This window comes from Quisquiliibacterium transsilvanicum, assembly GCF_014202215.1.
In the GTDB taxonomy this organism is placed as follows: domain Bacteria; phylum Pseudomonadota; class Gammaproteobacteria; order Burkholderiales; family Burkholderiaceae_E; genus Quisquiliibacterium; species Quisquiliibacterium transsilvanicum.
The window spans coordinates 218,926-275,149 of record NZ_JACHGB010000004.1 but is presented as its reverse complement, the minus strand read 5'-3'; the positions used below and the strand labels follow the sequence as shown (position 1 = coordinate 275,149).

Below are 56,224 nucleotides of genomic sequence, written 5' to 3'. Positions count from 1 at the left end.
CAGCGCAGCTATCCCTACCCGGTGGACAGCTCGATCCGCAGCGAGGTGTTCACGCGGCGCGGCGGCCTGTATTTCGGCATCGCCCACCTGCTCGACTACCCCGCGGACTACGATCGGCCGCTCTACCGCTTCGCGGACTTCAACGCAGGCCGCTGGGCCAGTCGCAACGCGGGCTTCCAGAACGCGGTGAGCATCGCCTCCGGCATCCCGCTCGACCTCGACGGCGACCTGGTCCGGCATGGCTCGGACACCCCGGGCAGCACCGAGCTCGCGGTGCGCGCGCTGCGCGGCCGCCTGAAGGCCAGCGACGCCGAGATCCGCAGCGCGCTGGAGCAGGGCACGCAGGCCGGCTTCGAGCGCAGCAGCCTCTACCGACGGGTGTTCGAGCTTGCCGAGCGCGCCGAGGGCCGCCGGCCGCCTCGTGCCGTGATCCCGCGCATCGTGCTCAAGAGCCCGAAGATCACGCGCAAGCTGACCACCGAATGGTTCGCCACCCGGGTGGACGCGCGCTACGGACGCTGCATGGAGCGTGCCGGCCCGCAATGGCAGTGAGCCGGCCGCCCCTGGATCACTCGAACAGGCTGCGGCGCCCGAAGCGCGGGTCTTCCTCGCCCACCGGCTTGAGGATGCCGCTGGTGCGCAGCACCGGCGCACCGTCCAGGCACATCGTCCCCTGCACGAAGACCAGGCTGCGGGTGGTGCGCAGGATCTGCACTCGGCCCTCCAGCCAGCTCCCCGCCGGCGCCGGCGCGAGGAAGTCGTTGGTCACGCTGACCGTGGTCATGTAGCGCTTGATGTCGCACTTCACGTTGGCGCCGAGCAGCAGCAGCATGTCCGCCAGGGTCATCAGCATGCCGCCATGGCAGGTGCCACCCGGATTGCAGTGCCGGCGCTCGACCTGGAAGCCGAGCACGAAGTCCTCGCCGTCCATCCGGCCGTGCAAGGGGCCGACGAGATCGAGGTAGGGGTTGGACTGGAAGACGACCGGCTTGAAGCCGGCGGGCGGGGCGAGGGTGTCGGCTGTCGATGTCATCGGTAAATGCTCTCGCGCTCGATCGGCGCTGTCCAGCCGGCTGCAGATCGTTTCCAGCGTTTCGCGCAGCAGTGCCTCGCCGCGAGTTCCGGGCGCCAACCGATAGAATCCGGGAATCATGCACATCTGGGTCGACGCCGACGCCTGTCCGGCGGTCATCAAGGAAATCCTGTTCCGCGCGGCGGTGCGCGTGGGCATACCGCTCACCCTGGTGGCCAACCGCTGGCTCGCCACTCCGCCCTCTCCGCTGATCCGCTCGGTGCAGGTGGCCGGAGGCTTCGACGTCGCCGACCGCGAGATCGAGGCCCGTGTCAGCGCAGGAGACCTGGTCGTCACCGCCGACATCCCGCTGGCCGCCGCGGTGGTGGAGGCGGGCGCGCGGGCGCTGAACCCGCGCGGCGAGCTCTACGGGCCTGACAACATCGGCGAGCACCTGGCGCGCCGCAATTTCCTCGAAGAAATGCGCTCGATCGGCGAGATCAGCGGAGGGCCTGCGCCGTTCTCCGCCAGCGACCAGAAGGCCTTCGCCCGGCAGCTCGACCGGATGCTTTCCCGACTGCCGCGCCCGCCGGGCTGACCGCCAGGCTCACCGACACTGGCGCTGCCCGCGCCACCTCAGCCGAAGGGCCGCACCCCGATCCAGGCGCCGTGCAGCCAGAACGCGAACACGCCCCAGGCGAGGGCACCGGCCACCACGGCGACGGCATCGCCGGCCAGCGTTCCCGGCACACGACGGGCGCGCCCGGCACGGTCGCGGCGGCGCGCCGCGCGGTAGTCGAACACCGCCCACAGCAGGAAGGCGCCGAACAGCATCACGTCGGCCAGGCGACCGTTGGACAGCAGGTGCGCCAGCGCCCAGGCCTTCACGCCCAGCACCATCGGATGGCCAAGCGAGGCCTTGATCCGGTTGCGCGGCACGTAGGCCGCAGCCAGCAGCACGAAGGCCGCCAGGTTCAGCAGCGAAGCCAGATGCCGTGTCCAGACCGGCGGGTGCCAGAGATCGACCGGCGCGGCCCGCGAGAGCCCGTAGCCCCAGACGATCAGCACGAAACCGACGATCGACACCACCGAGAACAGGCCCTTCCAGGCTCCCGGACCCATCACGGCGATGCGTCGCGCGCGCCAGTCGTCCGCGAGAATGCGCACCGAATGTGCGCCGAGAAAGACCAGCAGGCCAAGGACCAGTACGGTCATCCAGGCTCCTTTTTTGCAAGTCGCTCACATCCTACGCGACCGCGCGGCTTGAATTCGGCGCTGCTAAGCACTACTATTAGCACTCGCAGGCATTGAGTGCTAGCAACCGCGCCGACACGGCGCTGCGGGCATGCCTGCGCCGGCCGCTTCGGCGGCCCCGATTCTTTCGACAAAACCGTTTGACTTCAAACGCTTAGGAGCAATCTTCATGAAACTTCGTCCCCTGCACGACCGCGTGATCATCAAGCGCCTCGACGTCGAGCGCAAGACCGCGTCGGGCATCGTGATCCCGGAAAACGCCGCCGAAAAGCCCGACCAGGGCGAAGTCCTCGCGGTGGGCAACGGCAAGGTCGGCGACGACGGCAAGGTGCGCCCGCTGGGCGTCAAGGTCGGCGACAAGGTGCTCTTCGGCAAGTACAGCGGCCAGAGCGTCAAGGTCGATGGCGACGAGCTCCTCGTGATGCGCGAGGAAGACATCATGGCGGTCGTCGAGGGCTGAGCCCTTCGCCCTCCCCCGCACCGAACATCCCCGAATACTCAGGAGTCTGAACAATGGCAGCCAAACAAGTTCTGTTCCACGACGACGCCCGCCACAAGATGGTGGCCGGCGTGAACATCCTGGCCGACGCGGTCAAGGTCACGCTTGGCCCGAAGGGCCGCAACGTCGTGCTCGAGCGCAGCTACGGCGCCCCCACCGTCACCAAGGACGGTGTCTCGGTCGCCAAGGAGATCGAGCTCAAGGACAAGTTCCAGAACATGGGCGCCCAGATGGTCAAGGAGGTCGCTTCCAAGACCTCGGACAACGCCGGTGACGGCACCACCACCGCCACCGTGCTGGCCCAGGCGATCGTCCGCGAAGGCATGAAGTACGTCGCCGCCGGCATGAACCCGATGGACCTCAAGCGCGGCATCGACAAGGCCGTCACCGGCCTGATCGAAGAGCTCAAGAAGATCAGCAAGCCCTGCACCACGACCAAGGAAATCGCCCAGGTCGGCTCGATCTCCGCCAACTCGGATGCCGAGATCGGCGAGATCATCGCCTCCGCGATGGAGCAGGTCGGCAAGGAAGGCGTCATCACCGTCGAAGACGGCAAGTCGCTGAACAATGAGCTCGACGTCGTCGAGGGCATGCAGTTCGACCGCGGCTACCTGTCGCCCTACTTCATCAACAACCCGGACAAGCAGATCGCCGTGCTGGAGGACCCGTTCGTCCTGCTGCACGACAAGAAGATCTCCAACATCCGTGACCTGCTGCCGGTGCTCGAGCAGGTTGCCAAGGCCGGCCGTCCGCTGCTGATCGTCGCCGAGGAAGTCGAAGGCGAAGCGCTGGCCACCCTGGTGGTCAACAACATCCGCGGCATCCTGAAGACCGTTGCCGTCAAGGCCCCGGGCTTCGGCGACCGTCGCAAGGCGATGCTCGAGGACATGGCCATCCTGACCGGGGGCACCGTCATCGCCGAAGAAACCGGCATGACGCTCGAGAAGGCCAGCCTGGCCGAGCTGGGCCGCGCCAAGCGCATCGAGATCGGCAAGGAAAACACCACGATCATCGACGGCGCCGGCGAAGCCGCCACCATCGAAGCCCGGGTCAAGGCCATCCGCGCCCAGATCGAGGAAGCCACCAGCGACTACGACCGTGAGAAGCTGCAGGAGCGCGTCGCCAAGCTGGCCGGCGGCGTGGCCGTCATCCGCGTCGGTGCCGCCACCGAAGTCGAGATGAAGGAGAAGAAGGCCCGCGTCGAAGACGCGCTGCACGCCACCCGTGCCGCGGTCGAAGAGGGCATCGTGGCCGGCGGCGGTGTCGCGCTGCTGCGCGCCCGTGCGGCCGTCCAGGTCAAGGGTGACAACCCCGACCAGGAAGCCGGCATCAAGATCGTGCTGCGTGCGATCGAAGAGCCGCTGCGCGCCATCGTCTCCAACGCCGGCGACGAGCCGAGCGTGGTCGTTGCCAAGGTCCTCGAGGGCAAGGGCAACTTCGGCTACAACGCGGCCGACGCCACCTACGGCGACCTGGTCGACATGGGCGTGGTCGATCCCACCAAGGTGACCCGCACCGCGCTGCAGAACGCCTCGTCGGTCGCCGGCCTGATGCTGACCACCGATGCGATGATCGCCGAACTGCCGGAAGACAAGCCGGCGGGTGGTGGCATGCCCGACATGGGCGGCATGGGCGGAATGGGCGGCATGGGGATGTAATTCGCGGCCGCGCTCGGACCGCCGCGAGGCGGTTCGACGCCGGAGCCGCAGCCGCGCAGTCAGCGGCAACGCAGCACAAAAGGGCCCGCGATGCGCGGGCCCTTTTTTCATTCCGCCGCCGCGCCGCATCCCGCGGATGCAGCGGCGGATCCAAACCCGAACATTCGGAACACGCTGGCACGCGATCATCCACCGGGCGACCGCGCGCAGGCGTATAAATCGACTGGTCCACGGCGTAGCCGCCGCGCCGCGCACAGGCTGCCGCCGGGAACACAGAACGATTCCACCGAGGAGACAGAATTGACCAACAGCACCCGCCGCTCGATCGTGCTCGGCCCGCTGGCCGCGGCCGCAGCAAGCGCCCTGCCCCTCACCGCCCGCGCCCAGAAGAAATACGGCCCCGGGGTTACCGACACCGAGATCAAGATCGGCCAGTCGCTGCCCTACAGCGGCCCGGCTTCCGCCTATGGCCAGATCGGCCGCGCCGAAGCCGCCTACTTCAAGTGGCTCAACGAGGAGAAGGGCGGCATCAACGGGCGCAAGATCAACCTGATCAGCCTCGACGATGGCTACAATCCGGCCAAGGTGGTGGAGAACATCCGCCGGCTGGTCGAGCAGGACGAGGTCTCCTTCATCTTCAACGTGCTGGGCACGCCCCTGAACAAGGCGATCCGGCCGTACGTGAACCAGAAGAAGATTCCGCACCTGTTCAACGCCGCCGGCTCCGAGCAGTTCGCCGATCCGAAGAACTTCCCCTGGTCGATGGGCTGGCAGCCGACGCTGAAGTGGGAGGCGAGCACCTACGCCAAGCACCTGCAGGCCAACCACCCGAACGCGAAGATCGCGGTGCTGTTCCAGGACGACGACTTCGGCTAGGAAATGCTCGAAGGTCTCAAGGAGGGCCTGGGCGCCAAGGCGAACACGATCCTGAGCGCGCTCAGCTACCAGCCGACCGACCCGACCGTGGACTCGCAGCTGGTCTCGCTGAAGGCCACCGGCGCCGACACCCTCTTCCTGTTCGCGTACTCCAAGCAGGTGGCGCAGGCGATCCGCAAGGTGGCCGAACTGGGCTGGAAGCCGGACACCTACATCCACCTTGGCTCGGCGCAGATCGGCTCGACGCTGCAGCCCGCGGGCCTGGAGAACTCGGTCGGCGTGAAGACCGGCGGCTTCATCAAGGACCCCACCGATCCGCAATGGAAGGACGACCCCTTCATCAAGGACTGGTTCGCCTGGATGAAGAAGCGCATGCCGGACGCGAACACCGCGGACTCGATGAACATCTCGGGCTACGCCTACGCGCAGACGCTCGAGCATCTGCTCAAGCAGTGCGGTGACGACCTCACGCGCGAGAACATCATGCGCCAGGCCGCCAGCCTGAAGGACTACCGCAACGAAGCCCTGCTGCCGGGCAGCCTGATCAACACCAGCCCGACCGACTATCGGGTGATCGAGTACATCAAGATCCAGCGCTTTACCGGCAAGGCCTGGGAATTCGTCTGACCTCTGGGCAGCGCCGTCCTCAGCGACGGCGCCGATGAACAAGGGCCCGGTCGAACCGGGCCCTTTTTTCGTTCCCTCGACGTCATTCCCTTGGCGGCATCGGGACCAGCACGCCCGTGGAGGTGGCCTGCGCAGCCAGCTGTCCGTCCGGGTTGTACAGGTCGGCCTCCATGAACAGCACGCGCTTGCCGCGCCGGAGCACCCTGCCCTGCACCGTTCCCTCGCCGGGGCCAACGCGCTCGAGGAAGCTCACCTTGATCTCGAGGCTGACCATGTTCTGCTTGTACTCGGTGTCGTGCAGCACCGCATGCGCCATCGCGGCATCGAGCCAGGCGGTGACGAAGCCGCCCTGGGCGATCGTCCCGTTGGTGTGGCAGTACTCGCGGCGCACCGTGAAGCCCGCGTGCAGGGTGCGGCTGGCCGCATCCCATGAGATCACGTGGAAGTTGCCCATCGATTCCTGCAGCGCCTTGCCGGACCGGATCCGGGCCTCTAGATCGTCGTTCATGATTTCCCCGCTTCGTTCCTGGAGCCCGGATTCTCGCCCAGACGCTCACGGCCGCGCGACGGCCCGCAGGAGCCGCGTTCCGGGCTTTGCCCATCGTGCGGGTCGGATATGCGCGGCGTTCGCCGCCGGATGCCCTAAGCTCGCCATGAGCGAACCTGCGCGTCGCGTCGGCGCTCGACCCGCACTGGATAGTCCATGCCTGCGATATTCGATCCCTTCGGTGCGATGGCCACGTTCACCGACTGGTGGCGATGGAGCGCGCGGCTCCAGCAGACCTGGCTGACGTCGTCCCAGAATCCGCATGCGATCGAACGGCTGCAGGCGGTCCGTCTTCGCGCCCTGGTGAGCGGCGCGCGCAGACGATCGCCCTACTACCGCGAACGCCTCGCCGGCCTGGCCGAGGACGAATTCCGCCTCGAACGTTTCCCCGTGCAGGACAAGGCGGGGCTGATGGCGCGCTTCGACGACTGGGTGACCGATCCCGCACTGCGGTTCGAGGACATCCGGCGCTTCGTCGCCGACCCCGGGCGCATCGGTGAGCCCTACCTTGGGCGCTATGCGGTGTGGACCAGTTCGGGCAGCACCGGCACGCCCGGCATCTACGTCCAGGACCCGGACGCGCTGGCGGTCTACGACGCCCTGCTGTCGGCGCGGTTCCCGTCCGCAGCGGGCTCGCCCTCGCCTTTCGCGACCCTGGCCGGCGGTGGCCGCTTCGCGATGCTGGCCGCGCTGGAGGGCCACTTCGCGGGAGTGGTGTCCTGGGAGCGACTGCGCCGCCGCTACCCCTGGATGGCCGCAGCGACGCGATCGTTCTCGGTGCTGTCGCCGCTGCCCGAGCTGGTGTCCGAGCTGCAGTCCTGGCAGCCGACGGTGGTCGCTGCCTACCCGACCACGCTGCTGCTGCTCGCCGAGGAACGACGCGCCGGCCGGCTGGCGCTGGCGCCGCAGGTGCTCTGGAGCGGCGGCGAGACCCTGTCGGACGGGGAGCGGGCCGAGATCTCCGAGGCCTTCGGCTGCCCGGTGATCAACGGCTACGGCGCCTCGGAGTGCATGCAGATCGCCCATGATTGCGGCCACGGCTTCCTCCATCTCAACAGCGACTGGGTGGTGCTCGAGCCGGTCGACGAGCGCGGCCAGGCGGTGCCGCCCGGGATCGCCTCGCAGACCGTGCTGCTGACCAACCTGGCGAACCACGTCCAGCCGCTGATCCGCTACGACCTGGGCGACAGCGTGACCATGCTCGGGCATGCCTGCGCCTGCGGCTCACCGTTTCCGGCGCTGCGCGTGTCCGGCCGGCGCGACGACATCCTGGCGCTCGAGACACAGGACGGCCGCCTGGTCCGGCTGGCGCCGCTGGCGGTGGCCACCGTGATCGAGGAGGGAGGCGGCGTCCGGCGCTTCCAGCTGATCCAGACCGGACCCGCCGCGCTGGCGGTGCGTTTCGAAACGCCCCCGGGCGATGCGCGTCCGGACGCGCTGGGCCGTATCGTGACGGCTCTGCGCGCCTACTTCGCGCGCCAGGGGCTGGACCGGATCGACATATTGGAGGATCCCGCACCGCCGCTGGCCGACCCGGTCAGCGGCAAGCTGCGCGAGGTGCTCGCGATGCGGCCACCGGACCGGCGGAGCGGGACCGACACATGAACCACGGAGCTGACACACGATGATCCACACCCAGGGCCTGCCTGCCGATACTGACGGATATACCGGCGCCACCGACTTCTTCGACATCGAGCACCCGACGGTGCGCAGCTTCGTCGCCGACGCGATCGGCGACGCGACCGACGAGCGGGAACGCGCCGTCCGCCTGTTCCTGGCCGTGCGCGACCGGGTCCGCTACGACCCCTACAACCTCACCTACGAACCCGCCGCCTACAAGGCCAGCAGCGTCATCGCAGCCGGCCGCGGCTGGTGCGTGCCCAAGGCAGGCCTGCTGGCAGCGTGCGCGCGTGCGGTCGGCATCCCGTCGGCGATCGGCCTGGCCGACGTGGCCAACCACCTGAACACCGAGAAGCTGCGCGCGCGCATGGACGGGGTCAACGTGTTCTACGACCACGGCTACGCCGCGCTCTACCTCGGCGGCCGCTGGCTCAAGGCCGTCCCCGCCTTCAACATCGAACTGTGCGAGCGCTTCGGCGTCCGACCCACCGACTTTGACGGTGAGCATGACGCGCTCTACCAGGAATTCGACATCCACGAGCGCCGGCACATGGAATACCTCGCCGACCACGGCTGCTGGTCGGACCTGCCGCTGGAGCAGGTCAAGGCGGACTTCGCGATCCACTACCCAGGCATCGAGCGGCGGATGCGCGACGAGGCCCAAGGCGACGCGGACCGCTTCGAGGATGACGCCCTGCGGGAACGGAGCGCGCCGCAGGCCTGAGCGGCCTGAGCGACGGCGATAGAATCCGCTCCGGATCCGCTCGGGGTCCTGCTTCGGGAGAACAGTTTGTCCTTCGTCTCATCGCTGCACGCCGCCTGGCGGCGCTCCAACTCCCTGCTCTGCGTGGGCCTGGACCCGGATCCGGCGCGCATGCCGGCGCCTCTGAGGGGCCGCGCGGACGCGGCCTTCGACTTCTGCCGCGCCATCGTCGACGCGACTGCCGGCCATGCCTGCGCCTTCAAGCCGCAAATCGCCTACTTCGCATCGCAGCGCGCCGAGGACCAACTCGAGGCGCTGATCGATCACGTGCATCGGCGCCACCCCGGCGTACCCGTCATCCTGGACTCCAAGCGCGGCGACATCGGCTCGACCGCCGAGCACTACGCGCGCGAGGCCTTCGAGCGCTACCGGGCGGATGCGGTGACCCTCAGTCCCTACATGGGCTTCGACTCGATCGAGCCCTACCTTGCCTACCCGGGCCGCGGCGCCATCCTGCTGTGCCGTACCTCGAACCCTGGCGGCAGCGACCTGCAGGCGCTTCAGGTGGCCGCTGACCCCGCGCTCGGCGCGCCCGCCGAGCGCCTCTACGAGCGCGTGGCACGGCTCGCGTCGGGCCCCTGGAACCGTGCGTCCGGCGAACTCGGTCTGGTGGTGGGCGCCACCTTCCCCGACGAACTGCGCCGCGTGCGCGCGCTCGCCGGGACGCTCCCGCTGCTGGTTCCGGGCATCGGCGCCCAGGGCGGCGACATCGACGCCGCCGTCGCCGCGGGAGCGACTCCCGACGGCTTCGGGATGGTGGTGAACTCCTCGCGCGCCATCCTGTACGCGAGCGAAGGCGAGGACTTCGCCGAGGCGGCAGCTGCAGCGGCCCTGGCCACCAGCGACGCCCTTCGCGCGGCCCGCCGGCGCCTCCCGGCCTGAGCCGGGCGCGGGCGGCGCCTCGCGGCACCTCGCGGCACCTCGCGGCACCTCGCGGCACGGAGCACCGCGGGCGTCGCCACGCCGCGCGCTTGCCGCTACACTCTGCTGCACGTCCAGCCGCACGTTCGTGCGGCGCGCAAGTGGAGCGGCATGCGGATACTGATCGCCGAAGACGACCAGGTGCTCGCGGACGGCCTGTGCCGTTCGATGCGCCAGTCGGGCTATGCGATCGACCACGTCGCCAGCGGCAGGGACGCAGATTCCGCGCTGTCGCTGCATGAGTACGACCTGCTGATCCTCGACCTCGGCCTGCCGCATCTTCCCGGCATCGACGTCCTCAAGCGGCTCAGGTCGCGCAACTCCCCGCTCCCGGTGCTGATCCTCACCGCCGCCGACTCCGTGGAGCAGCGCGTGCGCGCACTCGACCTTGGCGCGGACGACTTCATGGCCAAGCCGTTCGCGCTGACCGAGCTCGAGGCTCGGGTGCGCGCGCTGGTGCGCCGGAGCATGGGCGCGACCACTGCCTTCCTGCGCCACGGTCCGCTGAGCTTCGACCAGGTCGGTCGGAGCGCGCGGATCAACGAGCAGCCGCTCGACCTCTCGGCGCGAGAGACCGGACTGCTGGAAATCCTCCTGCAGCGCGCCGGCCGCATGGTCAGCAAGGAGCAGATCGTCAGCCACCTCTGCGAATGGGGCGAGGAGGTCAGCCACAACGCGGTCGAGGTCTACATGCATCGCCTGCGCAGGAAGCTGGAGGGCGGCGGGGTGCGCATCGTCACCGTCCGGGGCCTCGGCTACTGCCTGGAGCGACCCGCCGAGTCCGGCGCGGTGACATGACAGAGCGCAGGCGCCGTCGCAGCTTCGACTTCGCCTACGACCCGCGGGAGCAGCGCTCCCTGTTCGGCGAGATCCTCGACTGGATGCTGGCGCCGCTCCTGCTGCTCTGGCCACTTTCCATCGTTCTAACCTTCGTCGTCGCCCGCTCGCTGGCCGACGCCCCCTTCGATCGCGCGCTGATCGACCACACCGAGGTGATCGCGCAGCAGGTCGACACCTCGGGCGAGCAGGCCGCCACGCCGCCCGGCACGCGGCTGCGCGACCTGCTGCCCGCGGGCTCGGAAGAACACACCTTCTTCCAGGTCCTGTCCGCCGACGGCGAACTGCTGGCGGGGGACGCGAACCTGCCAACGCCCAGCCTCTACGACTTCCCGACTCCGGGCAGAGTCCAGCGGCGCTTCGATCAGCACCGGGGGATCGAGGTCCGCGTGGCCTACACCTACGTCAGCCCGGGCGAGCATCCGATGAGCTCCTCTTATCCGGTGCTGATCCAGGTCGCCGAGACGCTGGATGCGCGCAACGCGCTGGCCAACGAGATCATCAAGGGCGTGATCTTTCCGCAGTTCCTGATCCTGCCGGTCGCCGTCGGCCTGGTGTGGTTCGCGCTCAGCCGCGGACTGGCGCCGCTCGAGCGGATGCAGCGCCGGATCCGGGAGCGCAGCCCCGACGACCTCTCGCCGATCAACCCGCACGACGCCCCCGAGGAACTCGGTCCGCTGATGGCCTCCTTCAACGACCTGCTGCAGCGGCTCGGAACGAACATTGCGGCCCAGAAGCGCTTCATCGCGGATGCGGCACACCAGATGAAGACGCCGCTGGCGGGCCTGCGCACCCAGGCCGAGCTCGCCCTTCGCGAGACCGACCCGCAGGCGTTGCGCCGCAGCCTGGAGCAGGTGGTGGAAAGCTCCGAGCGCGCGGCGCACATGATCAACCAGCTGCTCGCGCTGGCGCGCACCGAGAACCTGCGCAACGCGATCCAGCTCGAGGAGATGGACCTGGCGCCGCTGGCGCACGCAGTGGCGAGCGAGTGGGCCCCCGAGGCCATCCGCCGGGGCATCGACTTCGGCTTCGAGAGCGACGACGCGCCCGCGCCCGCCGCAGCCCACCCGATCCTGCTGCGCGAGCTGCTCAACAACCTCATCGACAATGCCATCGTCTACACGCCGGCCGGCGGCCAGGTCACGGTCCGGCTGGGCCGCGAGGGCCGTGAAACGCTTCTGCAGGTGGAGGACAGCGGCACGGGCATCCCGCCGGAGGAGCGTCTGCTGGTCTTCGAGCGCTTCTATCGCATCCTGGGCACGGAGACGAGCGGCAGCGGCCTCGGGCTGCCCATCGTCGCCGAGATCGCCGACCAGCACGGCGCCAGGGTCTCGATCGCCGATGGCGGGCCTGCAGATGCCCCGCGTGGCACGAAGGTGACGGTTCGCTTCCCGCCGCTTTGACAGCGACCGATGGTTGGCGCTAGTATCTGCCCTCTTTGGCGCATTAGCTCAGTTGGTTAGAGCGACGGAATCATAATCCGCAGGTCCGGGGTTCGAGTCCCTGATGCGCCACCAGTCGCCCGAGGCCCGCCGGACAGCAATTTCCGGCGGGCCTTGTCTTTTCCGGCCTCCACCGCCGGATGCATACTGGTTCTTTGTCCTCTGAGTCGACGAAGATGAAACCTCGATCGAAGAACGGGTACCGTGTCGCGGCCTTGCTGGCATGCGCGGCCGTGTGGCTGCCCGCCTGGGGTCAGCCACGCACCTTCGACGAGGCCACGCGGCTCGGCACGCTCGAGGTGACGGTCTTCCCGCAGGCGCGGCTCGACGGCAAGGAGATTCTCCTGGCGCCCGGCGCGCGCATCCGCAACGAATCGAACCTGCTGGCGGTTCCCTCGACGCTGCGCGGCAATGTGCCGGTGCGCTATCGCACGGACCCCATGGGACAGGTGCTCGACGCCTGGATCCTGACCAGCGAGGAACTTCAGATCGCCAAGGACGAAGCCCGCAGGCGGCCGAGCACCCGATGACCAAGAAGCTCTACATCAAGACCTTCGGCTGCCAGATGAACGAGTACGACTCGGCGAAGATGGCCGACGTCCTCGGGCAGTCCGAAGGGGTCACTCCCACCGACGATCCGGCCGAGGCCGACATCATCCTGTTCAACACCTGCTCGGTTCGCGAGAAGGCGCAGGAGAAGGTGTTCTCGGACCTCGGTCGCATCAGGGCGCTCAAGCGCGAGCGGCCGGACCTGATGGTCGGAGTCGGCGGCTGCGTGGCCAGCCAGGAGGGCGCAGCGATCATCGCCCGCGCGCCCTACGTCGACGTCGTGTTCGGCCCGCAGACCCTGCACCGGCTGCCGGAGCTCCTCGAGCAGCGCCGGCGCACTGGCCGGCCGCAGGTCGACATCTCCTTCCCGGAGATCGAGAAGTTCGATCACTTGCCGCCGGCGCGCGTCGAGGGTGCGAGCGCCTTCGTGTCCATCATGGAAGGCTGCAGCAAGTACTGCAGCTTCTGCGTCGTGCCCTACACACGGGGCGAAGAGGTGTCCCGCCCCTTCGAGGACGTGCTGGTCGAGGTCGCGGGCCTCGCCGAGCAGGGCGTGCGCGAAGTCACCCTGCTCGGGCAGAACGTCAATGCCTACCGGGGCTCGCTGCCGGGCGCCGACGGCGGCCCCGACGACGCGGCCGACTTCGCACTGCTGCTCGAGTACGTGGCGGAGATTCCCGGGATCGAGCGCATCCGCTACACCACGTCGCACCCGAAGGAATTCACGCAGCGGCTCATCGACGCATACGCGCGGGTGCCCAAGCTGGTGAGCCACGTGCACCTGCCGGTGCAGTCCGGCTCGGACCGGGTGCTGGCGGCGATGAAGCGCGGCTACACCGCGCTCGAGTACAAGTCGATCGTGCGCCGGCTGCGCGCCGTGCGGCCGGACATCTGCCTTTCCTCGGACTTCATCATCGGCTTTCCCGGCGAGACGGCCGAGGATTTCGCCAGAACGATGGCCCTGGTCCAGGACGTCGGCTTCGACAGCTCCTTCTCGTTCATCTACAGCCCGCGGCCAGGCACGCCTGCCGCTGACCTCCCCGACGACACGCCCCACGAGACCAAGCTCGATCGGCTGCAGGCGCTGCAGGCGGCAATCGACGCGAACGCGCGCGCCATCTCCGAAGCGATGGTCGGCAGCCGCCAGCAGGTGCTGGTCGAAGGCAATGCGCGCAAGGATGCGAGCGAATGCTCGGGGCGCACCGGCAACAACCGGGTGGTGAACTTCGCCGGCCCGACGGGCCTGGTGGGTCGATTGATCGAGGTCGAGATCACCGGAGCTCTGCCGCATTCTCTGCGCGGTCGAATCGCATCGCGCGGTTGAGCATGAGACTCACCTCTGACACGCCGGCCCATGCGACCCGGCGCAGACGGTACGGGCGCGCGCTGCTGGCCTGCTGCGCCCTCGCTGCGGGGATGGCCGCAGCAGTTCCGCCAGCACATGCCGAGGCCCCCCGGCCCTCGTTGGCCGCACCCACGGCGCTGGGCGAACTGCTGTCCACCGCCCGCAGGCTGATGGCCGGCGGCGAGGCATCCGCCGCATACGCCCTTCTCGAGCCGCAGACCCGCTGGTACGCCGGCTCGCCCGAATTCGACCATCTCCTCGGCACGGCGGCGATGGACGCGGGAAGGCCCGGCCAGGCGGTCCTCGCCTTCGAGCGGGTGCTCGCCGCCGACCCGCGCCACCTGCAGGCGCGCGCAGAACTCGCCCGCGCACTGCTCGCCACCCGCGAGACCGAAGCCGCCCGCCGCGAATTCGAGACGGTGGCCGCGCAGCGCATCCCGCCCGAAGTCAGGACGATCATCGACCGCTACCTCGCAGCGATCGCGGTCGCCGACCAGGCCGGCCGCACCAGCTTCCATGGCCGCGCGGAACTCGGCGCCGGCTGGGACAGCAACGTCACGCTGGGAAGCATCGGCTCGCAGTGGCTGCTCGCCGGCGGCACTGCGGTCGTGCCCGAAGCTTCCAGCCGGCCGCGCAGCACGGCGCTGATCGCCTGGGGAGCCGGCCTGGACTGGCAGGGTCCGATCGGTGGCGGCTGGCAGTGGACGGTCGGGGCACAGGCGATGGGCCGCTCGAACGCGAGCGCGCATACACTGGATCAGACCTACTTCGACCTCTCGGGAGGCCTGCGCTACCGCACCGGTTGCCACGGATTCGACATGCTCGCCCAACTGCAACATCTCCGCGCAGACCGATCCGCGTTCCGCAACGCGGCCGGGGCGATCGCGCAGTGGCGATGCGACCTGGACGCCCGCACGCAGGTCGGCCTGTACCTCCAGCACTTCGAATTCAGCTTCCCCGACCAGCCGGTGCGCGACGCCCGCCGCCAGGTCGTCGGAGCCACCGCAGCGCGGACCTTCGATGGCGACGGCACGCCGCTGCTGGTCGCCAGCATCTACGCCGGCCGCGAGCGCCCGGACGCCGACGTGCCTCAGCTGGAGCACGACATCATCGGTGCGCGTGGCGTCCTCAGCATCGGCGTGTCGCCGAGCGTTCGCGCATGGGCAGCCGTGGCCTGGGAGGCCCGCGACTTCGCCGGCGTCGAGCCCCTGTTCGACGCGGTCCGCGAAGATCGGCAGACCGAGGTGGAGTTCGGCGCCTCCATCCTGGTGAACCGTTCCTGGGTCGTGAAACCCCGCCTGGTCCACACCCGAAACGCCTCCAGCCTGGCGCCCAACGACTTCCGCCGGACCCAGGCGCTGGTGTCGGCGCACTACAGCTTCTGATGCGCATGCCGTCCCCACTTCGAGCCCTGTCTCGCCGGATCTCGGTGACCGCGGCGCTGGTCCTCGGATTCACAGCGCTGCCCGCGCTCGCCGCCGATGCGGTCTTCCTGGTCGTCTCCGGCGAGGTGCGGATCGTGCGCACGGGCGAAACCCCGCAGTCCGCCGCGCGCAGCGGCGATGAGCTCCGCAGCGGGGACCTGATCGTCACCAGCCGCGACGGACGGGCGCAACTTCGCTTCTCGGACGGCGCGATCGTCTCGCTCCAACCTGGAACAGAGTTCCGGATCGACGACTACCGCTTCGACCCGCAGGAGCAGCGTGGCTTCTTCAGCCTTCTGCGCGGCGCGATGCGCACCACCACCGGCGCGATCGGCAAGCGCAACCGCTCCGACTATCGGATGCAGACGCCGACTGCGACGATCGGCATCCGCGGCACCCTCTACCTGGCGGAGGAGACCGTCTGCGACCCGGCCTGCGCGCCGGGGGCTCGGGCGGGTCTCAGGGTGAGCGTCAGCGAAGGCCGGATCGCGGTGCGCACGGCAGCCGGCGAGATCGAGGTTGGCGAAGGCACTGCGGCCGAGGTGTCCTCTCCGGATGCCCTGCCCCGCTTGACTGAATTGCGGCCGCTGCTGACGCCGGCGACCCTCTTCGCGCGTGCGGCCAGCGACCTGGCGAGCAGCGTGCGACGCGGCGCCCCGCCTGCCGGGGCCGAGCAGGCCAGTGAGGCGGGGACGCCGACTGCGAGCGCAGCGGCCCCGAATGCGGCTGGCCCGAATGCGGCTGGCCCGAATGCGGCTGGCCCGAATGCGGCTGCCTCGGGCGCGGCAGCCCAGGGCGCATCGAGGGCAGGCGCGTCGGCATCGACCAAAGGGTCGGCTGGCGCGGACGACAGGATCGCGTTCGAAACGCCCGACGGTTCTGCATCGCCGCTTCAGTCCAGCTCGTCCGCGACCCCCGCAGCAAGCCGCGCAGCTGACGGACGGCTGGATCTCCTGGCTGCCATCGACGCGTCGCCGTCCGTCCCGCCGGACTTCGTCATCGTTGACCCGGTCAACCCGACGCCCCCAAACCCTCCCATCGCAGACGGCTCCGGTGGCGGTTCGTCCGGCGGCGGTTCGTCCGGCGGCGGTTCGTCCGGCGGCGGTTCGACCGGCGGCGGTTCCACGGGTGGCGGTTCCACGGGTGGTGGCTCCACGGGTGGTGGCTCCACGGGTGGCGGTTCCACGGGTGGTGGCTCCACGGGTGGCGGATCGACTGGCGGCGGATCGACTGGCGGCGGATCGACCGGCGGCGGATCGACTGGCGGCGGATCGACCGGCGGGGGTTCGACCGGCGGTGGCTCCACGGGCGGTGGCTCCACGGGCGGCGGTTCGACCGGCGGTGGTTCCACGGGTGGCGGTTCCACGGGTGGTGGCTCCACGGGCGGCGGCTCGACTGGCGGCGGCTCGACTGGCGGCGGCTCGACTGGCGGCGGCTCGACCGGCGGGGGTTCGACCGGCGGTGGCTCCACGGGCGGTGGCTCCACGGGCGGCGACTCCACGGGTGGCGGTTCCACGGGTGGCGGTTCCACGGGTGGCGGTTCCACGGGTGGCGGTTCCACGGGTGGTGGCTCGACTGGTGGTGGCTCCACGGGTGGTGGCTCCACGGGTGGTGGCTCCACGGGTGGTGGCTCCACGGGTGGTGGCTCCACGGGTGGCGGCTCCACGGGTGGTGGCTCCACGGGTGGCGGCTCCACGGGCGGCGGTACGGCCGGCGGCGACTCGACTGGTGGCGGCTCCACGGATGGCGGCTCCACGGGCGGCGGCTCCACGGGCGGCGGTACGGCCGGCGGCGACTCGACTGGTGGCGGTTCCACGGGTGGTGGCTCCACGGGCGGCGGTTCGACCGGCGGCGGCTCCACGGGTGGCGGCTCCACGGGTGGCGGCTCCACGGGCGGCGGTACGGCCGGCGGCGACTCGACGGGTGGCGGTTCCACGGGTGGTGGCTCGACTGGTGGTGGCTCGACTGGTGGTGGTTCCACGGGTGGCGGTTCCACGGGTGGCGGTTCCACGGGTGGTGGTTCCACGGGTGGCGGCTCCACGGGTGGCGGCTCCACGGGTGGCGGCTCCACGGGTGGCGGCTCCACGGGCGGCGGCTCCACGGGCGGCGGTACGGCCGGCGGCGACTCGACTGGTGGCGGTTCCACGGGTGGCGGCTCCACGGGCGGCGGCTCCACGGGCGGCGGCTCCACGGGCGGCGGCTCCACGGGCGGCGGCTCCACGGGCGGTGGCTCCACGGGCGGCGGTTCGACCGGCGGCGGCTCCACGGGTGGCGGTTCGACCGGTGGCAGCTCCCCGCCCGCGGAACTCCCTCTCGCAACTGGCCTGGCCTCAACCGGCAGCCTGCGGCTCGACCTCCGACAGATCCCGATCTTCGGCTCCCTGCAGTTCGCCTCGCCCGACGGACGCGTCGAGCTCGATTCCCAGCTGCGGCTGGAATCCGTCGGTCTGTGTCCGCAGCTCGCCTGTCTCTCGCGCGGCACTGCGGCACACGCCGACAGCGGCAGCGATCCCTATGCGAGCTGGGGCCGCTGGACCAACGGAAGCGCGGATGTGCGGGTGCTGGGAATCGGCGCGCGCATCGCCCTCGGTGCAAACCAGTCGATCCACTACCTGGTCGGCGTGCCCACGGTCACCATGCCCACCAGCGGCAGCTTCCGATACGAACTCCTGGGCGCGACGAGCCCGACTGCGAGCGACGGATCCCTGGCCCCCGGCAGTTTCAAGATGAGCGCGGTAGCGCAGTTCTCTTCGGGCGAGGCCGCACGAATCGGGCTGCAAGGCAGCGTGAAGATGGGCAACGGCCAGTTCAACATCTCCACCAACGGCGGCCTTGGCAACCCGAAATCGTCCGAGCTGACGATGCAGGGCGGCAGCACCTTCTCCGGCAGCCTCGTCACCCAGCCCAACGCGGGCAATGCCGCGTTCGACTGCGGACGGGCCGGTTGCGCGGTGCGGGTCGACGGTGCGTTCTACGGACCCGAGGCCGCCCGCCTGGGCCTCGGCTACGCCATCGTCGATCCTTCGACGCCTGGCCGTACAATCTCGGGCGTTGGAGTCCTCCAGAAACGCTGACCGGTCGCCGCCGGCGAAAGGTGCCGAACGCCCGATGTCCCGTCCCCTCGAATTCACACCCGACCCCGCCGACAACAACCGCCTGGCCAACCTCTGCGGCGCGCTCGACCAGAACCTGCGCCAGCTCGAGGAAGCCTTCGACGTCCAGATCTCCCGGCGGGGCTCGAGCTTCACGGTCGAGGGACCGCCGATCGCGTCGCGCAACGCGGTCGCCGCGCTGAAGCATTTTGCGGGGCTCGCCGTGCACACGCTCTCGCTGGACGAGATCCAGCTCGGGCTGGTCGAGCTCAAGTCCGGCGCGGTGCGCGAGCGGGCAGTCGCAGCCGGCCCCGACGACTCCCCGGTGCTGCACACGCGCCGCACCGATCTCCAGGGCCGCACGCCGAGGCAGCGCGAATACCTGCGCAACATCCTCTCGCACGACGTCACCTTCGGCACCGGCCCGGCGGGCACCGGCAAGACCTACCTGGCGGTCGCATGCGCGGTGGACGCACTGGAACGGGACTCGGTCAAGCGGATCGTGCTGACGCGCCCGGCCGTCGAAGCCGGCGAGCGCCTGGGCTTCCTGCCGGGCGACCTGGCGCAGAAGGTCGATCCCTACCTGCGCCCGCTTTATGACGCGCTCTACGACCTGATGGGCTTCGAGCGCACCGCTCGGATGTTCGAGAAGCAGTCGATCGAGATCGCGCCGCTGGCCTACATGCGCGGACGCACGCTCAACCATTCCTTCATCATCCTCGACGAAGCGCAGAACACCACTCCCGAGCAGATGAAGATGTTCCTCACCCGGATGGGCTTCGGATCGCGCGCGGTGATCACCGGCGACACCACCCAGGTCGACCTGCCGCGCGGCCATCTGTCGGGCCTGAACGAGGCGCGCCGCATCCTGCGCGATGTGCGCGGCATCGCCTTCAGCGAGTTCGACAGCTCCGACGTGGTCCGGCACCCGCTGGTGGCAAGGATCGTGGACGCCTATGAAAGCGACGCCGCCAGGTCCTGAGCCGACGCCACCTGCGCTCGCGCTGTCGGTGCAGACGGGCAGCGGAATCGCTGCGGTTCCGGTCACCCGCCCCCGGCTGCGCCGCTGGGTGCTCGCTGCCTTGCAGGGCGACGCTCGCATCACGCTGCGTTTCGTCGGCACCCGTGAGGGCCGTACGCTGAACCGCGAGCACCGGGGCCGGGACTACGCCACCAACGTGCTGACCTTCGCCTACGATCCCCTGCCGGCGCCGCCGGCAGGGCCCTCGTCGACGCGCAGGCGCACGACCGCGCCGCCCAGCCCGCCAGTGGAGGCAGACATCGTCCTCTGCATGCCGGTGATCCGCGCCGAGGCGCGTGCGCAGGACAAGCCGCTGGACCATCACCTCGCCCACCTGGTGATCCACGGCGTGCTGCACGCGCAGGGCTTCGATCACGAGGACGAGAACGAGGCGCAAGCCATGGAGCGCCTCGAAGCTGCCCTGCTGCGGCGCTTGCGCGTCCCCGATCCCTACGCGGCGGAGCGGGACGGCGCGCACTGAGCCCGTTTGGTCCGGTCGGCGAGTTCGGTTATCCTCGGCCGACCGGAACTCATGCCAGATATCGATGTCCGAGCCTCCTTCGGGCAGCGAGCCAAAGCGCTCCCTGCTCGAACGCCTATCGGCGCTGCTGCTGCGCGCCCCCGAAGACCGGGAACAACTGCTGAGCCTGCTGCGCGCGGCGCACGACCGCGACCTGCTCGACGCCGACGCCCTCTCGATGATCGAGGGCGTGTTCCAGGTGTCCGAACTCGCCGCCCGCGACATCATGGTGCCGCGCGCCCAGATGGACGTCATCGACGTCGTGCAGAGCCCCGCCGAATTCCTGCCGCGCGTGATCGCCACCGCGCATTCCCGTTTCCCTGTGGTCGAGGGAGAACGCGACAACGTGATCGGCATCCTGCACGCGAAGGACCTGCTCAGGATCTTCGCTGACGACCCTCCTGAATTGCGCGACCTGCTGCGACCGGCCGTGTTCATCCCCGAGTCGAAGCGCCTGAACGTGCTGCTGCGCGACTTCCGCGCCAACCACAACCACGTTGCGATCGTCGTCGACGAGTACGGCGGCGTCGCCGGCCTGATCACGATCGAGGACGTCCTCGAGCAGATCGTCGGCGACATCGAGGACGAGTTCGACTTCGACGAGGAGAGCGACCACGTCCTCCCCGTTGAACCCGGAGCCACCGGTCCGCGTTATCGGATTCGCGGCATCGCCGAGATCGAGCAGGTCAACCGGGTGATGGGAAGCCAGCTTCCTGACCAAGACTTCGACACCATCGGCGGGCTGGTCACCGAGCACTTCGGGCGCGTGCCCAGGCGCGGCGACCACGTGGTGCTGGAAGGTTTCCGCTTCGAAGTGCTGCGGGCCGATGCCCGCCAGGTGCTGCTCCTGATGGCGGAGCGCGCGCCAGATTCCGTCCGCCAAGATGACGCGCAGGCGCCTGCGCACTGAACCGCGCGGGCTCCGGACAACGTTCGCGGCGGCCGTCCTGGGCGTCGCGCACGCCGCGGCCTTCTCCCCTCCTCTCGACGCCTGGTGGCTGCAGACCGCGACGCTTGCGATGCTGTTCGCGCTGCTGCGCGTCGCCGACCCGGGCCCTGCGCGCCGCCTGCTGGCGCCGCTCGCCGCCTTTGGCATCGGCTGGTTCGCCAGCGGGGTCGGCTGGCTGCACACCAGCATGCACGTCTACGGCGGCATGCCTTCGCTGCTGGCGGCGGCGGCGGTGCTGCTCTTCTCGCTGTACCTGTCGCTGTTCCCGCTGGCGGCCGTGCTCGCGGCGCGCCGGCTCGCGCGCCCCGCGGCCGGCAGCGACGGGCTGCCGGTGGCGCTCGCCTTCGCTGCCTGCTGGGGCGCATCGGAACTGCTGCGGGGCTGGCTGTTCACCGGCTTTCCCTGGCTGGCGATCGGCTATGCGCACGTCGACGGCCCCCTGTCCGGGTTCGCGCCGCTGGTCGGCGCGCACGGCATCGCCGCCCTCGCGGCGCTGCTGGCGGCGCTGCTTGGGCTGGGGCTGCCTGCGCTGCTGCGCGGCCAGCGCGAGCGCGCACGCCGGCCGCTCGCCCTGGCGGTGCTGCTGCCGGTGGCGGGCGCACTGCTGGGCGCCTGGGAACCCACCGCGCCCAGCGGCGCTCCGGTCAGCGTGCGGCTCGCGCAGGGCAACGTGCCCCAGCAACTGAAGTTCGACCGCCAGCGCGCGCTGGACGCGATGAACGACTACACGGCGATGATCGAGTCCGCCGACGCGCAGCTGGTGGTGCTGCCCGAGACCGCGTGGACGGTCCCCTGGAGCGCGACCCCTCCCGATCTCGCGCAGCGGATCGCGGCGCACGCACAGCGCGCCGGCGCGGCAGTGGCGATCGGGATGCCGCTGCACTCGGCCGTCCCCGGCCAGACCGGGCATTACACCAACAGCGTCGCGCTGCTTCGCGAGGGGGTGCTTGCCCAGCGCTATGACAAGCGCCACCTGGTGCCGTTCGGCGAGTTCATTCCGAGCGGGTTCGCGTGGTTCGTCGAGATGATGCACATCCCGCTCGGCGAGTTCGGGCGCGGCGCGCGCGGGCAGGCGCCGTTCGAGATCGCCGGCCAGCGCTTCGCCTTCAACATCTGCTACGAGGATCTGTTCGGCGAGGAGCTGCTTGGCGCGATCCGCGACGGCGGCGCCAGCGTGCTCGTCAACGTCAGCAACATCGCGTGGTTCGGCCAGTCGCGCGCCCTGCCGCAGCACCTCACGATCGCGCGGATGCGCACGCTCGAGACCGGCCGGCCGATGCTGCGCGCGACCAACACCGGCGTCACCGCCTCGATCGACCATCGGGGACGGGTGCTCGCCGAACTGCCCCACCACCGCCGCGACACGCTCGACGTGAAGGTGCAGGGCACGGCCGGGCTCACTCCCTACGTGCGCGCCGGCAACCTGCTGCCCGCCGGGCTCTTCCTGCTGCTGCTCATCCTGTCACGGCCCGCCGGACGGGCATGGCCTGCCAGGCGATAGAATCCGGGGTTTGCTCCCACCGGCAGGATCGCCCTCCGATGCTCAGCTTTCAGCAAATCATTCTCCGCCTGCAGGACTACTGGGATCGTCAGGGCTGCGCGCTGCTGCAGCCCTACGACATGGAAGTCGGCGCGGGCACCTTCCACACCGCCACCTTCCTGCGCGCCATCGGCCCCGAGCCCTGGCGCGCCGCCTACGTCCAGCCGTCGCGCCGGCCCAAGGACGGCCGCTACGGCGAGAACCCGAACCGCCTGCAGCACTACTACCAGTACCAGGTGGTGCTCAAGCCCTCGCCGCCGGACATCCTCGAGCTGTACCTGGGCTCGCTTAAGGCGATCGGCGTCGACCTGCAGGCCAACGACGTGCGCTTCGTCGAAGACGACTGGGAGTCGCCCACGCTGGGCGCCTGGGGCCTGGGCTGGGAGGTCTGGCTCAACGGCATGGAGGTGACGCAGTTCACCTACTTCCAGGAGGTCGGCTCGCTGAAGTGCCAGCCGATCACCGGCGAGATCACCTACGGCCTCGAACGCCTGGCAATGTACCTGCAGGGCGTCGAGAGCGTCTACGACCTGGTCTGGACCGACGGCGTCACCTATCGCGACGTCTTCCACCAGAACGAGGTGGAGCAATCCACCTACAACTTCGAGCACTCCAACGCCGAAATGCTGTTCCGACACTTCGACGATTACGAGGCCGAGGCCAAACGTCTGATCGGCGCGCAGCTGGCCCTGCCTGCCTACGAGATGGTCATGAAGTGCTCGCACACCTTCAACCTGCTCGACGCGCGCGGCGCCATCTCGGTCACCGAGCGCGCTGCCTACATCGGACGCGTGCGCAACCTCGCACGGCAGGTGGCGCAGGCCTACCATGACGCCCGCGAGCGGCTCGGCTTCCCGATGCTGGCCCGCGCGGGCAACGACGCGAAGGCGGCCTGACCATGAGTGCGAAACCGCTGCTGGTCGAACTGCTGACCGAAGAACTGCCCCCGAAGGCCCTGAAGCGCCTTGGCGAATCCTTTGCCGCAAGCGTGGTCGATGGCTTGCGCACGCGCGGGCTGGCCGCTGCCGACGTCGGCCATCGCACCTTCTGCACGCCGCGCCGGCTCGCGGTGCGCGTCGATGCGGTGCTGTCGCAGGCGCCCGAGCGCAGCGTCGAGCTGAAGGGACCGTCGCTGAAGGTGGGCCTGAACGCCGAGGGCAAGCCCACGCAGGCGCTGCTGAAATGGGCGGAGAAGCAGGGCGCCTCGATCGACCGCCTGACGCAGGCCTCCGACGGCAAGCAGGAGTGCTTCTGGTTCCGCAGCACCCTGCCCGGCGAGAGCCTGGCAGGCGCGATCGACGCGGTGATCGCGCAGGCGATCACCAGGCTGCCGATCCCCAAGGTGATGGAGTACCAGCTGGCCGACGGCCGCACCAGCGTGAGCTTCGTGCGCCCGGCGCACCGCCTGGTGGCCCTGCATGGCGCGGACGTCCTGCCCGCGTCCGCGCTGGGCCTGCAGGCCGGCCGGATCACCGCCGGGCACCGCTTCCAGGGCGCGGCCTCGATCGAGCTTGCCGACGCCCAGGGCTACGTGCATCAGCTGGAGCGCGAGGGCCGGGTGATGCCCGACTTCGACACCCGGCGCGCGCGCATCGAGGCCATGCTGCGCGAGCGCGCCGCGGCGCTCGGCGCCTCGCTGGGCGACGAGGCTTCGGTGGCACCGCTGCTTGACGAGGTCTGCGCGCTGGTCGAATGGCCGGCGGTCTATGCTGGCGAGTTCGAGCGCGAGTTCCTCCAGGTGCCGCAGGAATGCCTGATCCTGACGATGCGCACCAACCAGAAGTACTTCCCGCTGTTCGACGCCAGCGGGCGGCTGCTGCCCAGCTTCCTGATCGTCTCGAACATGGACGTCGAGGACCCGCGCTTCATCGTCGACGGCAACCAGCGGGTGGTGCGCCCTCGCCTGGCCGACGCGCGTTTCTTCTTCGAGCAGGACAAGAAGACTCCGCTGGCGGACCGCGTGCCGCGGCTCGCCGCCGTGGTCTACCACGCCAGACTGGGCACGCAGGCCGAGCGGGTGCAACGCGTGCGCACGATCGCCCGCGCCATCGCGGAATCGCTGGGCGCCAACGACGCCCATGCCGACCGGGCCGCCCTGCTCGCCAAGACCGACCTGCTGACCGGAATGGTCGGCGAGTTCCCGGAGCTGCAGGGCATCATGGGCGCCTACTATGCGCGCCATGATGGCGAGCCCGGGCCGGTCGCCGACGCCATCCTCGAGCACTACCGTCCGCGCTTCGCCGGCGACGATCTTCCCGCCTCTGAGACCGGCACGGTGCTGGCGCTGGCCGACAAGCTCGAGACCCTGGCAGGGCTGTTCGGCATCGGCCAGCAGCCCAGCGGCGACCGCGACCCCTTCGCGCTGCGCCGCCACGCGCTCGGCGTGATCCGCCTGCTGATCGAGAAGCAGCTTGCGCTGTCGCTGCCCTGGCTGGTCGACCGGGCCTTCGAGGCTTTCGGAGATCGCGTCGGCAATGCGCGCGCCGAGCTCGAGACCTTCGTGTTCGAGCGCCTCGCCGGCTACCTGCGCGAACGCGGCTACACCGCCCAGGAGGTGGCGGCGGTGGTGGACCAGCGCCCCGCCGACCTCGCCCAGGTGCCGGCGCGCCTCGAGGCGGTGCGGGCCTTCTCGGCGCTGCCGGAGTCCGCCGCGCTCGCGGCAGCCAACAAGCGGATCGGAAACATCCTGAAGAAGGCCGGCAACGTCGCCGGCGGCGAAATCCAGCCCGCGCTGCTGTCGGAAACCGCCGAGAAGGCGCTGCACGAGGAAGTGGCCGCGATCGCGCCGGACGTGGATGGCCGGATCGCCGCTGGCGACTACACCGGCGCGCTGGCGGCGGTGGCCCGGGCGCGCAGCGCGGTCGACGCCTTCTTCGACGCCGTGATGGTGATGGCCGAGGACCCCGCGGTGCGCGCCAACCGGCTCGCGCTGCTGGCCCGGCTGCACCACATCATGAACCGTGTCGCCGACATCTCGAAGCTCTCGAACGCGTGAAGCTGATCATCCTCGACCGCGACGGGGTCATCAACCACGACAGCGACGCCTACATCAAGTCGCCCGAGGAGTGGCGCCCGCTCGAGGGCAGCCTGGAGGCGATCGCGCGCCTGACCAAGGCCGGCTACCGCGTGGCGGTCGCCACCAACCAGTCGGGGGTGGCGCGGGGCCTGTTCGACCTCGCCACCCTGGCTGCGATCCACGCGAAGATGCACCAGGCGGCCGCGGCCGCCGGCGGACGCATCGAATCGGTGTTCTTCTGTCCGCACGCGGCCGACGACCAGTGCGGTTGCCGCAAGCCGAAGCCGGGAATGCTCGAGGAGATCCTGCGCAGGTACGGCGCCGAGGCGCGCAAGGTGACGATGGTCGGCGACTCGCAGCGCGACCTGGAAGCCGCAGCTGCGGTCGGATGCCGGCCGGTGCTGGTGCTGACCGGCAAGGGCCGGGACACCATGCGCAAGGGCGGCCTGCCCCCCGAAACCCTGGTTCGCGTCGACCTCGCGGCGGTGGCCGCCGAACTCGCGCCGTGAGCCGCTGCAACCGCCGGCGCGGCTGGCGCCAGCCCTGCCGACGTCAATGACCCGCAACACCCCCTCCTCCGCGGTGCTCGCGCTGCGCTCGGTCGCCTTCCTGGTCTTCCAGCTGAGCACCGTGATCCCGGTGGCGATCGGCTGCCTGCTGTGCGCGCCGCTGCCGCTGCATGCCCGCTACCGGTTCACGATTCGCTGGCCGCGCATGGTGATCTGGGGCGCCCGGACGATCCTGGGCATCCGTCACCAGGTGATCGGCGCGGAGAACCTCCCCGACGCCCCCGCCATCGTCCTCTCCAAGCACCAGTCGAGCTGGGAGACGCTGTTCTACCCGACCTACATGCCGCGCGAGCTCTGCTACGTGTTCAAGCGGGAGCTCCTGTTCATTCCGTTCTTCGGCTGGGGAATCTGGCTGCTCGACATGATCCACATCGACCGCAGTCGTGGCATCGACGCCTTCGAGCAGGTGGTCCGCCAGGGCGCGCGCAAGCTCGCCGAGGGCCGCTGGCTGATCATGTTCCCGGAGGGCACCCGCACGCGCGTCGGCGGCCAGGGGCGCTACAAGACCGGCGGGCCCCGGTTCGCCGTCCGCACCGGGGCGCTGGTGATCCCGGTGGCGGTGAATTCCGGCGAGTGCTGGCCACGCAAGGCCTTCCTCAAGCGCCCGGGCCTGATCACCGTCTCGATCGGGCCGCCGATCGCGCCGGAGGGGAGGTCGCCGGAGCAGCTCAACCGCGAGGTCGAGGACTGGATCGAGGCCGAGATGCGCCGCATCAGCCCGCATGCGTATGCGGCCGCACCGGCGCCCGGCGGCCGCGGCCCGGACCGACTCGCATGAAGCGCCTCGGCAAGCTCGCGAACAGGCTCGCGGATGCGGCGCGCCAGCTGTCGCTGCCGCTGGTCGGCGCGCCTCCCGCCGCCCCGATGGTGCAGCGCGCCGGCCACCGCCTGATGCGGCTCGACGGCATCTTCGTCGAATACCAGCTGTGCCGCTCCGATCGCCGCACCATCGGCTTCACCATCGATCGGCGCGGACTCACCGTGACCGCGCCGCGCAACGTACCGGAGGCCCGCATCGACGCGGCACTCGGCGAACGCGCCGATTGGCTCCTGCGCAAGCTCGATGAATGGCGGGAGCGGGCGGCGCACGCCGAGCGCCGGGCAGTCCGCTGGGAGCATGGCGGGTCGCTACCTTACCTGGGTGAAGACCTTCTCATCCGCGTAGACCACGGCCGGCGGGCGCCGCCGCGGCGCGAAGGGCGCGAGCTGCGCATCGCGCTGTCTGCGGAGGCGCCGACCGAGGAGGTCCGCGAGCGCGCGCAGGGCTGGCTGAAATCCGAGGCGCGGACGCTGTTCGCGCTGCGCCTGGCGCACTACGAGGCCGGCTTCGGCATCGCTCCGCGGAGCTGGGCGCTGTCGTCCGCGCGGACCCGCTGGGGCAGTTGCAGCGCCAACGGTTCGATCAGGCTCAACTGGCGGCTGGTGCACTTCCCGCCGCACATCGTCGACTACGTGATCTGCCATGAGCTCGCGCACCTGCGCGAGATGAACCACGGTCCGCGATTCTGGCGCGCCGTCGGGGAACTCTACCCGGACTACGAGCGCGCGAGGCGCTGGCTGCGCAGCCGCGAGGCCAGTTCCACGTAGACCTCCACCGGGACGTCCTCCGCGCGCGCGGTGGGCTCGATCAGCGTCTGCGCGTCCACGCCGCGCGCCGCCAGCCAGGGCAGCAGCGTGCCCCGCAGCATCTTGCGCCGCTTTCCGAACGCCGCCGCCAGAAGTTCCGAGAGCACGGGCGGCTCCAGTTCCGGCGGCTGCTGCCTGGGCAGCATCCGAACCACCGCCGAATCGACGCGCGGCGGCGGGTCGAAGGCCTCGGGTGGCACGTCGAAGAGCGCCTCAACCTCGTAGTAGGCCTGCAGCAGCACCCCCAGCCGGCCGTAGGCGGCACAGCCGTGGGCGGAGACGATCCGGTCGACGACTTCCTTCTGCAGCATGAAGTGCTGGTCCGCCACGCAGTCGCGGAAGTCGAGCAGCCGCACCAGCAAGGGGCTGGAGATGTTGTAGGGAAGGTTGCCGACCAGGCGCATCCGCCGCTGCGCCGCAAGCGCCCGCAGGTCCACCGCCAGCACGTCGGCCTCGATCAGCTCGAGCCGGTCGCCGTAGCGCCTGCGCAGACGGGCGGCGAGATCGCGATCGATCTCGATCGCGGTCAGCGTCGGCACGCGCCGGAGCAGCGCGTCCGTCAGCGCCGCCAGCCCCGGCCCGATCTCGACCAGCAGCTCGCCTGGCTTCGGGTCGATCGCGGACGCAATCGCCTCGATCACCGAGCGATCGCACAGGAAATGCTGGCCGAACCGCTTGCGCGCGACGTGAGCCACGGAGCGGTCAGCGATCGCGGTATTCGACGTAGGTGCGGTCGCGCACCTGGCGCAGCCAGTCCTGCAGCGTCTCCTCGATGCGCCGTTCGCGCAGCGCCTGCCGTGCCAGCGCCCGCACCCGCTCGGGCGAGGCGGCGTCGGTGCGGCGTTCGAGCACCTCGATCAGGTGGTAGCCGAACTCGGTGCGCACCGGCTCGCTGAGCTGGCCGGGCTGCAGCGCGTTCATCGCCCGCTCGAAATCCGGCACGGTGTCGCCAGGATAGATCCAGCCGAGATCGCCACCCCGGCCGGCGCTTCCGTCCACCGAATACTGGCGCGCCAGCTCGGCGAATTCGGCGCCGCCCGCCTGCAGGCGGCTGCGGATCTCGGCAAGGCGGCGCAGCACCTCCGGCTCGGAGACCAGCTCGGACGGACGGATCAGGATGTGCCTGGCCCGCGTCTGCGTGACCGGGCCGCCTTCGAGCTTCGCCGCCCCGGCGTCGCGCCTGGCGATCAGCTTCAGCACGTGGAAGCCGTTGGGGCTGCGCAGCAGCGCGGAGACCTCGCCGGGCTGCATCGACCCGGCCGCCTTGGCGAAAATCTCGGGGAGACGGTCGGCGGTGCGCGTCCCGAGTGCGCCGCCGCTCATCGCATCGGGGGCGTCGGAGAATGCCGCGGCGAGCCGCGCGAAATCCCCGCCCGCGCGCGCCTGCCGGATGACCTCCTCGCCGCGCAGCCGCTGGCGCTCGATGTCCTCTGCCGAGGCGCCCTCTGGCACGCGTAGCAGCACCTGGGCGAGTTCGTATTCGGGCTGCGCGCCGCTGACGTCACGCTGCTCGGCGAGGAAGGCATCGATGTCCGCCTCGCTGATCTGGATCCGCGCGTCGACCTCACGCTCGCGCAGCCGTGCGACCAGCAGTTCGTCGCGCAGGTCCTCCCTGAACCGCAGGAAGCTGACCCCGTCGGCCTCGATCTGGGCCCGCAGCTGCGCCGCGCTCAGGCCGTTTTCGGTGGCGATGCCCGCAACCGCGCGCTCGAGCTGCGCGTCGTCGACGCGAAGCCCCTGCTCGCGGGCCATCTGCGCCAGCGCCCGGTCCATCACCAGGCGCTCCAGAACCTGCTTCTCGAGCACGTCGGCCGGCGGCGCCTGGATGCGCTGCCGGCGCAGCTGGCGCTCCACGCTGCGGACCCGGGAAGCGAGTTCGCTGGCCGTGACCACGTCGCTGTTGACGACCGCAACCACCCGGTCGAGCGGGCGCGGCGCGGCGCCCGACTGGGCACCCGCCAGCGCCGCCCAGAACAGGCAGGCGAGGAACACGACCGGTCGAAGGGAAAGGTTCATTCGTATCCGAAGAAGCGGGAGGGCAGGGCCGGACGGTCGTTCGGCAGCCGGTAGCCGGGGATGTTCCGGCGCAATATATCAAACGGGTCCGAGCCCAGCCTGGCGAGCCCGGCCAGTTCGAACTGCAGGAAGAAGGCCGAGGTGTTGCGTCCCTCTGCGGTGACGAAGCGCTGGGTGACGAACCTCAGCGTCCAGCAGTCGACCAGGTACTCGAAGCCGAGCACGCCCTCGATGATCCCCGGCTTGGCATCGACCAGCAGGCCCGATGCGGGGTCGACGCGCTGCTTGAGCCAGGAGTAGTTGACCCGGCCCATCACCGTCCAGCGCGGCGCCACCGGCCAGCGCCAGGAGGTGTCGATCTGGCCGAGCTCATCGCGCAGGTAGCGCACGCCCGCGTTGAGGATCCTGCCGTCGCCCGGCAGGTAGCGCCAGAGCAGGTTCAAGCGCGGCACCTCGGAGTCGCGCACGCTGTACTGGAGACCGGCGTCCACGCTCATGCCACGGCCCAGTCCGGCAGTGGCCGCGAACAGCAGGTCGGAGCGCTTGTCGTTGCGCGCCGCCACGCCGGGGATCGACACGCGCTGGTCGGAGAAGTACATCCGCTGGCCGAAGGCGAACCTGAGCGATTCGGCCCCGGTGGCCGGCTCGATCAGGCGCGAGACGACCGCGGTGGTGAGCTGGTTGGCGTCGGCGATCCGGTCGTGACCGACGAAGCTGTTCTCGGAGAACAGCTGCGGAAAGCCGAAATCGGCGACGCCGGTGTCGAACACCGGGAAGGCGGACTGGTCGCGGTAGGGCGCGCGCGCATAGAACACGCGCGGCTCCAGCGTCTGGGTGAGATCGCGGCCGAAGAAACTGGTCGGCCGCTCGAAGACGAGGCCGGCATCGAGCGAAAAGACCGGCACCGAACGGTGCAGCGAGGTCTCGGTGAGCGGAGACCCGCCGTCGAGACGGTAGCTCGACATGTGCAAGCCCAGCTTGGGCACGACGAACCAGCCCGGGCGCACGATCGGGTAGCTCACCTGCGGGAAGGCGACCATCCGCAGGCCTTCCGGCGAGCCCTGCAGCGGGCGCTGGAACCAGGTCGCGTCGAACATCGCGTCCACGTCGAAGCCGGCGACGTCGCGCTTGGCCCAGGTCGCGTTGAACTGCGGCACCCGCTCGTAGGGCGGCGCGCGCCGGGCGTCCAGAATGCTCTGGTAGCGGGTCGCGCGCGCCAGCAGGGTCCAATCGCCCATGCGCCGCGTCGCGACCACGTCGCGCGGCAGCACCCGCTCCGAGCTCGAGAGGATCGAGCGCGAATAGTCGACGAAGTAGTTGTCGTCGGAGACGCCGCGCAGGTCGACCCAGCCGCCCCAGCCGGCGAGATCGGCGAAGGAGTGCTGGTAGCTGTACAGGTAGCGGCTGTTGCCGGTGAGCGAATCGTCCGGCGTGTACTCGACCTTGAGATCGCCCTGGTAGTTGTGCTCCAGGTAGCGGTACTGGCCACCCAGTTGCAGCCCGCGGCGCACCATCACCCTGGGGTGCAAGGTGAGGTCGCGGTTCGGCGCGATGTTCCAGTAGTAGGGGACGACAAACTCCGGGCCGGTGCGCGAGGTCATCGCGAAGCCCGGGGTCAGGAAGCCGCTGCGGCGCCGGTCGCCGAGCGGGAAGGCGAACCAGGGCGCCGACAGCACCTTGCGCCCGCCCACGCTGAGCCCGGCCCAGCGTCCCTTGCCCGATTCTTCCTCGGTGTCGATCACCATTTCTTCAGCGCTGAGAACCCAGTCAGGGTCCTCGGGCCGGCAGGTGGTGTAGGTGGCGTTGCGCAGGCCGATGCGGTCCGGGCCGAGGAAATCGATGCGCTCGGCTTGGCCGCGGCCGTTGTAAAGCGGCAGCTCGTAGCTCGGCGAGGTGAAGAAACCCTCGGTGCTGTCGAGCTTGAGCCGAAGCTCGGGGCCGGTGATCACGCTTCCCTGGCGCACCACGCGCACCGCGCCCACCGCCAGCACCTCCTCGTCCTCGGGGTACCAGGTGATGCGATTGCCGCGCACCACGGTTCCGGCACGTCGCAGTTCAGCGTCGCCCTCGAGGGTGAAATCGCGCCCGGGCCGGCCACTGAGCGAATCAGCCCGGCCGTAGACCGGCCGGCCTTCGCTCTGCGCGGCGCCGGCCTCGTTGAGCTGCGTCTCGAGCCGAAGCGCCATGCCCTGCTCGCCAGCGGCCTGCGCCGAGGCGCACCAGGCAAGCGTCAGCAGTGCGGAATACCGGAAGGGAAAGGAAGCCATCGCGTTTGATCTTCTATTATACGAACCCGTCCGTCCGGCCCCGATGCCCGCGATCCCCGATCCCTTCCGTCCGAGCATGACCACGATGACCGTCTCCCCCGCAGCCCCAGGCGCCGACGCCAGGCTGGAACAGCTGCTTGGCTGGCTGGCCGCATTGTCGCCGGAATGGGCGCTGTCGACCGGTTCGATCCGTCCCGCGTCGAACGACGCGAGCTTCCGGCGTTATTTCCGGATCGACTCCGGTCACCCGTCCCACCACTCGCTGATCGCGATGGACGCGCCGCCTCCGATGGAGGATTGCCGCCCATTCGTCGCGGTGGCGCGGCTGTTCGGGGAGGCCGGCGTGCGGGTGCCGGAGGTGCTCGAGGCCAATCTCGACGCGGGCTTCCTGCTGCTGACCGACTTCGGCAACGAGACCTACCTGGACGTCATCGACGAAACCAACGCCGACGCCCTGCATGCGGACGCGAGCCGCGCGCTGGTGTCGCTGCAGGCGGCAAGCCGGCCATCGGCGCTGCCCGACTACGACCGCGAACTGCTGCTGCGGGAACTGACGCTCTACCCCGACTGGTACCTGGCCCGCCACAAGCAGGCCCAGCTCACCGACGACGACCGCAACGCGCTGCAGCGCACCTTCGAGCTGCTGCTCGCCAGCAGCCTCGCCCAGCCGCGGGTGTTCGTCCACCGCGACTACCACAGCCGCAACCTGATGCGGCTCGACGACAGCACCGGCCCGGGCGTGCTCGACTTTCAGGACGCGGTCTACGGCCCGGTCACCTACGACCTGGCCTCGCTGCTGCGCGACGCCTATCTGAGCTGGCCCGAGGAGCGCGAGATCGACTGGGCGATCCGGCACTGGGAGCGCGCGCGCAAGGCCTCGCTGCCGGTGGCCGCCGACTTCGGCGAGTTCTACCGCGACTTCGAATGGATGGGCCTGCAGCGCCACCTGAAGGTGCTCGGCATCTTCGCCCGGCTGTGGCATCGCGACGGCAAGGACCGCTACCTGGCCGACCTGCCGCGGGTGCTGGCCTATGTGGTGCGCACCGCGTCCCGTTACACCGCGCTGACGCCGCTGGCCAGGCTGATCGACCGGATCGAGGGCCGCGAGGCCACGATCGGCTACACCTTCTGAGGCCCGTCCCACGATGCGCGCGATGATCCTCGCAGCGGGCCGCGGCGAGCGGATGCGGCCGCTGACCGACCGCTGCCCCAAGCCACTGCTGCCGGCCGGCGGCAAGCCGCTGATCGTCTGGCACCTGGAGCGGCTGGCGCGGGCCGGGTTCCGCGAGGTGGCGATCAACCATGCGCACCTCGGCGCGCAGCTCGAAGCCGCGCTCGGCGACGGCGCGCAGTGGGGCCTGTCGATCGCCTGGTCCCCCGAGGGACAGGCGCTCGAGACCGCGGGCGGCATCGCCAACGCGCTGCCGCTGCTCGGGCAGGCGCCCTTCCTCGTCATCAACGGCGACGTCTGGTGCGACTTCGACCCCGGCCGGGCCCGCAGCATCGCGCTGCAGATGGAGGCCGCCGCGCTGGATGCCTGGTGCGTGCTCGTCGACAACCCGCCGCAGCATCCGCACGGCGACTTCGCGCTGGACAACGGCCGGCTGCTCGACCGCGCGACGGGCCCCCGGCTCACCTTCAGCGGCATCGGCGTCTACCGGCCGTCGCTGTTCGCGGGCATCGGCCGCGGCGCGCGCGCGCCGCTGGCGCCGCTGCTGCGCGCCGCCGCCGCCGCCGGCCGGGCCGGCGCCGAACTTCACACCGGACGCTGGATCGACGTCGGCACGCCGCAACGGCTGGCGCAGCTCGACGCGCAACTCGCACAGGAGATTCCCCATGCAGGTCAATGACATCCACGCCGCCCGCCGCGAGCGGCTCGCCGCACGCATGCGCGAGCTCGGCGGCGGCGTCGCGGTGGTGTTCACCGCCCCCGAGGTGATGCGCAACCGGGACAGCGACTATCCGTACCGCTGGGACAGCTACTTCTACTACCTCACCGGCTTCCAGGAGCCCGAGGCGGCGCTGGTGATGCGGGTGGACGCGCATGCGAGCGAATCGATCCTGTTCTGCCGCGAGAAGAACGTGGAGCGCGAGATCTGGGACGGCTGGCGCCACGGCCCTGAGCTGGCGCGCGAGCGCTTCGGCTTCGACCACGCCCACCCCTTCACTGCGCTCGACGAGAAGATGCCGGCGCTGCTGGCCGACCGGCCCGCGGTCTTCTGCGCGCTGGGCGCGGACGGCGCGCTGGACGCACGCCTGCGGCAATGGCTCGCCGCGGTGCGCGCGCAGGCGCGCGTCGGCATCGCCGCGCCCGCCGCGGCCATCGACGTGCACGCCATCCTCGACGAGATGCGCCTGGTCAAGGACGCGCACGAGGCGGCGGTGATGCGCCGCGCGGGCGAGATCTCCGCCGCGGCGCACGTGCGCGCGATGCGCGCCACCCGGCCGGGAATGCACGAGCACGAGATCGAGGCCGAGCTGCTCTACGAGTTCAGGCGCCGCGGCGCGCAGTTCCCTGCCTACGGTTCGATCGTGGCCGGCGGCCGCAACGCCTGCGTGCTGCACTACCGCGAGAACAGTTCGCAGCTGCGCGACGGCGAGCTGCTGCTGATCGATGCGGCCTGCGAACTCGACGGCTACGCTTCGGACATCACCCGCACCTTCCCGGTCAGCGGCCACTTCAGCGCAGAGCAGCGCGCGCTGTACGACGTGGTCCTCGCCGCACAGGCGGCCGCCATCGAACGCACCCGCCCGGGCTCCAGCTTCAACGATCCGCACGAAGCAGCGGTGCGCGTGCTGGTCCAGGGAATGATCGACCATGGCCTGCTCGCAGGCAGCGTCGACGGCGCCCTGGAGAGCGGCTCGTTCAGGCGCTTCTACATGCACCGCACCAGCCACTGGCTCGGCATGGACGTGCACGACTGCGGCGAGTACCGCGAACCGGGCGCATCCGGCGCGGGAGACGCCCGGCCCTGGCGCGTGCTGCGCCCCGGGATGGTGCTGACCATCGAGCCGGGCATCTACGTGCAGGCGGCCGACGACCTGCCCGCGGGCTTCCACAACATCGGCATCCGCATCGAGGACGACGCACTCGTCACCGAAGGCGGATGCGAGATCCTGACCGGCGGCGTCCCCAAGGCGGCCGGCGAGATCGAAGCGCTGATGCGCGGCTGAGGCCGCCATGGCGGACGCCCTCCCCGTCGTCCAGGTGACCGGCAGCGGCCCGGTGGCGCTGGCCTTCGCGCTGTTCGCGCTGCGCCAGGGAATCGACCGCCGCCGGCTGCGCCTCGAACGCCGCGCCGAGCCGCTGCCCGCCGCGCTGGCCGCGCGCCAGCTCGCGCTGTCGCTGGGTTCCTGGCAGCTGCTGCGGCGCATTGCGCGTCCGCCCCCCGCAGCGCCGATCACGACGGTCGACGTGTCGGTGACCGGGCATGCCGGCCGCACGCGGATCGCCGCCGCCCAGCTGGGGGTGCCGGCACTGGGCTACGTGGTCCGCTACGCGCCGCTGCTCGAGACACTGCGGGAGGCCGCCGGCAAGGCCGGGCTGCTCGATGCGCCCGGCCCGGCGGCCGGAGAAGCGCCCCCTGCAGGCCTGTGCATCCATGCCGAGGGCGATGCCGGCGAGGACGCATCGGTGCTCGACTTCGACCAGGCGGCGCTGCTCGCCGAGGTCGAGACCGAGCACGCGCACGGCACCACGGCCTGGGAATGCTTCACTCCCGAAGGCCCGCTGGCGCTGCTGCCGCTGCCCGAGCCGCGCCGCTACTCGCTGGTCTGGTGCGCCAGCCCCGCGCAGAGCCGCCGCCGCGCTGGGCTCGATGCCGCGGCGCTGGCCGCCGAGCTGCAGGCGGCCTTCGGCTGGCCGCTGGGCCGGCTGGCCATCGCCTCGCCCTGCTTCGTCGCGCCGATGGTGCGCCGCACCCGGCGCGAAGTCGCGCGCGGCGGCGAGGTCTGGATCGGCAATGCGGCGCAGGCGCTGCACCCGGTGGCGGGACAGGGGCTGAACCTCGGCCTGCGGGACGCCTACGAGCTCGCCCGCAGCCTTGGCGAGGCGCAAGCCGAGGGCGTTTCTGCAGACGCGGCGCTGCAGCGCTTCGCCCGGGTGCGCCGCACCGACCGCCTCGGCACCATCGGCATGACCGACGCCCTGGCGAGGATCTTCACGGTGGCGCCGCTGCGCCCGCTGCAGTCGATCGCGCTCGCGGCGCTCGACATCGCCCCGCCGGCGCGCTCGGCGCTCGCCCGGCGCCTGATGTTCGGTCATCGCTGACGGCTGCGGCCGATGCTGCGCTGCCCATTTCCTGTGCAGCGCACTTTTCGCTAGAATTCGCTTCCCTTCGGCGCGGCCCCGGTCGCGCCGTTCTTCATTGGACGCAGTCGCGACTGCGCCGCGCTTCAGCCAGGAGCCCGCGCAAATGAACATCGGCCCCCACCTTCTGCGCAATAACGTGTTCGTTGCGCCGATGGCTGGTGTCACCGATCGGCCGTTCCGCCAGCTCTGCAAGGCCCTGGGCGCGGGCCACGCGGTTTCCGAGATGGTGGCGTCGAACCCGCGCCTGCGCGACAGCGTCAAGACCGCCCGCCGCATCGACCACGGCGGCGAGACCGAGCCCCGCGCAGTGCAGATCGCCGGCGCCGAGCCGGGGATGATGGCCGATGCCGCGCGCTTCAACGTCGACCGCGGCGCGCAGATCGTCGACATCAACATGGGCTGCCCTGCGCGCAAGGTCTGCAACCGCTTCGCAGGCTCGGCGCTGATGGCCGACGAGACGCTCGCCATCGGCATCGTCGAGGCGGTGGTCCGCGCGGTCGACGTCCCGGTCACGCTGAAGATGCGCACCGGGCCCTCCCCCGACGAACGCAACGCGGTCCGCCTGGCGCGCCTGGCGGAGGCCGCCGGCGTGGCGATGATCACCGTCCATGGCCGCACCCGGGCCGAACGCTACGCCGGCTCGGCCGAGTACGACACCATCGCGGCAGTGAAGGCGGCGGTACGCGTTCCCGTGGTTGCCAACGGCGACATCGACTCCCCCGCAAAGGCCGCCGCCGTGCTGCGCCACACCGGCGCCGACGCCGTGATGGTCGGCCGTGCCGCCATGGGGCGGCCCTGGATCTTCCGCGAAATCGTCCACTTCCTGGCCACCGGCGAGACCCTCGCTCAGCCCACGTTCGCCGAGATCCATGCGCTGCTGCGCGCGCATCTGCTCGACCACTACGCGTTCTACGGCGAGCACACCGGCGTGCGCACCGCGCGCAAGCACGTGGGGTGGTACCTCGCCGGGCTGCCTGCCTGGCAGGCGCTGCGCGCCGAGTTCAACCGGATCGAGTCGCCGGAGTTGCAGTTGGCCTCGATCGACCGTCTGCACGATGCGCTGGCAACGAATTTTCGGCCCGCTGAAGCGACAGCCGCCAACGACGGCATCCATTCCGGGAGACTGGTCGCATGACCAAGCCGCAAACGATCGACGAAGCCGTCACGCGCAACCTCGAGAAGTACTTCCGCGATCTCGACGGAACCCCGCCGAGCTGCATCTACGAGATGGTGATGCGCGCCGTCGAGCGGCCCATGCTCGAGGTGGTCATGAAGCAGGCGCAGGGCAACCAGCTGCGCGCCAGCGAGATGCTCGGCATCAACCGGAACACGCTGCGCAAGAAGCTCCAGGCGCACGGAATGCTGTAGGCCCTGTCCAGGCCGCTCCGGACCCCGGTGCGGCACGAACAGGCCCTGCGCACGACGCAGCGGCGAACGCTCAACCAACAATGGGAACGGACAACATCATGGCCCACCGCGTCAGGCGAGCGCTGATCAGCGTCTCCGACAAATCAGGCATCGTCGAACTCGGCAGCGCGCTGGCCGCGCTGGGGGTGGAGATCCTCTCCACCGGAGGCACGGCGAAGCTGCTCGCCGACGCCGGAGTGAAAGTGGTCGAGGTCTCCGACCACACCGGCTTTCCCGAGATGCTCGACGGCCGCGTCAAGACGCTGCACCCGACCATCCACGGCGGGCTGCTCGCGCGGCGCGACCTGCCCGCCCACATGCAGGCGATCGAGCAGCACGGCATCGGCACGATCGACCTGCTGGTGGTCAACCTCTACCCGTTCGAGGCCACCGTGGCGAAGCCCGGCTGCACCCTCGAGGACGCGATCGAGAACATCGACATCGGCGGCCCCGCGATGGTGCGCTCGGCCGCGAAGAACTGGCGCGACGTCGGCGTGCTCACCGACGCCGCCCAGTACGGCCCGGTGCTCGAGGAACTGAAGCGCGATGACGGCCTGTCGGATTCGACGCGCTTCACGCTCGCGGTGGCCGCCTTCAACCGCATCTCCAACTACGACGCCGCGATCAGCGATTACCTGTCGGCGCTGCAGCCCGACGGCTCGCGCGCACTCTTCCCCGCGCAGTCCAACGGCCGCTTCGTCAAGCTGCAGGACCTGCGCTACGGCGAGAACCCGCACCAGCAGGCCGCCTTCTACCGAGACCTGTACCCGGCCCCCGGCTCGCTGGTCACCGCGCGCCAGCTGCAGGGCAAGGAGCTCTCCTACAACAACATCGCCGACGGCGACGCGGCCTGGGAGTGCGTCAAGAGCTTCGACACCCCCGCCTGCGTCATCGTCAAGCACGCCAACCCCTGCGGCGTGGCGCTCGGCGCCGACTGCGCCGAGGCCTACTCGCGCGCCTTCAAGACCGACCCCACCTCGGCCTTCGGCGGCATCATCGCCTTCAACCGGCCGCTGGACGGCGAGGCCGCCAGGCTGGTGGCGAAGCAGTTCGTCGAAGTGCTGATGGCTCCCGGATACACCGACGAGGCCAAGGCGGTGTTCGCCGCGAAGGCCAACGTGCGGCTGCTCGAGATCCCGCTGGACCAGGTGCGCGCCGACGGCGACACCGACTGGGCGCGCGGGCGCAACGCCACCGACGTCAAGCGCGTGGGCTCGGGCCTGCTGATCCAGACCGCCGACAACCACGAGATGTCTGGGGCCGACCTCCGGGTCGTCACGAAGAAGGCGCCCACGCCCGAGCAACTCGCCGACCTGCTGTTCGCCTGGCGCGTCGCCAAGTACGTGAAGTCCAACGCGATCGTGTTCTGCGGCGGGCAGATGACGCTGGGCGTCGGCGCCGGCCAGATGAGCCGTATCGACTCCGCCCGCATCGCGTCGATCAAGGCCGAGAACGCCGGCCTCGTGCTGGCCGGCTCGGTGGTGGCCTCCGACGCCTTCTTCCCGTTCCGCGACGGCCTCGACGTGGTGGTCGACGCCGGCGCGGTGGCGGTGATCCAGCCCGGCGGCTCGGTGCGCGACGAGGAAGTGATCGCGGCGGCCGACGAGCGCGGCGTGGCGATGGTGTTCACCGGGGTGCGGCACTTCAGGCATTGAGCCGGCGGGCGCCGGGGCCCGCCGCCCCAGGGGCCGGCGCCCTGGCTCGGCTCCTGGAGATTCCACGCTCTGGAGGTTTCACGCCCTTGCGCCTGCGCGGGTTCCGAGAGATTATTACATCTGTAATAACTCCACCGGAGCCCGCGATGCACGTGCTGAAACTCACCCAGATCGGCAACTCGGTCGGCGTGGTGCTGCCCAAGGAGGTGCTGGCGCGCCTGAAGCTCGGCAAGGGCGAGCAGCTCTACGTGATCGAGACGCCCGAAGGCATCACCCTCACGCCCTACGACCCGAGCATCGCGGAGCAGGTGGAACTCGGCCGCGACTTCATGCGGGAGTATCGCGACACCTTCCACGCGCTTGCGAAATGAACCCGCCTCGCTGGATCGACAAGCGGGCACTGCTCTTCCTGCATTTGGAAAGTCTCGCCGAGCACGGCGGCCCCGAAGGGATCCGGGACGAAGGCCTGCTGGACTCCGCGCTCGCCCGCCCGCAGAACCTGCTGGCCTACGGCGAGCCCGACCTGGCAGCGCTTGCCGCGGCCTACGGGGTGGGCATCGCGAAGAACCATCCGTTCGTCGACGGGAACAAGCGCGCGGCCTTCCTTGCGGTCGGCCTGTTCCTGGCATTGAACGGCTGGCGTCTGGCAGCGACCCAGGTCGAGGCGACCAGCGCGATGATCGCAGTCGCCTCGAGCGAGCTCGACGAGCCCGCCTTCGCGCAGTGGCTGCGCGAACACATCGCCCCTCGGGGCTGACCGGGGCGGCCTCCTGAGAATCCTCGGCATCGACCCCGGCCTGCGGGTCACCGGCTTCGGCGTCATCGACGTCGACGGGCCGCGGCTGCGCTACGTGGCCAGCGGCGTGATCCGCATCCCGCCGGGTGCGCTGCCGCCACGGCTCGGCACCATCCACGCCGGCATCACCGAGGTGATCGGCGAATACCGTCCCCAGGCCGCGGTGGTCGAGATCATCTTCGTCAACGTCAACCCGCAGTCCACGCTGCTGCTGGGGCAGGCGCGCGGCGCCGCGATCACCACGCTGGTGGCCGCCGGGCTGCCGGTGCACGAGTACACCGCGGTGCAGGTCAAGCAGGCGGTGGTGGGCACCGGGCGCGCCGCCAAGTCGCAGGTGCAGGCGATGGTGCAGCGGCTGCTGTCGCTGCCGGGGCTGCCCTCGACCGACGCGGCCGACGCGCTGGGCTGCGCGATCTGCCACGCGCACGCGGCCACGATGATGGCCACGGCCGCCGGGATGTCCGCGCCCGAGGCGCTGCGCGGTGTGCGCATCAAGCGCGGCCGGATGCGCTGACGCCTGCAGCGCCCGGCGCGCGCGGTCCGCACAGCGCACCGCCGCTCGCAGGAAATGGACCCTCCCGCGCCCTTCGGGGTCGCCAAGCCGCGCCCGGACAGGCGATCCTCGCGGAGTTCCCCCCGACGACTCCTGGAGGCGTAGACCCCATGAACTTCGATTTTTCCGAGGACCTGAACATGCTGCGCGACGAAGCGCGCAAGTTCCTCGCCGAGCGCTGCCCCACCAAGGCGGTGCGGCGCATCCTCGAGGGCGACGCGCCCTACGACCGTGAACTCTGGCAGCAGGTGGCGCAGATGGGCTGGCTGGGCGCCGCAGTGCCCGAAGCCTATGGCGGCGCGGGCCTGGGCCACGAGGGCCTGTGCGTGCTCGCCGAGGAGCTCGGCCGCGCGATCGCGCCGATCCCCTTCGCCTCCTCGGTCTACCTGGCCACCGAGGCCATCCTGGCCCACGGCAGCGATGCGCAGAAGCAGAAGTACCTGCCGAAGCTGGCCGCCGGCGAGCTGATCGGCGCGTTCGCGATCGCCGAGGGCGCCGACAACCCCCGCCCCGAGGCCATTGCCGCCCGGCTGCAGCGCGGCACGGTGAGCGGCTCCAAGTGGCCGGTGGCCGACGGCAGCATCGCCGACTTCGCCGTGGTGGTCGCCAGGGACGAGACCGGCACGGCACGGCTGGCCATCGTCGACCTCGCCGGCAAGGGCGTCGCGCGAACCGCGCTCAAGACCATCGACCCCACCCGCGACCAGGCCCGACTGGACTTCGACGGCGCGCCGGCCGAGCTGCTCGGCGACGGCGGCGCCGGCTGGCCCTCGGTGCAGGCGCTGCTGGACCGCGCCGCGGTGCTGATCGCCTTCGAGCAGGTGGGCGGCGCGCAGGCCTGCCTCGAGATGGCCACCGCCTACGCGAAGGAACGCGTGGCCTTCGGCCGGCCGATCGGCTCCTTCCAGGCGATCAAGCACAAGCTGGCCGACGTCTACATCGCCACCGAGCTGGCCCGCTCCAACGCCTACTACGGCGCCTGGGCGCTCGCCACCGAGGCGCCCGAGCTGCCGCTGGCGGCCGCGGCGGCGCGCGTGGCGGCCACCGAGGCCTATCACCTGGCCTCCAAGGAGAACATCCAGACCCATGGCGGCATGGGCTTCACCTGGGACCTGGACTGCCACCTGTTCTACCGCCGCGCCAAGATGCTCGCGCTTGCGCTGGGCAGCGCCCGGCACTGGAAGAACCGCCTGGTCGACCGCTGGGACGCCGAGACGCCCGCCGCCGGCACGCAAACGACGCACTGAGGACGACGCCATGGACTTCAACGACACTCCGCAGGAAGCCGCATTCCGCGCCGAGACCCGCGCCTTCCTCGACGCCAACGCGCAGCTGCGCCGCGACGACCAGCCAGAATCCCGCACCCGCTACAGCGAGGAGGCCGACGCGCTGGCCAGGGCGAAGGCCTGGCAGGCGAAGAAGGCCGACTCCGGCTTCGCCGGCATCACCTGGGACAAGCGCTGGGGCGGCCGCGGCGGCACGCCGATCGAGCAGGTGATCTACAACCAGGAGGAGTCGCGCTACATGCTGCCGCGCGGCTTCTTCGAGATCGGCCTGGGCATGTGCATCCCGACGATGATGAAGTACGCCAGGCCCGAGCAGCTCGAGCGCTACGTGCGCCCCGCGCTGCGCGGCGAGGAGATCTGGTGCCAGCTCTTCTCCGAGCCCTCGGCCGGCTCCGACGTCGCCGGCCTGCGCACCCGCGCCGAGCGCGACGGCGACGACTGGGTCATCAACGGCCAGAAGATCTGGACCTCCGGCGCGCACTTCTGCGACTACGGCATCGTCATCACCCGCACCGACCCGAACGTGCCCAAGCACGCCGGCCTGACGATGTTCTTCATCGACATGAAGAGCCCCGGCATCGAGGTGCGGCGGATCAAGCAGATCGCCGGCAGCTCCAACTTCAACGAGGTGTTCTTCACCGACGTTCGCGTGCCGGACGCCCAGCGCCTGGGCGCGGTCGGCGAAGGCTGGAAGGTTTCGCTCACCACGCTGATGAACGAGCGCCTCGCCGTGGGCGACGCGCCCGGCCCCGACGTGCAGGACATCCTGCGGCTGGCCCGGATGCTCAGGCTCGAGGGCGCGCCCGCGCTGCAGGACGCCGCGGTGCGCGAGCGGCTGGCCGACTGGTACGTGAAGGCCCAAGGACTGAAGTTCACCAAGTTCCGCACCATGACCGCGCTGTCGCGCGGGCAGACCCCCGGTCCGGAGGCCTCGATCACCAAGGTGGTCAGCGCCACCAAGCTGCAGGAGATCGCCTCCTTCGGCATGGACATGCAGGGCATGGCCGGCGTGGTGACCGACCCCGCGCTCGCGCCGCTGCAGGCCTGGTTCCAGGAGGCGCTGCTGTATGCGCCGGGCCTGCGCATCGCCGGCGGCACCGACGAGATTCTGCGCAACATCATTGCCGAGCGTGTGCTGGGGCTGCCTCCGGACATCCGGGTCGACAAGAGCGCGTCCTTCGCCGAGCTGCAGCGCGCGCGGCAGGCGTAGCGGACGCAGGGGCGGAGCGGCCGGGCCGGGACCGGCCGCCACCTGCTGCGCGGCCGCAGCCCAGGCCGCGCCGGCCGCCCCCCGGCCCGCCTCGCCGGCCCGCCCTCCCCGCTGGTGTAAGCTCCCCGGAATGATCGGCCGCATCACCGGAACCCTGCTCGAGAAGACCCCGCCAACAGTGCTGGTCGACGTCAACGGCCTCGGCTACGAGGTCGACGTGCCGATGAGCACCTTCTACGACCTGCCGGCCGGCGGCCAGCGCATCAGCCTGCTGGTCCATCAGGTCATCCGCGAAGACGCGCACCTGCTGTTCGGCTTCCTCACCGCGGGCGAGCGCGAAGCCTTCCGCCAGCTGATCCGGATCACCGGCGTCGGCCCGCGCATCGCGCTCTCGCTGCTCTCCGGCCTGTCGGTGAGCGACCTGGCGCAGGCCGTCGCGCTGCAGGAGACCGGCCGCATCACGAAGGTGCCGGGAATCGGCAAGAAGACTGCCGAGCGCCTGCTGCTCGAACTCAAGGGCAAGCTCGCCCCCGAACTCGCCGGCGCCGGCCGCCCCGCGGCCACCGAAGCCGAGGCCGACATCCTGCGCGCGCTGCTCGCGCTGGGCTACTCCGAGCGCGAATGCGCCGCGGTCACCCGCCAGCTGTCCGAGGGCGTCGGCGTTTCCGAGGGCATCAAACAGGCGCTCAAGCTGCTGGCCAAGCCATGATCGAGCACGACCGCCTCATCTCGCCGGTTGCCGTCACCCCGAACGAGGAGGCGGTCGAACGCGCGCTTCGTCCCAAGCGCCTGCAGGACTACGTCGGCCAGCCCCGCATCCGCGAGCAGCTCGAGATCTTCATCACTGCCGCGCGCAACCGTGGCGAAGCGCTGGACCACGTCCTGCTGTTCGGCCCCCCGGGCCTGGGCAAGACCACGCTGGCGCACATCGTCGCGGCCGAAATGGGCGTCGGCCTGCGCCAGACCTCCGGTCCGGTGCTGGAGCGCCCGGGCGACCTCGCCGCGCTGCTGACCAACCTGGAACGCAACGACGTCCTGTTCATCGACGAGATCCACCGCCTGTCGCCAGTGGTCGAGGAGATCCTCTACCCGGCGCTCGAGGACTTCCAGATCGACATCATGATCGGCGAAGGACCGGCGGCACGCTCGATCAAGCTCGATCTGCAGCCGTTCACGCTGGTAGGCGCCACCACCCGCGCCGGCATGCTCACCAACCCGCTGCGCGACCGCTTCGGCATCGTGGCGCGGCTGGAGTTCTACACGGCCGACGAACTCACCAGCATCGTCGCCCGCTCGGCGCAGCTGCTGGGCGCACACCTCGAGCCCGACGGCGCCCGCGAGATCGCGCGCCGCGCGCGCGGCACGCCACGCATCGCCAACCGGCTGCTGCGCCGGGTGCGCGACTACGCCGAGGTCAAGGCCGGCGGACGCATCGACTCGGCGGTGGCCGACGCGGCGCTGGCGATGCTCGAGGTCGACCGCGCGGGCTTCGACATGATGGACCGCAAGCTGCTGCAGGCTGTCATCGAGAAATTCGGCGGCGGTCCGGTGGGCGTGGACAACCTCGCGGCGGCCATCGGCGAGGAACGCGACACCATCGAGGACGTCCTCGAGCCCTACCTGATCCAGCAGGGCTTCCTGCAGCGCACCCCGCGCGGCCGCATCGCCACCCCGGCCGCCTGGCGCCACTTCGGCCTGGCCCGGCCCGGTGGCAGCGACGAGCTCTGGCCGGCCGGCGACGACGCCGACCCCACCGACGTCCAGCGCGCACGATGAGCGCCGAGGAAGACTTCGCGGCGCGGCTGGCGCAGGCCACGCCACGCACCTGGGCCACGCAGGCGATCGTCGTCGCCAACGTGGCGATCTGGCTCGCGATGCTCGCGACGGGCACCGACCCGATGCGGCCCGACGTGCAGAGCCTGATCGACTGGGGCGCCAACCTGCTGCCGCTCACCGTCGACCAGCCCTGGCGGCTGATGACCGCCACCATCCTGCACGCAGGCCTGGTGCACCTGGGCTTCAACATGTGGGTGCTGTGGGACGCCGGCCGGATCGCCGAACGCTTCTACGGCAGCCTCCAGTTCCTGCTGATCTACCTGATCTCCGGGCTCTTCGGTTCGCTGGCCAGCCTGTTCTTCGCTGCCCGCACCGGCGTGTCGGTGGGCGCCTCCGGGGCGATTTTCGGCGTGGTCGGTGCGCTGCTCGCGGCGCTGTTCACCAAGCAGTCGAAGCTGCCCCCCGGCCTGGCCGCCAGCATGCGCTCTTCGATGCTGCTGTTCGTCGGCTACTCGCTCTTCATGGGCTTCATCTCCAGCTTCATCGACAACGCCGCCCACATCGGCGGGCTGCTGTCCGGCTTCGCCGCCGCAGTGATCCTCGCGGAGCGATTCGACTGGGAGGAGTACAGGCGCAGCGCCGTCCAGCGCTCGATCCTGGCGATCGGGGCCGCCATGGTCGCCGCCTTCCTGGTCTGGAAGATGGTCCCGGTGCCGGTCGCCTGAAAGGGCCCTCGCCGCGCGGTAGAATCCGCCGCGTGAGCGACCGTCCGATCCGCCTGCCCGACCCGCGGCTGCTGCCGGCGCCTGCCTTCGAGCTTCGCGTGCGCGTGTACTACGAGGACACGGATGCCGGCGGCATCGTCTACCACGCCAACTACCTGCGCTTCTTCGAGCGCGCGCGCACCGACTGGCTGCGTTCGCTGGGCGCGGTCCACACCGAACTGGACGCCCGGCACGGGCTGGTGTTCGTGGTTCGCGACCTGGCCATCGACTACCTGGCCCCGGCGCGGCTCGACGACGAGCTGCTCGTCGACGTCCACGTGCTCGAGACCCGCCGCGCCAGCATGCGGCTGGCGCAGTACGCGCGGCTGCCGGGCCGCGACGAGCCGCTGGTGGCCTGCGCCCTGCGCATTGCGGCAATCGACCGCGGCACAGGCCGTCCGGCGGGATTTCCGCGCTGGCTCACCGACCGGTTCCGCACGCCACTTTGAACGGGCTGTCAGCCTTCGCCGTCCCGGGCGACCCCGAACCCACACACCGGCACCAGGAACACCCATCTTGCAGCCCGAACTCTCATTCGTCTCCCTGATCCTCCACGCGAGCCTGCTGGTGCAGCTGGTGATGCTGCTGCTGCTGGCGATCTCCATCGGCTCGTGGACCGCGATCTTCCGCAAGTGGATCCAGCTGCGCAACGCCAACGCCGACACCGACCGCTTCGAGGCAGACTTCTGGAAGGATGGCGACCTGGGCGGACTGTTCGAGGAACTGCGCGACGGCAAGCGCAGCAGCGGCGCGCAGGCGCGCATCTTCGAGGCCGGCATGGCCGAGTTCCTGCGCACCCGCAAGCAGAAGCCGGGCGACGTCGCCGCGATGCTCGACGGCGCGCGCCGCTCGATGCGCGCTGCCTACCAGCGCGAGATGGACCAGCTCGAGGCGCACCTCGCCTTCCTAGCCTCCGCCGGCTCGGTAAGCCCCTACATCGGCCTGTTCGGCACGGTCTGGGGCATCATGCACGCCTTCCGCGGACTCGCGAACGTGCAGCAGGCGACGCTGGCCGCAGTCGCGCCGGGGATCGCCGAGGCCCTGATCGCCACTGCGATCGGCCTGTTCGCCGCCATCCCGGCGGTGGTCGCATACAACCGCTTCGCCCATGATGCCGACCGGCTCTCGACCCGCTTCGACACCTTCATCGACGAATTCCTGAACATCCTCCAGCGCCAGGCGCGCTGAAGGCAGCCCCCGGAACGCGCGAGGAAATCAGCACCGATGCCGTCGAACAACCAGCGCAGCCGCAGCGGACGCTCCCGTCGCATGGTGAACGAGATCAACGTGGTGCCCTACATCGACGTGATGCTGGTGCTGCTGGTGATCTTCATGGTCACCGCGCCCATGCTGCCGCCCGGATCGGTCGACCTGCCGACGGCGGGCCGCAGCAACACCCGCACCGACGCCTATCTCGAGGTTCAGGTGCGCGAAGGCGGCGAACTGCGGGTGCGCACGGTCAACACCGGCGAGTCGCAGTCGATCGAGATCCGACGCAGCGAGCTGGCGGCCACCGTCGAGTCGATGCGGTCATCGCCGGAGATGCCGGTGGCGATCAGCGCCGACAAGTCGCTGCCCTACGAGACGGTGATGGACGTCCTGGGCGAATTGCAGCGGATGAACGTCCGGACCGCGCTGATGGTCAAGCCGGCAGGCTGACCGGGACGTGCGACAGATGACGAACGAGCCGAAGCTGCAGGTGAAATCCGAAGGCCGGGAGACGCCACAGGGGCCCCGCCGGGCGCTTGCGCGCGGAGAGGGCAAGGTCTCCAAGCCCTTCCTGCTGGCGCTGGCGATGCACCTGCTGCTGTTCCTGATGCTGTTCATCGGGGTGCACTGGCAGAAGCAGGAGCCGGTGGCGGTGCAGGCCGAACTCTGGTCGCCGCCCGCGCCATCCGCCGCCGTGGCGCCCCAGCCCGAGCCCGCCCCCGCCAGGCCGGCGCCCGAGCCGGAACCCGAGCCGGAACCCGAGCCCAAGCCCAAGCCCGAACCTGCGCCCGAACCCGAACCGCCTGCGCCGCCGAAGGTCGAGAAGCCCAGGCCCGACCCGGAGCTGGCGCTGGCGCAGCGCCGCGAGCGCGAACGGCTCGAGCGCGAGCGCGCCGAGCGCCAGGAGGCCGAGCGAAAGGCGGCAGACGAGCGCACCCGCCGGGAGGCCGAGCGCCGCAGGCTCGAAGCGGAGAAGAAAAAGGCTGAAGAGGCGCGCAAGCTGGCCGAGGTGAAGAAGGCGGAGGAGGCGCGCAAGCTCGCCGAGGCGAAGAAGACCGAAGATGCGCGCAAGGCGGCAGAGGCGAAGAAGGCCGCCGAAGCGAAGAAGGCCGAAGAGATCCGCAAGGTCGCCGAAGCAAGGAAAGCCGAGGAGGCGAAGAAGGCCGAGGAGGCGAAGAAGACCGCCGACGCAAAACGGGTTGCCGACGCGAAGGCCGCCGAGGCGGCCCGCGCTGCGGAAGCCCAGCGCGCCGAGCATGTGCGCCGGATGATGGCGCAGGCCGGCTCCGGCGCCGAAGGCAGCCCCGGGGGCAGCACTGGCGCGGCCAGCGGCGCAGCGCGCGGCGCGGCTTCCGGCGGCGCGGCCGGCGCCGCGGACGGCGCCTACGCGGCGAAGCTCTCGTCGCTGATCCGCTCCAACACGGTCTTCCAGATCCCTGCCGGGATGGCCGGCAATCCGCGCGCGGAGTTCCAGGTCACTGTAATGCCGGATTGCTCGGTCACGACCGTGCGACTGGCGCGCCCGAGCGGCGCGCCCGCCTGGGACCAGGCCGCCGAGCGCGCGATCCGGCGCAGCAGTCCGCTGCCCCGCCTGCCCGACGGCACCTGCCCGGGCAGCCTGACCATCGCCCATGCGCCGCGCGAGGAACGCTGACCAGGGCCTTTCCGCACCGCCTTCGTGACCGCGGGTCCTCGCCTGCGTGCCACGGGTGCGTCGTTATAATGAGCCGATGCCGATGAACCGCCGCACGTTCCACCGCCTTCCACTGCTTGCCGCAGCGGCAACGCTCCTCGGACACCTGCCGGTCCATGCGCAGATGCGCGTGGACGTCTCCGGAGTCGGAGCCACGCAGTACCCGATCGCGATCGCCAATTTCGCCAGCGACGGCAGGGTGCCGCAGGACATCGTCGCCATCGTCCGCAGCGATCTGGCCCGCAGCGGCGTGTTCCGGGTCGTCGACCCGCAGGTCACGCTCTCCGACTCCGCCACGGTCAACCACACCGAGATCCGCGCCCGGGGCGCGGACGCAGTGCTCGGCGGCACCATCTCCCGCCTGGCCGACGGCCGCTACGACATCCGCTACCGGCTCACCGACGTGGTGCGCCAGATGCCCGTCGGCGGCGAGTCGGTCGTCGCCCCTGAATCCGATCTGCGCTTCGCTGCCCACCGCGTGGCGGACTGGGTGTACGAACGCGTCACCGGGGAGAAGGGCATCTTCTCCACCCGCGTGGCCTTCGTGTCCAAGCAGGGCAACCGCTTCCGGCTCAACATCGCCGACTGGGACGGCGAGAACATCCAGAGCCCGCTCACTTCGCCCGAGCCGATCATTTCCCCCTCCTGGTCGCCGGACGGCAGCCGCCTTGCCTACGTCTCCTTCGAGGCCAAGAAGCCGGTGGTCTACGTGCACACGCTCGCGACCGGGCAGCGCAAGGCGGTCGCCAACTTCAAGGGCAGCAACAGCGCGCCCGCCTGGTCTCCGGACGGCAGCTCGCTGGCGGTCGCCCTCACCCGCGACGGCCTGTCGCAGATCTACCTGATCGGCGCAGACGGCGGCGGCGCGGCGCGCCGGCTCACGAACTCCAGCGGCATCGACACCGAGCCGGTCTTCTCCCCCGACGGCCGCAGCCTCTACTTCACCTCCGACCGCGGCGGGTCGCCGCAGATCTACCGGATGCCCGTCTCCGGCGGCGCCGCCTCGCGCATCACCTTCGGGTCGCAATACAACGTCAGCCCGCGCATCAGCCCGGACGGCCGCACGCTCGCCTTCGTCACCCGGCGCGACGGCGGCTTCCTGGTGGCCATCAAGGATCTCGCCGACGGCGCCGAGCGCGTACTGTCCGACGGCGGACGCGAGGAGGCGCCGAGCTTCGCCCCGAACGGCCGCTGGGTGATGTACGCCACCCAGTCGGGCGGGCGCGACTCCCTGATGGCGGTCACCATCGACGGCCGGGTCAAGCAGCGCCTCACGTCCGCCGCCGGCGACATCCGCGAACCGACCTGGGGCCCCTTCCCCCGGTGATGCCGGGACCGGAAGTCGCGCTGCCGCCCATCCCTTCCACACCCCACCCCAAACAGAACGCTCCGGAGAAACACAGATGACGACGATCAGGCAATTGCTGTTGACCGCGGGCCTTGCGCTCGCCCTCGTGGGCTGCAGCTCGCCCGTCAAGCTCAACGAGAACGGCACCGCGCCGGTCGACGCGCGCACCGGCGCCGGCCAGGGCTCGGGCGCGGACGGCTCGGGCGCAGGCGGTGGCAGCCGCCAGGTCACCCCGGTGACCGTCGACGCGCGCGATGCGCTGAACGACCCGGCCAGCCCCCTGGCCAAGCGCAGCATCTACTTCGATTTCGACAGCTTCAATGTCCGCGAGGAGTATCGCGGCACGCTGGAAGCCCATGCGCGCTTCCTGAACGCGAACCCCAAGGTCCGCGTCGTCGTCCAGGGCAACACCGACGAGCGCGGCACCCGCGAGTACAACCTCGCCCTGGGCCAGAAGCGCGCCGAGGCGGTGCGCCGCACGCTCGCCGCGCTGGGCGTGGCCGAAGCGCAGATGGAGGCCGTCAGCCTGGGCGAGGAGAAGCCGCGCGCCACGGGCAGCGACGAAAGCGCGTTCGCCGAGAACCGTCGCGCCGACCTGGCCTACCAGTAAGCATCCGCCCCGTGAAACCCGCCGCCTCCCTGTTCGCCGCGCTGACCGTCGCCGTCGTCGGCCTGCTCGCGCCCGCGCCCGCGCAGGCGCTCTTCGACGACACCGAGGCGCGCCGCGCGATCATCGACCTGCGCGGCCGCTTCGAGGTCCAGACCCGCGAGATGGCGGAGCTCAAGGCCCGCCTCGACCGGCTCGAGCAGGTTTCACGCGGCCAGCTCGAACTGCAGACCCAGATCGAGGCGCTGCGCCAGGAGGTCGCGCGGCTGCGCGGCCAGCTCGAGGAGCAGGCCAACGCGCTCGCGCAGACCCAGCGGGCCCAGCGCGACCTGGCCTCCAGCGTGGACACGCGGCTGAAGCAGGTCGAGCCGGAGCAGGCGCAGGTCGACGGCAGGACCGTCACGGTCGAGACCGAGGAGCGCAAGCTCTACGAGAGCGCGCTGTCGCAGTTCCGCGCCGGCGACTTCGCCCGTTCGGTGGCCAGCCTGCAGCAGCTGCGCAGCCGCTGGCCCGAGAGCGCCTACACGGCCAACGCCCTCTTCTGGACCGGCAGCGCGCAGTTTGCGCTGAAGGACTACAAGGCCTCCATCGCCAGCCACCAGGTCCTGCTCACCCGCTTCCCGGACTACCCGCGGGCGGCGGACGCGATGCTGAACCTCGGCTATGCGCAGGCCGAAAGCGGCGACCGCAAGGCCGCCAAGGCCACGCTCGAAAACGTGATCCGGAAATATCCGGACAGCCAGGCGGCGCAGCTCGCGCGCGACCGCCTCCCCGCGCTGCGCTGACGCGCGGGCGACCCTCACCGGAAGCACTCTCGCATGCTGCAGGAAGCCGACGTCCTGGCGCTGCAGGCCACGGTCGCCTGGGCGGCCTTCGGCCTGTCCTTCGTGCTCGGAGCGGTGATGAACCGTTCCGGCTTCTGCACGATGGGCGCGCTCTCAGACATCCTCAACATGGGCGACTGGACCCGGATGCGCATGTGGCTGTGCGCGATCGGCGTCGCCGTGCTCGGCGCGCAGGCGCTCGCGCTGGCCGGCCTGGTTGACCTGGGCAAGTCGATCTACACCGCCCCCAGGCTCAGCTGGCTGTCCAACCTCGCCGGCGGCTTCCTGTTCGGCTTCGGCATGGTGCTGGCCTCGGGATGCGGCAGCAAGACCCTCGTGCGCATCGGCGGCGGCTCGCTGAAGGCAGTGGTCGTGTTCCTGGTGCTCGGCCTCACCGCCTACATGACGCTGCGCGGCCTGTTCGGCGTCTGGCGCGCCAGCTTCCTCGACCCCGTCGCCATCCAGCTGTCAACCGCACAGGACCTGCCCACGCTGCTGGGCGCAGGCGACGCGAACACGGTGCGCACGCTGAGGCTCGTGCTGGGCGGCGGCATCGGTCTCGCACTGGTGGCCTTCGCGCTGGCCGGCCGAGAGTTCCGCAGCCTGGACAACCTGCTGGGCGGCATCGGCGTGGGCCTCGTGGTGGCCGGCGCCTGGTACGTCTCCGGTCACCTGGGCTTCGTCGCCGAGGATCCGCGCACCCTCGAAGAGGCCTTCGTCGCAACGAACTCCGGCCGGCTCGAGGCCATCTCCTTCGTCGCGCCAGTGGCGTACACGCTCGAGTTGCTGATGTTCTGGAGCGACGCCAGCCGCATCGTCACCATCGGCATCGCGTCGGTGGTCGGCGTCATTGCCGGCTCCTTCGCCTGGGCACTGGCCAGCCGCAGCTTCCGCTGGGAGGGATTCGCCGGACCCGAAGACACCGCCAACCATCTCGTGGGCGGCGCGCTGATGGGCATCGGCGGCGTCATCGCCCTGGGCTGCACCATCGGCCAGGGGCTCTCCGGCCTGTCCACGCTGGCCATCGGCTCCTTCATCGCCTTCGCGGCGATCCTGGCCGGCGGCGTGGCCGGCGTGCGGTACCAGGCCTGGCGGGTGGAGCGGATGGTCTGACGCCCCTGGCGTGCAGCGGCCGGGTGAGCTTCCCCATCGCCTGGATTTGACGAACGAAAATGATGACGTTAGAATTCTAGGCTTGCTACGGGGGTCGTTAGCTCAGCTGGTAGAGCAGCGGACTTTTAATCCGTTGGTCGCAGGTTCGAATCCCGCACGGCCTACCAACCGTATCGAGGGCCTGGCAGAAATGCCAGGCCCTTTTTGTTTTCCGGCGCTTCGGCACGTTGCCCGGAATCCATTGCGCGTGCCGCCGTGATCGCCGGTCAGCCCGCAATGCGTGTCGGAGAACTTGACGCGCTCTGCCGAGGATCATCGGCAAGTCCTTGATTCCCGTGGGCCGTGGACGCATGGCGAGACATTGACTATTCCCCCGCAACTTGCGATAATGTTTTTCTATCCATAGGCGTATTCCGGTCATAGCACTGAATCCGCTGGCCTCGATGTCCCGAGGGTGCCGCATTCGGCGCCGGGGCATCGCAGGAACGTCCGGCCTGACCTGATGCGGCCGGTTTCCGGCACGCACCGCTTGCGGCGAGCCTGCCACCCACGAGGCTCCGACGCGGCCCGCGCCGCCCGAATCCTCCCTCATCGCAGGCCTGCGCCCTGCGGACGAGCCAGAGCCCGGTACAACGGGTTTCGGGTTCGGCTCCTGCACCTGTTCGCGCCTGCGTCCAGGACACATACGAAGGGACCCGATACATGGCCAAGGAAGAACTGATTGAAATGCGCGGCACCGTCACCGAGGTGCTGCCCGATGCGCGCTTTCGCGTGACCCTCGATAACGGCCACCTGCTCACCGCCTATTCTGGCGGCAAGATGCGCAAGCACCGCATCCGCGTGCTCGCCGGCGACAAGGTTTCGCTCGAGATGTCGCCCTACGACCTCTCCAAGGGGCGGATCACCTTCCGTCACCTGCCCGGCCGGCCCTCGCCCGCACCGCGCGCCTGAACACTGCCGGTCGCGGCGCATCGGCGGCGCAGCCCGCCTGCGCCCGGCCGTGGTCGACTCATTGACGGTCCGTGGCGCCCGGCCAGGACCTGGCAGGGCAACGCCCCGCTGCCGCATCCCCACCCTTCCCGTAAAGACTCCTCCGTGACGCGATGAGGCGCTCGCCTGCATCGCAACGGAAGCCTGCGTTCGCGCACGGATTCGCCTGCGCCGCCGGTTCCCGCCAGTTCCATCTCCCGGGGCCGCTTGCTGCGTCCGCCGCCCGGCGTGGCCCAGAATGTCGGGTCCGACAACCATTACGACCGGGAGACACCCCATGGATGAAGCCGAGCGCAAGCGCCGCACCAAGGAGACCGCGAAGATGCTGTTCTCCTCCCTCAAGGGCGGCATCGGTTTCGAGCTCTGGAAGAAGTTCGACGCGGACCTCGCCAAAGAGCTCTCGATGTTCTACACGGGGGTGCTGTATTCGCGCGAAGTGATCCCGCAGAAGACCCGCGAGCTTTGCGCCGTGGCCTCGCTGACGGTGCTCGAACGCAAGAACGAGCTGAAGGCCCATATCCACGCCGCGATGAACGTCGGTGCCACCCGCGCCGAGGTGGCCGAGGTGATCTTCCAGCAGGCGACCTACGGCGGCATGCCGGTCACCGTCGAGGGCCTGCAGGCGCTGCGCGACGTGCTCGTCGAGCGCGGCGAATGGGAGGAGTGATGCACTCGCGCGCCAGGCACGCTAGGCCTGCCCGGCGCGCTCGCGGCAGAGTCCGCGCCACGCGGCGCCGCTCGATGCGATGAGCGCGACGCTGAAGCGGACCACCGTCGTGCTGGCGATCGGCGCGGCGCTGTTCTTCGCCTTCGACCGCTACGGCCCCTGGCAGAGCGGCAGGGGCTGGCGCCCGAAGCCGGTGGAGACCGTCTCGGCGCAGGGCAGCGTGCTGCGGCGCACGGTCGACGGGCACTACTACGCAAATGGCAGCATCAACGGCGAGCCGGTGGTGTTCATGGTGGACACCGGCGCCAGCACCGTGGCGATGGGCTCCGCGCTGGCAGAGCGCCTCGGGCTCGGGCCCTGCAGGGAAGCGAGCTACCGCACCGCCGGCGGCACGGTGCGCGGCTGCGAGGCGCGCGCCGACGAGCTCGTCGTGGCCGGGCTGCGCCTGCGCGACGTGCGCGTCGGCGTGCTGCCGGACCGGGGCGAAGACATGCTGCTGCTTGGAATGAACGTCCTGCGCCATTTCCGGATCGAGACCGAAGGCGGCCGGATGACGCTCACCCCCGCGCCGCGCTGAGCGGCCTTGCCCGCGCCAGCCACGCGGGCGATGATCCGAGGACCCCTCTTCGGACGACCCTTCCCATGACGCCACTCACCCAGCAGGCCGGCCAGAGCAGCGTCGGCGCCCTGTTCCGCGGCCGCGCCGAGCTCCATCCCGCCAGCCCGGCGATCCAGACCACCGATGGCCGCGTGCTGTCCTATGGCGAACTGAACCAGCGTGTGAACCGCGCCGCATCGGTGCTCGCGTCACTGGGCGCGCGGCGCGGCGACCGGGTTGCGATCCTCTCCGAGAACCGGCCCGAGTACCTGGAGCTGCTGCTCGCGTGCGCCAAGATCGGCGCCATCCTGGCCTGCCAGAACTGGCGGCTGGCGCCTCCCGAGCTCGCGCACTGCGTGAAGCTGGTCGAACCCGTGGCGGTGTTCGCCTCCGAGCGGCACGACAGCCTGCTCGCCAAGGCCGGCTTGCCTGCCACCGTGCACACGGTGCGCATCGGCGCCGACTACGAGGCGCGCCTGGCTGCCGCCAGCCCCGCCGAGCCCGTGCTCGCCGCGCAGGCCGAGGACGGCCTGATGATCCTCTACACCAGCGGCACCACCGGCCTGCCAAAGGGCGCGGTGATCTCGCACCGCGCCGAGATCGCCCGCTCGCTGGTCGGCTACGCCGACCTCGGCACCCGCCCCGGCGACACCTGCATGGCCTGGGCGCCGCTGTTCCACATGGCCGCGGCCGAACCCTCGCTGAGCGCGCTGATGGCCGGCGGCAAGGTGATCGTCGTGGACGGCTTCAAGCCCGACGAGATCGCCTGGCACGTCGGCCAGGAGCAGTTCGGCCACCTGCTGCTGATGCCCGGCATGATCGAGCCGCTGATCGCGGAACTGGAGCGGCAGAAGATCGTTCCCAAGGGCGTGCGCATCTGCGGCGCGATGGCCGATCTGGTGCCGGCGCACCAGATCGCGAAAATCACCGCGCTGCTGGGCGCGCCCTACCTGAACACCTTCGGTTCCACCGAGACCGGCGCGCCGCCCGCCTCGGCCAATCTGCTCGCCGCCGGCCAGGTGCCCACCAGGCTTTCCAAGCAGCAGAACCACTTCTGCGAGATCCGCCTGGTCGACGCAGACGACCAGGATGTGCCGCCCGGCGCGCCCGGCGAGCTCGCGATTCGCGGACCTACGGTGTTCTCCGGCTACTGGAATGCGCCGGAGACCAACGAGAAGGATTTCCGCGGCGGCTGGTTCCACATGGGCGACATGTTCGTGCGCAACGCGGACGGCACGCTCGATTTCGTCGACCGCGTGAAATACATGATCAAGTCCGGCGGCGAGAACGTCTATCCGGCGGAGATCGAGCGCGTGCTGCTGCTCGATGCCCGCGTGGCCGACGCGATCGTGGTGCGCCGCCCAGATCCGAAGTGGGGCGAAGTCCCGGTCGCCATCGTGGCCCGCAAGGACGACAGCCTGCAGGC

At 70.4% G+C, this 56,224-nt stretch carries 55 protein-coding genes, 2 tRNA genes and 1 pseudogene (2 of these 58 running past the window's edge); 52 read left to right on the top strand and 6 right to left on the bottom strand.

The features are described 5' to 3' along the window. Positions 1-552: the 3' portion of a DUF1615 domain-containing protein gene (locus HNQ70_RS10690; protein ID WP_281381608.1), read on the top strand. The gene continues 585 nt to the left of window position 1, outside the view; the window shows 552 of its 1,137 coding nt (coding positions 586-1,137); its start codon lies beyond the left edge, outside the window; it ends in the stop codon at positions 550-552. Between the two features lie 16 nt (positions 553-568). Here the strand turns inward: HNQ70_RS10690 and HNQ70_RS10685 are convergent, their stop codons facing one another. After that, positions 569-1,033 (bottom strand): PaaI family thioesterase, encoded by a 465-nt coding sequence (locus tag HNQ70_RS10685; RefSeq protein WP_183967260.1) that lies wholly within the window; start codon positions 1,031-1,033, stop codon positions 569-571. Positions 1,034-1,151: 118 nt separating this feature from the next. Between HNQ70_RS10685 and HNQ70_RS10680 the strand changes: the two genes are divergently transcribed. Continuing rightward, positions 1,152-1,610, top strand: coding sequence for a YaiI/YqxD family protein (locus tag HNQ70_RS10680; RefSeq protein WP_183967258.1), 459 nt, complete (start codon positions 1,152-1,154; stop codon positions 1,608-1,610). 38 nt (positions 1,611-1,648) lie between these two features. On the opposite strand, the gene HNQ70_RS10675 is transcribed toward HNQ70_RS10680, so the two are convergent. Then, entirely contained in the window at positions 1,649-2,227 is a 579-nt protein-coding gene (locus HNQ70_RS10675; protein WP_183967256.1) for an NnrU family protein, read from the bottom strand. A gap of 208 nt (positions 2,228-2,435) precedes the next feature. Between HNQ70_RS10675 and groES the strand changes: the two genes are divergently transcribed. From groES to HNQ70_RS20205, 3 genes and pseudogenes are all read left to right on the top strand, one after another. Next, positions 2,436-2,726, top strand: coding sequence for a co-chaperone GroES (gene groES, locus HNQ70_RS10670; protein WP_183967254.1), 291 nt, complete (start codon positions 2,436-2,438; stop codon positions 2,724-2,726). Between the two features lie 53 nt (positions 2,727-2,779). After that, positions 2,780-4,423 (top strand): chaperonin GroEL, encoded by a 1,644-nt coding sequence (gene groL / locus HNQ70_RS10665; protein WP_183967252.1) that lies wholly within the window; start codon positions 2,780-2,782, stop codon positions 4,421-4,423. 90 nt (positions 4,424-4,513) lie between these two features. Continuing rightward, positions 4,514-5,926, top strand: a pseudogene (locus tag HNQ70_RS20205) (ABC transporter substrate-binding protein). Positions 5,927-6,008: 82 nt separating this feature from the next. Here HNQ70_RS20205 and HNQ70_RS10655 read toward each other — a convergent pair. Further along, positions 6,009-6,434, bottom strand: a complete 426-nt coding sequence (locus HNQ70_RS10655; RefSeq protein WP_183967250.1) for a PaaI family thioesterase — start codon at positions 6,432-6,434, stop codon at positions 6,009-6,011. 195 nt (positions 6,435-6,629) lie between these two features. On the opposite strand from HNQ70_RS10655, the gene HNQ70_RS10650 reads away from it, so the two are divergent. From HNQ70_RS10650 to HNQ70_RS10565, 19 genes are all read left to right on the top strand, one after another. Then, positions 6,630-8,078: a phenylacetate--CoA ligase family protein gene (locus HNQ70_RS10650; RefSeq protein ID WP_183967248.1), complete on the top strand. Its 1,449-nt coding sequence runs from the start codon at positions 6,630-6,632 to the stop codon at positions 8,076-8,078. Between the two features lie 19 nt (positions 8,079-8,097). Beyond that, entirely contained in the window at positions 8,098-8,817 is a 720-nt protein-coding gene (locus HNQ70_RS10645; protein WP_183967246.1) for a transglutaminase-like domain-containing protein, read from the top strand. Between the two features lie 66 nt (positions 8,818-8,883). Further along, positions 8,884-9,738, top strand: coding sequence for an orotidine-5'-phosphate decarboxylase (pyrF, locus tag HNQ70_RS10640; RefSeq protein ID WP_183967244.1), 855 nt, complete (start codon positions 8,884-8,886; stop codon positions 9,736-9,738). Between the two features lie 150 nt (positions 9,739-9,888). Then, positions 9,889-10,575, top strand: coding sequence for a response regulator (locus HNQ70_RS10635; RefSeq protein ID WP_183967242.1), 687 nt, complete (start codon positions 9,889-9,891; stop codon positions 10,573-10,575). After that, a complete protein-coding gene (locus HNQ70_RS10630; RefSeq protein WP_183967240.1) occupies positions 10,572-12,017 on the top strand; it encodes a sensor histidine kinase in 1,446 nt (481 codons plus the stop codon). Before HNQ70_RS10635 ends, HNQ70_RS10630 begins: the two co-directional genes overlap by 4 nt. Before the next feature lie 37 nt (positions 12,018-12,054). Then, positions 12,055-12,131: transfer RNA gene (locus HNQ70_RS10625), tRNA-Met, on the top strand. 101 nt (positions 12,132-12,232) lie between these two features. Further along, entirely contained in the window at positions 12,233-12,586 is a 354-nt protein-coding gene (locus HNQ70_RS10620; RefSeq protein WP_183967238.1) for a hypothetical protein, read from the top strand. After that, a complete protein-coding gene (gene miaB, locus HNQ70_RS10615) occupies positions 12,583-13,929 on the top strand; it encodes a tRNA (N6-isopentenyl adenosine(37)-C2)-methylthiotransferase MiaB (RefSeq protein WP_183967236.1) in 1,347 nt (448 codons plus the stop codon). Before HNQ70_RS10620 ends, miaB begins: the two co-directional genes overlap by 4 nt. A gap of 140 nt (positions 13,930-14,069) precedes the next feature. After that, positions 14,070-15,335 carry a tetratricopeptide repeat protein gene (locus tag HNQ70_RS10610; RefSeq protein WP_183967234.1) on the top strand — a complete coding sequence of 422 codons (1,266 nt, stop codon included), beginning with the start codon at positions 14,070-14,072 and terminating at the stop codon, positions 15,333-15,335. A 44-nt stretch (positions 15,336-15,379) separates the two neighbouring features. Further along, positions 15,380-18,448, top strand: coding sequence for a FecR domain-containing protein (locus HNQ70_RS19940; protein ID WP_221302760.1), 3,069 nt, complete (start codon positions 15,380-15,382; stop codon positions 18,446-18,448). 34 nt (positions 18,449-18,482) lie between these two features. After that, the gene (locus HNQ70_RS10600; RefSeq protein WP_183967232.1) at positions 18,483-19,448 is read left to right on the top strand and encodes a PhoH family protein; all 966 of its coding nucleotides are present in this window, start codon (positions 18,483-18,485) and stop codon (positions 19,446-19,448) included. Further along, positions 19,423-19,968 (top strand): rRNA maturation RNase YbeY, encoded by a 546-nt coding sequence (gene ybeY, locus HNQ70_RS10595; RefSeq protein ID WP_246434902.1) that lies wholly within the window; start codon positions 19,423-19,425, stop codon positions 19,966-19,968. Before HNQ70_RS10600 ends, ybeY begins: the two co-directional genes overlap by 26 nt. Positions 19,969-20,032: 64 nt before the next feature. Next, complete coding sequence (locus HNQ70_RS10590) at positions 20,033-20,917, top strand: CorC family transporter (RefSeq protein WP_183967222.1); 885 nt, start codon at positions 20,033-20,035, stop codon at positions 20,915-20,917. Then, positions 20,892-22,457 (top strand): apolipoprotein N-acyltransferase, encoded by a 1,566-nt coding sequence (lnt, locus tag HNQ70_RS10585; RefSeq protein ID WP_183967214.1) that lies wholly within the window; start codon positions 20,892-20,894, stop codon positions 22,455-22,457. Before HNQ70_RS10590 ends, lnt begins: the two co-directional genes overlap by 26 nt. A 38-nt stretch (positions 22,458-22,495) precedes the next feature. Continuing rightward, positions 22,496-23,392, top strand: coding sequence for a glycine--tRNA ligase subunit alpha (glyQ, locus tag HNQ70_RS10580; protein ID WP_183967212.1), 897 nt, complete (start codon positions 22,496-22,498; stop codon positions 23,390-23,392). 2 nt (positions 23,393-23,394) lie between these two features. Further along, positions 23,395-25,491 (top strand): glycine--tRNA ligase subunit beta, encoded by a 2,097-nt coding sequence (gene glyS, locus HNQ70_RS20200; RefSeq protein ID WP_246434901.1) that lies wholly within the window; start codon positions 23,395-23,397, stop codon positions 25,489-25,491. Continuing rightward, entirely contained in the window at positions 25,488-26,021 is a 534-nt protein-coding gene (gmhB, locus tag HNQ70_RS20195; protein ID WP_343060733.1) for a D-glycero-beta-D-manno-heptose 1,7-bisphosphate 7-phosphatase, read from the top strand. The genes glyS and gmhB overlap by 4 nt, the downstream gene beginning before the upstream one ends. Positions 26,022-26,094: 73 nt before the next feature. Continuing rightward, a complete protein-coding gene (locus HNQ70_RS10570; RefSeq protein ID WP_183967979.1) occupies positions 26,095-26,859 on the top strand; it encodes a 1-acyl-sn-glycerol-3-phosphate acyltransferase in 765 nt (254 codons plus the stop codon). After that, on the top strand, positions 26,856-27,668 hold the full coding sequence (locus tag HNQ70_RS10565) for a M48 family metallopeptidase (protein ID WP_183967210.1): 813 nt from the start codon (positions 26,856-26,858) through the stop codon (positions 27,666-27,668). The genes HNQ70_RS10570 and HNQ70_RS10565 overlap by 4 nt, the downstream gene beginning before the upstream one ends. On the opposite strand, the gene rsmA is transcribed toward HNQ70_RS10565, so the two are convergent. From rsmA to HNQ70_RS10550, 3 genes are read right to left on the bottom strand one after another with little or no spacing between them, the layout of a single operon-like run. Further along, the gene (rsmA, locus tag HNQ70_RS10560; RefSeq protein ID WP_183967208.1) at positions 27,617-28,402 is read right to left on the bottom strand and encodes a 16S rRNA (adenine(1518)-N(6)/adenine(1519)-N(6))-dimethyltransferase RsmA; all 786 of its coding nucleotides are present in this window, start codon (positions 28,400-28,402) and stop codon (positions 27,617-27,619) included. The two genes, HNQ70_RS10565 and rsmA, sit on opposite strands and share 52 nt — an antisense overlap. 7 nt (positions 28,403-28,409) lie before the next feature. Continuing rightward, positions 28,410-29,723, bottom strand: coding sequence for a peptidylprolyl isomerase (locus tag HNQ70_RS10555; RefSeq protein ID WP_183967206.1), 1,314 nt, complete (start codon positions 29,721-29,723; stop codon positions 28,410-28,412). After that, positions 29,720-31,990 (bottom strand): LPS-assembly protein LptD, encoded by a 2,271-nt coding sequence (locus HNQ70_RS10550; RefSeq protein WP_183967204.1) that lies wholly within the window; start codon positions 31,988-31,990, stop codon positions 29,720-29,722. Before HNQ70_RS10550 ends, HNQ70_RS10555 begins: the two co-directional genes overlap by 4 nt. A gap of 85 nt (positions 31,991-32,075) precedes the next feature. Here HNQ70_RS10550 and HNQ70_RS10545 point away from each other — a divergent pair, with 85 nt between their 5' ends. From HNQ70_RS10545 to HNQ70_RS10410, 28 genes are all read left to right on the top strand, one after another. Next, entirely contained in the window at positions 32,076-33,122 is a 1,047-nt protein-coding gene (locus HNQ70_RS10545; protein ID WP_183967202.1) for an aminoglycoside phosphotransferase family protein, read from the top strand. 13 nt (positions 33,123-33,135) lie between these two features. Then, positions 33,136-33,840 carry an N-acetylmuramate alpha-1-phosphate uridylyltransferase MurU gene (murU, locus tag HNQ70_RS10540; protein ID WP_183967200.1) on the top strand — a complete coding sequence of 235 codons (705 nt, stop codon included), beginning with the start codon at positions 33,136-33,138 and terminating at the stop codon, positions 33,838-33,840. Continuing rightward, on the top strand, positions 33,827-35,164 hold the full coding sequence (pepP, locus tag HNQ70_RS10535) for a Xaa-Pro aminopeptidase (protein ID WP_183967198.1): 1,338 nt from the start codon (positions 33,827-33,829) through the stop codon (positions 35,162-35,164). The genes murU and pepP overlap by 14 nt, the downstream gene beginning before the upstream one ends. Positions 35,165-35,171: 7 nt before the next feature. Continuing rightward, positions 35,172-36,260, top strand: a complete 1,089-nt coding sequence (locus HNQ70_RS10530) for an FAD-dependent monooxygenase (protein WP_183967196.1) — start codon at positions 35,172-35,174, stop codon at positions 36,258-36,260. A 145-nt stretch (positions 36,261-36,405) separates the two neighbouring features. After that, positions 36,406-37,437 (top strand): tRNA dihydrouridine synthase DusB, encoded by a 1,032-nt coding sequence (dusB, locus tag HNQ70_RS10525; RefSeq protein WP_183967194.1) that lies wholly within the window; start codon positions 36,406-36,408, stop codon positions 37,435-37,437. Beyond that, on the top strand, positions 37,434-37,670 hold the full coding sequence (locus tag HNQ70_RS10520; RefSeq protein ID WP_183967192.1) for a Fis family transcriptional regulator: 237 nt from the start codon (positions 37,434-37,436) through the stop codon (positions 37,668-37,670). The genes dusB and HNQ70_RS10520 overlap by 4 nt, the downstream gene beginning before the upstream one ends. Positions 37,671-37,768: 98 nt before the next feature. After that, positions 37,769-39,364: a bifunctional phosphoribosylaminoimidazolecarboxamide formyltransferase/IMP cyclohydrolase gene (gene purH, locus HNQ70_RS10515; protein WP_183967190.1), complete on the top strand. Its 1,596-nt coding sequence runs from the start codon at positions 37,769-37,771 to the stop codon at positions 39,362-39,364. A gap of 146 nt (positions 39,365-39,510) precedes the next feature. Continuing rightward, complete coding sequence (locus tag HNQ70_RS10510) at positions 39,511-39,735, top strand: AbrB/MazE/SpoVT family DNA-binding domain-containing protein (RefSeq protein ID WP_183967188.1); 225 nt, start codon at positions 39,511-39,513, stop codon at positions 39,733-39,735. Then, positions 39,732-40,121, top strand: a complete 390-nt coding sequence (locus HNQ70_RS10505) for a type II toxin-antitoxin system death-on-curing family toxin (RefSeq protein WP_183967186.1) — start codon at positions 39,732-39,734, stop codon at positions 40,119-40,121. Before HNQ70_RS10510 ends, HNQ70_RS10505 begins: the two co-directional genes overlap by 4 nt. Positions 40,122-40,134: 13 nt before the next feature. Next, positions 40,135-40,674: a crossover junction endodeoxyribonuclease RuvC gene (gene ruvC, locus HNQ70_RS10500; RefSeq protein WP_183967977.1), complete on the top strand. Its 540-nt coding sequence runs from the start codon at positions 40,135-40,137 to the stop codon at positions 40,672-40,674. 149 nt (positions 40,675-40,823) lie between these two features. Further along, positions 40,824-41,960, top strand: coding sequence for an acyl-CoA dehydrogenase family protein (locus HNQ70_RS10495; protein ID WP_183967163.1), 1,137 nt, complete (start codon positions 40,824-40,826; stop codon positions 41,958-41,960). Positions 41,961-41,970: 10 nt separating this feature from the next. Continuing rightward, entirely contained in the window at positions 41,971-43,209 is a 1,239-nt protein-coding gene (locus HNQ70_RS10490; protein WP_183967161.1) for an acyl-CoA dehydrogenase family protein, read from the top strand. A gap of 130 nt (positions 43,210-43,339) precedes the next feature. Further along, a complete protein-coding gene (ruvA, locus tag HNQ70_RS10485) occupies positions 43,340-43,918 on the top strand; it encodes a Holliday junction branch migration protein RuvA (protein ID WP_183967159.1) in 579 nt (192 codons plus the stop codon). Next, positions 43,915-44,985: a Holliday junction branch migration DNA helicase RuvB gene (gene ruvB, locus HNQ70_RS10480; RefSeq protein ID WP_183967157.1), complete on the top strand. Its 1,071-nt coding sequence runs from the start codon at positions 43,915-43,917 to the stop codon at positions 44,983-44,985. Before ruvA ends, ruvB begins: the two co-directional genes overlap by 4 nt. After that, entirely contained in the window at positions 44,982-45,710 is a 729-nt protein-coding gene (locus HNQ70_RS10475; RefSeq protein ID WP_183967155.1) for a rhomboid family intramembrane serine protease, read from the top strand. Before ruvB ends, HNQ70_RS10475 begins: the two co-directional genes overlap by 4 nt. Before the next feature lie 32 nt (positions 45,711-45,742). Beyond that, on the top strand, positions 45,743-46,198 hold the full coding sequence (gene ybgC / locus HNQ70_RS10470) for a tol-pal system-associated acyl-CoA thioesterase (RefSeq protein WP_343060731.1): 456 nt from the start codon (positions 45,743-45,745) through the stop codon (positions 46,196-46,198). A 64-nt stretch (positions 46,199-46,262) separates the two neighbouring features. Further along, complete coding sequence (gene tolQ / locus HNQ70_RS10465) at positions 46,263-46,937, top strand: protein TolQ (RefSeq protein WP_183967973.1); 675 nt, start codon at positions 46,263-46,265, stop codon at positions 46,935-46,937. A 36-nt stretch (positions 46,938-46,973) separates the two neighbouring features. After that, complete coding sequence (locus HNQ70_RS10460; protein ID WP_183967153.1) at positions 46,974-47,408, top strand: biopolymer transporter ExbD; 435 nt, start codon at positions 46,974-46,976, stop codon at positions 47,406-47,408. Positions 47,409-47,424: 16 nt separating this feature from the next. Beyond that, complete coding sequence (gene tolA / locus HNQ70_RS10455) at positions 47,425-48,612, top strand: cell envelope integrity protein TolA (RefSeq protein WP_183967151.1); 1,188 nt, start codon at positions 47,425-47,427, stop codon at positions 48,610-48,612. An 82-nt stretch (positions 48,613-48,694) separates the two neighbouring features. Beyond that, positions 48,695-49,978 (top strand): Tol-Pal system beta propeller repeat protein TolB, encoded by a 1,284-nt coding sequence (gene tolB, locus HNQ70_RS10450; protein WP_183967148.1) that lies wholly within the window; start codon positions 48,695-48,697, stop codon positions 49,976-49,978. Positions 49,979-50,054: 76 nt separating this feature from the next. After that, the gene (pal, locus tag HNQ70_RS10445) at positions 50,055-50,609 is read left to right on the top strand and encodes a peptidoglycan-associated lipoprotein Pal (protein ID WP_183967146.1); all 555 of its coding nucleotides are present in this window, start codon (positions 50,055-50,057) and stop codon (positions 50,607-50,609) included. 11 nt (positions 50,610-50,620) lie between these two features. Beyond that, the gene (gene ybgF / locus HNQ70_RS10440; protein WP_183967144.1) at positions 50,621-51,391 is read left to right on the top strand and encodes a tol-pal system protein YbgF; all 771 of its coding nucleotides are present in this window, start codon (positions 50,621-50,623) and stop codon (positions 51,389-51,391) included. 33 nt (positions 51,392-51,424) lie between these two features. Then, the gene (locus HNQ70_RS10435) at positions 51,425-52,543 is read left to right on the top strand and encodes a YeeE/YedE family protein (protein ID WP_425504353.1); all 1,119 of its coding nucleotides are present in this window, start codon (positions 51,425-51,427) and stop codon (positions 52,541-52,543) included. Positions 52,544-52,634: 91 nt separating this feature from the next. Further along, positions 52,635-52,710, top strand: a tRNA-Lys gene (locus HNQ70_RS10430). Between the two features lie 535 nt (positions 52,711-53,245). Next, complete coding sequence (gene infA, locus HNQ70_RS10425; protein WP_183967142.1) at positions 53,246-53,494, top strand: translation initiation factor IF-1; 249 nt, start codon at positions 53,246-53,248, stop codon at positions 53,492-53,494. A 316-nt stretch (positions 53,495-53,810) separates the two neighbouring features. Continuing rightward, positions 53,811-54,200, top strand: a complete 390-nt coding sequence (locus tag HNQ70_RS10420; RefSeq protein WP_183967140.1) for a carboxymuconolactone decarboxylase family protein — start codon at positions 53,811-53,813, stop codon at positions 54,198-54,200. Between the two features lie 79 nt (positions 54,201-54,279). Further along, positions 54,280-54,777 carry a retropepsin-like aspartic protease family protein gene (locus HNQ70_RS10415; RefSeq protein WP_183967138.1) on the top strand — a complete coding sequence of 166 codons (498 nt, stop codon included), beginning with the start codon at positions 54,280-54,282 and terminating at the stop codon, positions 54,775-54,777. Between the two features lie 65 nt (positions 54,778-54,842). Continuing rightward, positions 54,843-56,224 carry the 5' portion of a class I adenylate-forming enzyme family protein gene (locus HNQ70_RS10410; protein ID WP_183967136.1) on the top strand. 154 nt of this gene lie beyond the right edge of the window, so the window shows 1,382 of its 1,536 coding nt (coding positions 1-1,382); the start codon lies at positions 54,843-54,845; its stop codon lies off the right edge, out of view.

Excerpts from the sequence above, each read along its gene's own strand:
- tolA (WP_183967151.1), top strand. The coding sequence starts at position 47,425 with ATGACGAACGAGCCGAAGCTGCAGGTGAAATCCGAAGGCCGGGAGACG.
- dusB (WP_183967194.1), top strand. The coding sequence starts at position 36,406 with ATGAACATCGGCCCCCACCTTCTGCGCAATAACGTGTTCGTTGCGCCG.
- HNQ70_RS10490 (WP_183967161.1), top strand. The coding sequence starts at position 41,971 with ATGGACTTCAACGACACTCCGCAGGAAGCCGCATTCCGCGCCGAGACC.
- HNQ70_RS10505 (WP_183967186.1), top strand. The coding sequence starts at position 39,732 with ATGAACCCGCCTCGCTGGATCGACAAGCGGGCACTGCTCTTCCTGCAT.
- HNQ70_RS10420 (WP_183967140.1), top strand. The coding sequence starts at position 53,811 with ATGGATGAAGCCGAGCGCAAGCGCCGCACCAAGGAGACCGCGAAGATG.
- HNQ70_RS10510 (WP_183967188.1), top strand. The coding sequence starts at position 39,511 with ATGCACGTGCTGAAACTCACCCAGATCGGCAACTCGGTCGGCGTGGTG.
- HNQ70_RS10675 (WP_183967256.1), bottom strand. The coding sequence starts at position 2,227 with ATGACCGTACTGGTCCTTGGCCTGCTGGTCTTTCTCGGCGCACATTCG.
- groES (WP_183967254.1), top strand. The coding sequence starts at position 2,436 with ATGAAACTTCGTCCCCTGCACGACCGCGTGATCATCAAGCGCCTCGAC.
- HNQ70_RS10475 (WP_183967155.1), top strand. The coding sequence starts at position 44,982 with ATGAGCGCCGAGGAAGACTTCGCGGCGCGGCTGGCGCAGGCCACGCCA.
- miaB (WP_183967236.1), top strand. The coding sequence starts at position 12,583 with ATGACCAAGAAGCTCTACATCAAGACCTTCGGCTGCCAGATGAACGAG.
- HNQ70_RS10655 (WP_183967250.1), bottom strand. The coding sequence starts at position 6,434 with ATGAACGACGATCTAGAGGCCCGGATCCGGTCCGGCAAGGCGCTGCAG.
- HNQ70_RS10520 (WP_183967192.1), top strand. The coding sequence starts at position 37,434 with ATGACCAAGCCGCAAACGATCGACGAAGCCGTCACGCGCAACCTCGAG.
- ybeY (WP_246434902.1), top strand. The coding sequence starts at position 19,423 with ATGAAAGCGACGCCGCCAGGTCCTGAGCCGACGCCACCTGCGCTCGCG.
- HNQ70_RS10685 (WP_183967260.1), bottom strand. The coding sequence starts at position 1,033 with ATGACATCGACAGCCGACACCCTCGCCCCGCCCGCCGGCTTCAAGCCG.
- glyS (WP_246434901.1), top strand. The coding sequence starts at position 23,395 with ATGAGTGCGAAACCGCTGCTGGTCGAACTGCTGACCGAAGAACTGCCC.
- HNQ70_RS10495 (WP_183967163.1), top strand. The coding sequence starts at position 40,824 with ATGAACTTCGATTTTTCCGAGGACCTGAACATGCTGCGCGACGAAGCG.
- HNQ70_RS10555 (WP_183967206.1), bottom strand. The coding sequence starts at position 29,723 with ATGAACCTTTCCCTTCGACCGGTCGTGTTCCTCGCCTGCCTGTTCTGG.
- HNQ70_RS10415 (WP_183967138.1), top strand. The coding sequence starts at position 54,280 with ATGAGCGCGACGCTGAAGCGGACCACCGTCGTGCTGGCGATCGGCGCG.
- tolB (WP_183967148.1), top strand. The coding sequence starts at position 48,695 with ATGAACCGCCGCACGTTCCACCGCCTTCCACTGCTTGCCGCAGCGGCA.
- HNQ70_RS10600 (WP_183967232.1), top strand. The coding sequence starts at position 18,483 with ATGTCCCGTCCCCTCGAATTCACACCCGACCCCGCCGACAACAACCGC.
- HNQ70_RS10680 (WP_183967258.1), top strand. The coding sequence starts at position 1,152 with ATGCACATCTGGGTCGACGCCGACGCCTGTCCGGCGGTCATCAAGGAA.
- lnt (WP_183967214.1), top strand. The coding sequence starts at position 20,892 with ATGACGCGCAGGCGCCTGCGCACTGAACCGCGCGGGCTCCGGACAACG.
- HNQ70_RS10620 (WP_183967238.1), top strand. The coding sequence starts at position 12,233 with ATGAAACCTCGATCGAAGAACGGGTACCGTGTCGCGGCCTTGCTGGCA.
- HNQ70_RS10590 (WP_183967222.1), top strand. The coding sequence starts at position 20,033 with ATGTCCGAGCCTCCTTCGGGCAGCGAGCCAAAGCGCTCCCTGCTCGAA.
- HNQ70_RS10460 (WP_183967153.1), top strand. The coding sequence starts at position 46,974 with ATGCCGTCGAACAACCAGCGCAGCCGCAGCGGACGCTCCCGTCGCATG.
- HNQ70_RS10435 (WP_425504353.1), top strand. The coding sequence starts at position 51,425 with ATGCTGCAGGAAGCCGACGTCCTGGCGCTGCAGGCCACGGTCGCCTGG.
- HNQ70_RS10645 (WP_183967246.1), top strand. The coding sequence starts at position 8,098 with ATGATCCACACCCAGGGCCTGCCTGCCGATACTGACGGATATACCGGC.
- ruvA (WP_183967159.1), top strand. The coding sequence starts at position 43,340 with ATGATCGGCCGCATCACCGGAACCCTGCTCGAGAAGACCCCGCCAACA.
- infA (WP_183967142.1), top strand. The coding sequence starts at position 53,246 with ATGGCCAAGGAAGAACTGATTGAAATGCGCGGCACCGTCACCGAGGTG.
- ruvB (WP_183967157.1), top strand. The coding sequence starts at position 43,915 with ATGATCGAGCACGACCGCCTCATCTCGCCGGTTGCCGTCACCCCGAAC.
- HNQ70_RS10650 (WP_183967248.1), top strand. The coding sequence starts at position 6,630 with ATGCCTGCGATATTCGATCCCTTCGGTGCGATGGCCACGTTCACCGAC.
- glyQ (WP_183967212.1), top strand. The coding sequence starts at position 22,496 with ATGCTCAGCTTTCAGCAAATCATTCTCCGCCTGCAGGACTACTGGGAT.
- HNQ70_RS10630 (WP_183967240.1), top strand. The coding sequence starts at position 10,572 with ATGACAGAGCGCAGGCGCCGTCGCAGCTTCGACTTCGCCTACGACCCG.
- pal (WP_183967146.1), top strand. The coding sequence starts at position 50,055 with ATGACGACGATCAGGCAATTGCTGTTGACCGCGGGCCTTGCGCTCGCC.
- HNQ70_RS10635 (WP_183967242.1), top strand. The coding sequence starts at position 9,889 with ATGCGGATACTGATCGCCGAAGACGACCAGGTGCTCGCGGACGGCCTG.
- HNQ70_RS10545 (WP_183967202.1), top strand. The coding sequence starts at position 32,076 with ATGACCGTCTCCCCCGCAGCCCCAGGCGCCGACGCCAGGCTGGAACAG.
- pepP (WP_183967198.1), top strand. The coding sequence starts at position 33,827 with ATGCAGGTCAATGACATCCACGCCGCCCGCCGCGAGCGGCTCGCCGCA.
- purH (WP_183967190.1), top strand. The coding sequence starts at position 37,769 with ATGGCCCACCGCGTCAGGCGAGCGCTGATCAGCGTCTCCGACAAATCA.
- murU (WP_183967200.1), top strand. The coding sequence starts at position 33,136 with ATGCGCGCGATGATCCTCGCAGCGGGCCGCGGCGAGCGGATGCGGCCG.
- HNQ70_RS10565 (WP_183967210.1), top strand. The coding sequence starts at position 26,856 with ATGAAGCGCCTCGGCAAGCTCGCGAACAGGCTCGCGGATGCGGCGCGC.
- HNQ70_RS10550 (WP_183967204.1), bottom strand. The coding sequence starts at position 31,990 with ATGGCTTCCTTTCCCTTCCGGTATTCCGCACTGCTGACGCTTGCCTGG.
- groL (WP_183967252.1), top strand. The coding sequence starts at position 2,780 with ATGGCAGCCAAACAAGTTCTGTTCCACGACGACGCCCGCCACAAGATG.
- HNQ70_RS10530 (WP_183967196.1), top strand. The coding sequence starts at position 35,172 with ATGGCGGACGCCCTCCCCGTCGTCCAGGTGACCGGCAGCGGCCCGGTG.